This is a genomic window from Listeria rocourtiae subsp. hofi, assembly GCF_963575615.1.
GTDB classification, from domain to species: domain Bacteria; phylum Bacillota; class Bacilli; order Lactobacillales; family Listeriaceae; genus Listeria_A; species Listeria_A hofi.
The window spans coordinates 1-47471 of sequence record NZ_CAUYTL010000027.1; the positions used below are offsets into that span (position 1 = coordinate 1).

A 47471-nucleotide genomic window follows, 5' to 3' on the forward strand; every position below is an offset into this window, starting at 1 on the left:
GGTGGGGGCTAACGGGATCGAACCGCTGACCCTCTGCTTGTAAGGCAGATGCTCTCCCAGCTGAGCTAAGCCCCCATCACTAACACTATTTTATAATATAACATAATTACTATTTTGACCAGCAATTTGCTATAAAAATTTTAAAAGTGACCCGTACGGGATTCGAACCCGTGTTACCGCCGTGAAAGGGCGGTGTCTTAACCGCTTGACCAACGGGCCATGTGGCTAGTAAATTTACCAGCCGAAAACTATTATATAAAGAGAATGGGTGGTTTGTAAATACTTAAATTAAATTCTTTTTATTCAGAAAAATAAGTTATATGTTTAGATCTTAGAGCAAGAAGGGAAAAGGTAGATAAATTACTTTTAAAATTTATTTAAATTTACACCTTCTATGATATTAAATAAAGCCAAAGGGAGTCTATGAAGCCCGATATTACAATAAAAAGCTATTCTAGTTTTTATGTGCTGTGTTATAATGTTACGTATGCAATTTTTAGAAGGAAAATTTAGTTAAAAAGGCAGGGAGTAAAAAGGCATCTCCATTAAAAAGAATGCTGATCGGGAGGCCTCTTAAATCATCAGAGGCTGGGGATCTTAGGTAAACTGAAAGCTTTAGCTGTATTATCATCAGATGCACTATCTTCTGTAGCCTACGGAACAGAGCAAATATTACTCGTCTTAATAACAGTAGGTGCTGCAGCAATGTGGTATTCGCTACCGATAGCTCTTTGTGTTCTAGTACTTTTGTTTGCATTAAGCCTATCATATCGTCAAATTATTTATGCATATCCACAAGGCGGAGGTGCCTATGTGGTTTCAAGAGAGAATCTAGGGAAGAACGCAGGGTTGATCGCTGGAGGTTCTTTATTAGTTGATTATATGTTGACTGTTGCCGTGAGTGTATCCTCAGGAACGGACGCTATTATTGCAGCTATTCCTTCTTTGTATCAATTTACTGTACCGGTTGCTATTTTACTTGTTATCATTGTAACCATCATTAATTTGCGTGGCGTAACGGAATCAGCAACTATTTTAGCGATTCCAGTTTACTTATTTGTATTTTCGATGATTGTCATGATTGTTACAGGGTTAATAAAGTTAGCGCTGGGTCAAGATGTTTCGCATGAGACCGCCTCTGTTGGTACACATGTTTCTGGTATAACACTGATCTTGCTTTTAAGAGCCTTCGCTTCAGGTTCGGCATCATTGACAGGCATCGAGGCAATTTCAAATGCAGTACCTTTATTTAAAGATCCAAAAGCGAAAAATGCTTCTAGAACTTTGATCATGATGGCATCTATCTTAGGCTTTTTCTTTGTTGGCGTTACATTGCTTGCATACTTCTATGGTGTTGTGCCTGAGTTAAAGTCCACTGTGCTTTCGCAAATTGCTGAAAATATATTTGGACGAAATTTCTTTTATTATTTTATTCAAGCAACGACGGCACTTATTTTAGTATTAGCTGCGAATACTGGATTCTCAGCATTTCCAATGTTAGCTTTTAATCTATCCAAAGATAAATATATGCCACGTATGTATTTGGATAAAGGAGATAGATTAGGTTATTCTAACGGTATCATTACATTAGCACTAGGATCTATCCTGCTCATTATTCTTTTTCAAGGTAAGACAGAATCTTTAATACCACTCTACTCTGTAGGGGTATTCATTCCATTCACGTTATCTCAAACAGGCATGATTATTAAATGGGTAAAAGAAAAGCCTGAGGGATATAGGAAAAAGTTATCTGCGAATCTATTGGGTGCCTTTATTTCATTCACTGTGCTTACGGTACTCTTCATTACTAGAATAAGTGAGGTATGGCCTGTATTTATCTTTATGCCTGCAATGATTTATGTTTTCCATAGAACAAGCTCACATTATGAAAAGCTCGCACCACAATTAAGAATTGATGAGCAAATCGATGTGCCTTCTTTCGAGGGAAATGCGGTTATCATTTGTGTGTCGGATACAACAAAAGTGGTAGAGGGGGCACTTCGCCATGCAAAATCAATTGGTGATACAGTGATCGCAGTTCATGTTTCTTTAGACAAAAAAGAAGGCAAGGAATTTGTTGAGAGGTGGAATAGGATACATCCAGAGGTTCGAATAGCAGATCTGTATTCGACTTACCGTTCTATCACCGATCCATTGATGAAGTTTATCGATACGGCGCAACAAAAAGCAAATCAAGATAATTATTCGCTGACTGTACTAATACCACAATTCATCCCTAAAAAAGGCTGGCAAAATATATTACACAATCAGACAAGCCTGCTTATTCGAACGAAACTATTATTTAAAAAGGATGTCGTTGTAGCGACGTATCCGTATCATTTAAAAGAATAGAAATAGCGAAGAGATGCCAAGTTTAACCTATAAAATTCTGGGGGAACTCCTAGGATAAAAAAGGGGGGAGCGTGGCATCTCTTCTACTATTCCTTAACAACTCACTACTATACAGAAAATTTTGTACAGGAGAATTAACATCATTTTAGCAAAAAAGTGATTGAGTGTAAAAATGGTAAAAAAGCGATTTAAAGCTATTTTTTAGTATAAAATCATTTTTTCGTCTAAGGTAAAAACTATTTTTTGTAACATAAAAATTACTAAAACATAAAATTAACTAAAATAAAAGTTTTATTTTTTGAAAATATGGATGTTTATGATAAAATATAAGACAATATATATAAGTAGGTGAATGAGATGAAGAAAATTGGCATTTTAGGCGTGCCATGGATGTTTCATGAAGAGCGGCAAGGTGTTGCATTAGCTCCATATGCCATTCGATATACGGGTGTTATTGGGATGCTGGAAAAGCTGGTAGATGAGGTTGTAGACTATCATAACATGGCGTTTTTTACTGACATGGAGCAAGAGGCGATTTTAAAATCGAAGGATTTGAAAGCGATTACATATAAAGCGAAAGAACTTAGAGATATAGTCGCAGATATAAAGAATGAGGGAAGCATGCCTATTATTTTTGGCGGGGATCAACTGATATCACTTAGTTCTATCGCTGGAATGGAAGATGAGAAGAGAGAACAAACTGTGATTTGGGTAAACGCGCATGCCGATATGGGGAGGAGTCTGAATCATGATAATCTATGCCATAATGTGATGGCAACAGTTATTGGAAAAGGTCCAGAAGAGCTGGGTAATATTATGAATCAGCGTTTTATTCTAGGTGATAATGTCTGTATTTTGGGAACAAGGCGTATTGATTATGACGAGTTACAAGTCATTGAGGACGAGAAGATTCTGCACTATGAGATGACAACAATAGACAAGATGGGTTTTGCGATGGTTACAGATGAAATTATCCAGTGGTTAGCTCAAAAAAAAGGGCCTGTTCACTTGATTTTAGATGTTGATGCTATTGATCCAGAATTTACGCCGGGGACGGATTTCATTTCTCAGGGAGGCATTTATTGGAGAGAAATTCGTTATTTCATGAAAAACTTAGCGCTAAGTGATAAAATTGATGCGATAACTTTTGTCGGTTTAAACCCGCTGAATGATGAAAAAAATAAAACAGCACAGTTCGTAGTATCGCTTTTAGAGGCATATTTTGAAGTAAAAGATATGCAAAAGGATCATTTTTGAGCTGAGAATGAGTATTACAGTTTGTATACAAATATTTCTTTTATGTAAAAAAGGCTGGCCGCTACGGACTAATTGGGCAGTGCCAATGATTTAGAGATAGATGACACGTTAAATACTTATTTTTATGTAAGCGTTATACATGTTGAAAAAAGTAGGTATTGGGAGTATACTGGAACTATGATTTAGGTATAAAAGTATAGGTACGGTACAATGTTGTAAAGGAGCGTTTGATGTGGGGGATCATGAGATACGGTATTTTGTTATTCCGATGATTGTTGTTTTTATTCTTGGTATTGCTGCTATTAGTGACCCTGTCTTACCGGTTGTTGGATTTATGGTTGTGGCGCTGGTTGCTATTTTGACTGGTACAGTCTGTGGTTGGCTCATGATTGGGATTAAATTGCTTAGGAAATTCTTTCAAAACTGGAAAGAGCATCGAGCTGTAAAAAAAGTTATAACAGTACCAAAAAGATAAATACATACATTTGAAGCATTTTTCTTTCGAGAAGGTGCTTTTTTTGTGAACATAATTATTTTTTGAGTAGCAATAAGTAAAAGATAAAACACTACCCTTTTGTCAAAAAACTGCTACAATTGAGTGGAGAAGAAGTATTTAAGGGAGGATATGGATGGCTACATTAGCTGATGTTGCAAAAAAAGCAAATGTTTCTAAGATGACTGTATCGCGTGTTATAAATCATCCAGACCAAGTTTCTGATGAGCTAAAACAGCTAGTCTACACAGCGATGGAAGAATTGGAATACGTTCCAAACTATGCAGCTAGAGCACTCGTACAGAATCGAACACAAGTTGTTAAGTTTCTAATTTTAGAAGAGATTGATACGGTGGAGCCATACTACATGAATTTACTCACAGGAATAAGTAGAGAGCTTGATAAATACTCTTATTCTCTTCAATTGGTGACGCAGAAATCTAAAAATATTGGCCCGTATGATGGACTAATTGTCACTGGAATGCGTGATCGTGAGGTTGAAAAAGTAATGGCTGGATTAGAAAAGCCGGTTATTGCCTATGGAGAGAATAGGCAGAATGTGGATGCGATAGATGTAGATAATCGATTTGGTGCGGAGCTTGCGACGAAGCATGTGTACGATATTGGTTTTCGACATATTATTTTTTTTGGCATCAATTTGTTAGAGGAAGAGTTTATGCGTTCAAGACTTACTGGATATTCAGAAGTGATGAAAGCGCATGATTTGATAGAAGAAAGTTATTTTATGAAAAACAGTTCGCGTATTGCTGAAAAGAAAGCCCTAGATATTCTGAGTAGAGTAAGAGAGCCGATCGCAGTTATTTGTGCGTCAGATAGAATGGCACTTGGCGTTGTAAGAGCTGCGACAGCCCTTCACAAGCGTTTTGGAGAAGATATTGCTGTCACTGGATTTGATGGCGTTTTCTTAGATCGGATATCTTCACCAAAAATAACGACAGTTCGCTCTCCTGTGATTGAGATGGGGGAAGCATGTGCTCAAGTGTTACTAAAGAAAATAAATGAAGGAGGCGCAAAACAAGGATCTGTCTTATTTTCACCAGAGTTGATTATAAGAGGATCAACGGTGATTGGGAGAGAATAGCTGTGTTTGTTGAGGTTCTTATGAGGCATCACTCGCCGATTTAGAACCTCAATATGCATGAGAACGAAGTGAGCATGTAATCCATCAGTGGTTCTTAAGAAGCCAAACTTGGAATAATCGTGAGACGAACAAGAAGCAGAAAATATTAGAACCTCAATATGCATGAGAACGAAGTGAGCATGTAATCCATCAGTGGTTCTTAAGAAGCCTAGCTTGGAATAATTGTGAGACAAATAAGAAGCAGGAAATATTAGAACCTCAATATGCATGAGAACAAAGTGAGCATGTAATCCATGAACTGCATCACGTGAAGCCCCTCCAGATCCAGCCTCAACGACCAACTCCTCGAAAACTTCACGCCCTCCATAAAAAGCAAGAGCGGCTTTTTATTGCGGTCGCTCCAGTTTTGGTCGGAGCTGAGCGGGCCGTTTCGGCTTTTCATTCTGTTATCGATAACAATCCGAAAATCATTGTAAGTGTTTTCAAAGCATGCTAACTTGGAGGTAGATATTAAGAAGGAGGTTTTTTTGTTATGGAAAAAGCAGCAATTTATCATCAGCCGTTTAGTTCGTATGCTTACGGCTATGATTCTCAGACGTTACATATCAAAATTAGAAGTAAGCGGGACGATATCCAAGAAGTGGTTTTAATTGCAGCAGATCCTTATTTACAAACGGATTCTGGCTGGGCATCCGAGGAAACAGCGCTTCGAAAAGTGGCTTCTACGGAAGAGCATGATTATTGGTTTGTTGCGGTTAAGCCTGAACAACGGAGATTACAATATGGTTTTGTGTTGACAGATACAATTGGAGAAGATGTGTTTTATGGTGGACGCGGATTCTATGAGAATACACCAGCCAATCGAGCTATTATGGATTATTATTTTAAATTCCCATTTTTACATGATACAGAGGTTTTTAAAGCGCCTGAGTGGGTGAAGGAAACGATTTGGTATCAGATTTTTCCAGAGCGATTTGATAATGGAGATCCGTCACTTTCACCAGCAAATGTGTTGCCTTGGGGAAGCAAAGACCCTGATCGTGATGATTTTTTTGGTGGAGACATTCAGGGCATTATCAGTCATTTAGACTACTTAGCGGAGCTTGGAATTAATGGTATTTATTTGACGCCAATATTTGAAGCATCTACGAATCACAAGTACGATACGCTGAATTATTTTGAAATAGATCCTCATTTTGGCGATAAAGAGACGTTCCGAAAACTGGTTCAAGAAGCGCATAAACGTGGCATTAAAATCATGCTGGATGCGGTTTTTAACCATATTGGGGATAAATCTCCAGAATGGCAAGATGTACTTAAAAATGGTGAGAACTCGAAATTTGTAGATTGGTTCCATATTCGTTCATTCCCAGTGACACCAGGCGAAAATGGAAACGTGGAGGGAAAGAATACACTCTCTTTTGACACGTTTGCTTATACTATGCATATGCCGAAATTAAATACTGCAAATCCAGATGTTCAGAAATATTTGTTAGATATCGCAACATATTGGGTGCGGGAATTCGATATCGATGGCTGGCGCTTGGATGTGGCGAATGAAGTAGATCACGCTTTCTGGAAAGAATTTAATAAAGCTGTGCGCAACGAAAAAGAAGATATTTACATCCTTGGTGAAATTTGGCATGATTCATGGTTATGGCTACTCGGAGATGAGTTTGATTCAGTAATGAACTATCCGTTTACGCAAACCATTATCGAAAATTTCGTGGAGGAGCGAATTAAGCCGACTAAGATGGTTTCTGGGATTAGCGAACAGTTGATGCGCTATCAGGAGCAGGTGAATCACGTCATGTTTAATATGTTGGACTCTCATGATACGGCGCGATTATTGACTCGTTGTGAAGGCGATAAAGATAAGGCGAAATTGGCACTTGCTTTCATGTTTGCACACACCGGATCTCCGTGTATTTACTATGGTACAGAAATCGGCATGGATGGTGCAGATGATCCATTGTGCCGTAAATGCATGGAGTGGGATGAAGCCAATCAAGATAAGGACATGCTTACCTTTATGAAAAAATTAATTGCGTTCCGTAAGGCGAACCAAAAAGTATTGACATATGGTAATCTAGATTGGCATATTGTTGATGATGAGAAGCATATCGTGGCTTTCTCCAGAAAATTAGATGGCAAATGTCTGACGTTTATTTTTAATCAAAGCGATGTCACGCGAACAGTTCTAAAAGCTGATATAGCAATCACGAGAGAGGTACGAAACGCTTGGACGAATGAAGTCGCTGGAAATCTGGATGTTCCGGCAAAATCGTTTGTCATTTTAGAAGGTTAAAATGATAAGTTTGGAGTTTACAAACTAGAGTGAACAGGCTGTATGTGCGTAGAAATGAGACTAATTCGCACATACAGCCTATATTCTAGACAAAGCAATAATCTTGTTATCGGTAACACGATATTATACCTTGAAAACGTTTTCGTTATAAGCCATAATTAGCGTCAGAGGTTAACCTGTTTCACAATGCTTTACCAAGAATAAAAATTAGGGTGTGAAGAAGGAGCGCGCAAAACACAATTTAAGGGGATGCGCATGAATTTTTCAAAAGAGGAGGAAAAAAGGTAATGAGTTCATTCAAAAAGTTTAGCTTATTAGCAATGGTTTTGGTAATCGTAGCAAGTTTAGCAGCATGTGGTAGCGGAAGTTCGTCGAAAGATAGTGGATCAAGTGATGGCAAGAAAACATTGACAGTTTCTGTAGATGAAGGCTATGCAAAATATATAGATAAAATTAAATCTAAATTTGAAAAAGATAACGATGTAACAATCAAAGTAGTTAAAAAAGATATGTTCGAGACATTAGAAGCATTGCCATTAGACGGCCCAGCAGGTACAGCTCCTGATGTAATGATGTCGGCGTATGATAGAATCGGTAGCCTTGGTCAACAAGGGCATTTAGCCGAAGTAAAATTAGGAAATAAAGATCAACTTGATGATAACGATGTGAAACAAGTGACAATTGACGATAAAATTTATGGCGCGCCAGCAATTATTGAAACGCTTGTGCTATATTACAATAAAGATTTACTAGATAAAGCTCCAGCTACTTTTAAAGACTTAGAAGCTTTAACAAAAGACCAACGTTTTAACTTTGCAACTGAAAAAGGAAAATCAACAGCTTTCCTTGCAAAATGGACTGATTTCTACTTCTCATATGGACTATTAGCTGGTTATGGTGGTTATGTATTCGGCGATAATGGTACGAATCCAAAAGATATCGGTTTAAATAATGCAGGTTCTATCGAAGGAATTACTTATGCAACGAAATGGTTCCAAACTTACTGGCCAAAAGGAATGCAAGATAATAAGAGTGCAGATGACTTTATCCAAGATCAGTTTGTAAAAGGTAAAGCAGGCGCGATTATAGGTGGACCTTGGTCAGCAGCAAGCTATAAAGAAGCTAAATTAAACTACGGTGTGGCAGAAATTCCAACACTTGACAATGGTAAGCCATATTCTCCATTCGCTGGTGGTAAAGGTTGGGTTATTTCAAACTACTCTAAGAATAAAGAGGTTGCTCAAAAATGGGTGGATTATTTAACTAATACTGATAACCAAAATACGCTATATGAAATGACTAATGAAGTACCAGCAAATCATGAATCACGTGACGCTGCAGCTGCTAAGAAAGATGAGCTAACTACGGCGGTTATTGCGCAATATGCAAACGCACAACCAATGCCAAACATTCCAGAAATGGCTGAGGTTTGGACGGGAGCAGAGAACTTGATGTTTGATGCAGCTTCCGGTAATAAAACACCGAAACAATCTGCTAATGATGCAGTAAAAGTTATTTCTGATAACATCGATCAAAAATATCAAAAATAAATAAGAACGAGTTTAGATGGATTTCAGAGTGTCAGCAGCTATTTGGTTGACACTCTGAAAAACATTTTAAGCTTACATAAAATAAAAGGTAGAAATGGGGATAACACGATGGATAAGGAACAATCAATAAAAAATGTTCGTAAGGCAACGCTGTTATCGATCATTCCAGGGCTGGGTCAATTTTATAATGGGCAAATTTTTAAAGGTGTAGTGTTTCTCGCTGTATTTATTGCTTTCATTATCGAATTTATTGCAGTAGGTATTAACGCATTCATTGGTCTCATTACGCTGGGTTCTGTACCAGGTGTGGATCATTCGCTATTCTTGATGATTGAGGGAACACTTCAATTGATTGTTACTGTCATTTTTATCGGCTTTTATATTATTAATATATTCGATGCGAGACGTGTTGCAGTGACATGGAATTTGGGTGAGACAGTTAATACGAAGGCGATCGATATTTTAAAAAACATGGTGGAGAAAGGCTTTCCATATCTTTTCACGCTACCAGCATATCTTGTTATGACATTTGTTATTATATTTCCTGTACTAGTAACATTATTCATGGCTTTTACAAATTACGATTTTTATCATATTCCACCTGCTAATTTAATTGACTGGGTAGGATTTAAAAACTTCTTTAGTATTTTCTTCCTAAGCGCATATCGTGATACGTTCTTAAGCGTATTTTCGTGGACGCTTGTTTGGACGATTTGTGCTACAACGCTGCAAATAGTGATTGGTGTTTTTACTGCTGTTGTGGCAAACCAGAGTTTTATCAAAGGAAAGCGCCTTTTCGGAGTAATTTTCTTGCTTCCGTGGGCAGTGCCTGCTTTCATTACAATCATGAGCTTCTCAAACATGTTTAATGACAGTATTGGTGCCATCAACATGCAAGTTATCCCGCTTTTAAATCACTTACCGTTTGTTGATATTCCATCGCTTGCTTGGAAAACGGATCCGTTCTGGACTAAAGTAGCGCTAATATCGATTCAAGGCTGGTTGGGATTCCCATATATTTATGTCATGGTAACAGGAGTATTACAAGCTATTCCAGGTGAATTATATGAAGCCGCGAAAATTGACGGTGCAAGTGCTATTTCTCGGTTCCGTAAGATTACAATGCCAATGATTTTATTCGTAACAGCACCTGTATTTATTACGCAGTATACATTTAACTTCAATAATTTCTCCATCATTTATCTATTCAATGAAGGTGGACCGGGAAGTGTTGGCGCAGGTGCAGGTTCGACAGATATTCTTATTTCATGGATTTATAAATTGACAACAGGGACGTCACCGCAATATGCTGTTGCTGCTGCCGTAACGCTACTCATATCGATTGTTGTCATTTCAGTATCGATGATTGCGTTTAAGAAAACTAATGCCTTTGGTAATGAAGGGATGATGTAGGATGAAGTCATTTTTAAAGGATCAACGAACAACTAATTTCTTGACAAAATTTTTCACGTATTTATTCTTATTAGCTTTATCTATCGTGATTTTATATCCTATTTTAATTACAGCATCATCTGCTTTTAAACCAGGAAATATTGCGGCATTTACGTTAGAGTGGAGCGATAATTGGACGCTCGATAATTTTACGAGGTTGTTCAATGACACCTTATATTTGGATTGGTATCGGAACACACTAATTATTGCGACTACAACGATGTTTTTCCAAGTAGCGATTGTAACGATTGCTGGATATACGTATAGTCGTTACCGTTTTAAAGGACGGAAGAATAGTTTAATCTTCTTCTTGATTATTCAAATGGTGCCTACGATGGCTGCGCTAACAGCATTTTACGTGCTGGCGATGTTATTAGGTGCGCTGGATCAGTTCTGGTTCTTGACATTGATTTATATCGGTGGTGGGATTCCGATGAATATTTGGCTGATGAAAGGGTATTTCGACACTGTGCCTAGAGATTTGGATGAATCTGCGAAACTTGATGGTGCAGGGCATTTCCGTATTTTTGGTCAGATAATCCTGCCGTTAGTTCGACCGATGATTGCAGTTCAAGCCTTATGGGCGTTCATGGGGCCATTTGGTGACTTCTTACTTGCCAAATTCCTATTGCGTACGCCAGAAAATTTGACGATTGCAGTCGGTTTACAAAGCTTCATTGCCAATCCTCAACAGCAAAAAGTTGCCCTATTCGCAGCAGGTGCTATTTTGGCGGCTTTACCAATTTGCTTACTGTTCTTCTTCTTGCAGAAGAACTTTGTGTCAGGGCTTACTGCCGGCGGAACGAAAGGTTGATTGTTCCGAGGGGCTACAAACGCTCATTTCCGTTGTTAAATCCTGTGCTCCGGTGCGCGGCTTTGCCTAGGAACTAAGCATTTGTAGCCCTCGGAGGCTCGGTGGGAATTCAAGAGTAATTAAAGATTTATGGATTGTGATGTGATTAGGATGAAGCGTGGATTTCCAATGAGCTATTTCTGGGGAATGTGTTCGCCTAAACGAATTTTTGCTAGTCGGGTTTCGTTTGGATGGGGAAAATTAGTTTTTATATTTGTGTTTTTGACGGCTTGTTTGCTAGTCCCGGTTTCGCTACATTTTGCGAAGCAGGAGTCGTTTGATTTGGAGTCGTTGATGCCAGATATGATGAAGCAGGTAAATGATGCTTTTGTTAGTGATGTTACGGCGAGCTATCAGTTGCAAAATGGGACGTTGTCGGGTGAACCAAGCGAGACTAAGATGGAGACAGATAGTGGTTTAGCGATGGTGAACTTGGCAGATTCGGAGTTGCCTGATGCGAAAAATTTGCTAGTTTTGGGCAAGAATAGCATGGAGCTTCGAGATCGTTCGGGTTATGCTTTCACTGTAAAGTATACGAGTGATACAAGTCTTGCTGGTATAACGAACGCAGAAGATATGCAAACTTGGATTAGCGGGCAATGGTTTGTGCAGAATAAAGCTTTTGTTTTTCTAACGATGTCTGCGATGCTTGGATCGGTTCTTTTGGCAAGTAGTTTGATGCTGACACTATTTGCAGCCCTGTTTATTTGGTTCACGAAACGAAATCAGATGTCAGAGATTCGCTCCTATAAAGAGGCTGTTTCACTAACATTACTCGCTCTAGGATTACCAACATTGTTTGCATCTGTCATGGGGATAATTTACTTTGACATTACAGTGATGATGGCAATTCAGTCGCTTGGAATGGTGCTCATGATTGCATTTACCTTCATTAAAACACGCTTTAGACAGGCGGATGATATTTTGGAATTGGGGGGACGGACAGGATGATTCAACGCTTATTTGAAATTGATGAATGGAAATTAAAATCTAGAAATGTTGAAAAAGATGCAAAACGTTTACAGGAAAGTCTGACATCACTTGGAAATGGCTACATGGGTATGCGCGGCAATTTTGAGGAGCGTTATTCTGGGGATACGCATCAGGGCACGTATATCGCGGGTGTTTGGTATCCGGATAAAACGCGTGTCGGTTGGTGGAAAAATGGATACCCTGATTATTTTGGAAAAGTGATTAATGTGCTAAATTTTATTGGTATTGATGTAGAAATAGATGGAGAAACGCTAGATTTATTTCAAGATAAGGTGACAGATTTCCATTTGGAACTTGATATGGAGACTGGGATTTTGCGCCGTTCATTTAAGGTGACGAAGAATGGAAAGGCATTTTTGATTGAGGCGGAGCGTTTTCTTAGTATTGTCAAACAAGAGTTGTGCTTGATTCGATATCATGTTACAGCGCTAGATGCTGATGCAGAGGTTGTTTTCACACCTTATATCGATGGGAATGTGACAAATGAGGATGCAAATTATGATGAAATATTCTGGCTGGAAGTAGCACAAAAAGCGGAAGGAAATAAGGCGACAATTGTGACAAAGACAATCGAAAATAATTTTGATATTCCACGTTTTACAATTGCGGCCTCGATGGAGTCTCGCGTAACGAATCCGAAAGAGTCATCAGCAGTTGCAAAGAAGCTATATGTTGAAAATAAATATCGATTTAAAGTATCTAAGGGCGAGGCAGCGAAAATGGAGAAACGAGTGGCTGTAGTGACTTCTCGTGATTATGAAGAGCAGGGACTAGCACCAAAAGCAGAGCAAATTTTGGCCGATTTAGAAGCTTTGAGTTATGAAATATTGCGTGAAGAGCACGCGAATGCTTGGCTGGAGCGCTGGCAGAAAGCGGATGTTTTAATTTCGGGTGATGATGGAGCGCAACAAGGGATACGCTTCAATATTTTTCAGCTTTTTGCGACGTATTATGGAGAAGACGCGCGACTCAATATTGGACCAAAAGGGTTTACGGGTGAAAAATATGGCGGTGCAACATATTGGGATACGGAGGCATTTGCTTTGCCACTTTATTTGTCTCTTGCTGATAAGAAAGTATCGCGTAATTTGTTGCAATATCGTCATGATCAACTGGAGGGCGCTAGGACCAATGCACGCAAAATTGGTTTAAAAGGTGCGCTTTATCCGATGGTTACATTCACAGGCATTGAGTGCCATAATGAATGGGAGATTACATTCGAGGAAATCCATCGTAATGGTGCTATTGCGCATGCTATTTATAATTATACGAACTACACGGGCGACAGTTCCTATTTAGAAAATGAAGGTATAGACGTATTGACCGAAATTAGCCGGTTTTGGGCTGACCGCGTGCACATGTCTGAGCGATTAGATAAATATATGATTCACGGTGTAACTGGACCGAATGAATATGATAATAATGTTAGCAATAACTGGTATACTAACTACATTGCTACATGGACACTACGATATACGATTGAATCGCTAGCCAAAATTTCATCAACAAAAAAAGAGGCTTTACAAATTACAGATGTTGAAATTGATTTTTGGCAGGATATTATTGATAATATGTACTTCCCATATGATGAAAAATGGCAAATATTTGTGCAACATGATACATTTCTAGATAAAGAATTGCGTTCGACAGATACATTGACGGATGCAGATAAGCCAATTAATCAGAATTGGTCATGGGATAAAATTTTACGGTCGTGCTTTATTAAACAAGCAGACGTGCTACAAGGTATTTATACGTTTGGTGATGAGTTTGATTTCGAGACAAAGCAGCGTAATTTTGAGTTTTATGAACCACTAACGGTACATGAATCGAGTTTATCGCCTGCTGTTCACACTGTATTGGCAGCTGAAATCGGTCGAGAAGATAAGGCAGTTGAGTTGTATAACAGAACGGCTCGGCTTGATTTGGATAACTATAACAATGATACAGAAGATGGTCTGCACATCACTTCGATGGCTGGTAGTTGGATTGCAATTGTGCAAGGATTTGCAGGTATGCGCACCTTCAATGAACGTCTATCTTTTGCGCCTTTCTTACCGAAAAAGTGGGATAAATATGCGTTTAAAATTAATTACCGTGAGCGCTTGATTGAAATTGCGGTGGATTCTAAAACGGTTAGTATCGAGCTACTTGAAGGTGCGGAGTTGGAACTAGACTTATTCGGCGAAGCAGTTCAATTAGTAGATAAGCTAGAAAAACATGATTATCATAAATAAGTACATTGAGGAGCTCTTTTTCGGGGCTTCTCTATTAATTTTTTACTGATTTCCTCAATAATGATTAAGAATTTGAGCGTTATCAATTCATAACAAGCAGAAGGCATAGTACCAAGGGATTCTTTCTTTTGAAATGTAAATAAATGGGTATTCGTAATTGACAGATATATGAAAATACGGTATAATTATTACTTGCTTGAATCATTACTTTGCGATTAAAAATTATATGATGTGAGACATAAAACGAAACAGATAGATTCGAAAAAAAAGCGCTCCTGGGCATGTTTATTTTGCGCCCTTATACGGTTAAGATAATTGCTAGAAGTGTTTACAGTATTGTTCAAATAATTAGAATATGTAAAGTTGTTAACAAATCGAACTAAGTTTGTGATGTGAACCTATTTTCAACGTCTATATCCTTTGAATGTACAAATGAATTCGCGTTTTCATCTAATTCCAATTGTGTTGACTGGTAAAGTGCTCTTGATTAACATTAAAACCTACATCTGCGCAAAATGAATCAGTAAAAGTGATGATGGAATGCTGAATACAAAAGAATTTATTTAAGGAAGGTATGGGTAATGACGATTAAATTAAATAGACCGATAAATATGCTCCAAGGAGGCTCTTACCGTGATGCACTCAATGAGAATTGGGAGATGCTTGAAACATGGATAGCTGAGAATGGGACTGAGGGTCTGCATGATTTTTTAGCAAGTATTTCGACGGTTGGTGGCGAGCAATTGGCTCGTGCAACAATTACGAATTTATTCGATAAAATAGATGTCGATAAAAATACAGGCCTCGTAAAAGAGACTGGGAATACAACAGTAGAGGCAGGCGTTAATACAAGCCGATTTATTAAAGTGACGCCAGAACAAATCATTGGGACAACAATGAATGCCAAAATAGTAGGCTGTTATTACGATTTTCAAAAGAGATATATTGGTTTTATGCAGATGACAGAAGTAGCTACGGATTGGTATACACAATGTGTGCCTGTAGGTGCTAGTTATGTCCGTGTTGTTGTAACTGATGAAAACCTTGATAGCTACATGTTAAGTCAACGAGAATCGAAACCAGAGCAATATTATGAACATGAGATTTCGTTGCCTCATTTCAACTCAAGTAAGCTTCTTTATGGAAGTCGAGTTGTAACATTTGGCGATAGCATCACATGGTACGATGGTAAAGTGGTTGACGGCGTACTATATCGCGGTTACCAAGCATATATGCGTCAAGCAGGAGCGTCAATAAGAAATGAGGGTGAAGGATATCTTACCTTTGCACCGAACACAAAGACAGGTAGTATTTATGAGCAGATTGTTACAAATAAATACGATTTAACAGATTTTGATATTGTGACGATTGCAGCGGGTACGAATGACATAGCTTTTAATATACCACTGGGAGTTGTTGGTGGACGTAATGATACTTTTTTTGATACAAGTACAAGTCTAGGTGCTTTGAGGGCAATTATCGAGTACATTCGGATCAATTACCCGAAAACAGAGATATATCTATTTACTCCGTTACAAAATAAAACACGCGATATGGATAAACATGAAATAATCACTGACGGCATCATAGCTGTTGCTGACATATATGGTTTACCTCGCTTAGATTTATTTAGAAAGTCTGGGCTTGGCAAATACACGTATGATTCATACACACGAGATGGCTTACATCCAAACAATGCCGGATTTGATATGATTGGAAAACGGATTGTTCGAATGATGGAATCGTCTTAAATATTATCTCAATATTTATTCATGGACTTGTTCATGGCGGTATAAAACATCGATTAACAATAAGATCGGTGTTTTTTTGTTGTCTCTCTCTTTTTTATGATTTGGAGCTACGCAAAAAGGTAGTCCTAACGAAATTCTCATCATTTTATTAGGATATTGCTATATTGATAAGCATACTTTTATGGTGCGTCAAGGACAATTAGATGATATAATGGCATCTATAAGCATTCTTGATAGCTTATATTACACAGAAGCAGCAAATGAATTACAATTTGCTTTTTTGAAAATGGAGGCGAATTTATGACCATTCCGGACGGATCGATTTTGCATTATTTAGCAAATGTAATTGATATTTTAGTAGTATGGTTCGTTATTTATAAATTAATTATGCTGATTCGTGGTACCAAAGCGGTGCAGCTATTAAAAGGTATTTTTATCATCGTGGTTGTAAAAATCGTCAGCAGTTTTTTAGGACTTCAAACAGTAGAATGGATTACCGACCAGGTGTTAACATGGGGATTCTTGGCTATTATTATTATTTTTCAGCCAGAATTACGCCGAGCACTTGAAACTCTAGGTCGAGGTAGTTTTATTTCAAAAGCAGGATCGAAGCGAGAGAAGGAGCAGCAACATCTCATTGACTCTATCGAGAAATCGGTCAGTTACATGGGAAAACGCCGAATTGGTGCCTTGATTTCTATCGAGCGAGGAACGGGTTTGGACGATTATATTGAGACTGGAATTCCTCTTGATGCAGATATTTCTTCGCAACTATTAATTAATATCTTTATTCCAAACACACCGCTACATGATGGTGCAGTGATTATAAAAAACAACAAGATTGCAGCAGCAGCAGGTTATTTGCCACTTTCAGATAGTCCATTTCTTTCAAAGGAACTTGGAACAAGGCATCGGGCAGCGCTGGGTATTAGTGAAGTTACTGACAGTTTAACCGTCGTAGTATCTGAGGAAACGGGTGGCATTTCGATTACAAAAGGTGGCGAACTTTTCCGCGAAGTAACACCGGAGCGTTTGCATGAAATTTTAGAGTATGAGCTTGTTGTTCCAATGCAAAAGAAACCGTCTATTTTCAGTAAATGGAAAGGAGGCGGTAACAAATGATGGATCGTATTTTAACAAATAAATGGTCAGTGCGGATTATTTCACTTATTTTTGCGGCGATTCTATTCACCTCTGTCACCGCCACTAGTACGAGTGTAACGAATGTGACGGATGGCGTGTATGTAGATGTTATCAATAACGTGCCGGTGGAAGTGTACTACGATAAAGACAATATGAATGTAAGTGGTGTGCCAGATACAGTGGATGTTACAATTAGTGGTCCCAAAGGTCTGGTACAACTGGCAAAGACGCAACCTAACATTATTGCATACATCGACCTTACCAATGCAAAACTAGGAACTCAAAGCGTCAAAATTAAAGTAAAAGGTCTATCGGATCGTTTGAAAGCTACAGTTAACCCGCCAACCGCAAAAGTAACGTTGGCAGAAAAGGTGACGAAAAAATACGCAGTTGAAGTCGAATTAAATAAATCAGTTATCGCGGACGGATATGAAGCAGGAACGTCTAAAACGGACCCGAGGAGAGTTTCAATTACAGCCTCCCAAGAAATTTTAGATCAAATTGCTTATGTGAAAGCTACCGTCTCTGATGAAAAAGACCAGAAAAGTGATTTTACAACGAGAGCGACAATTAGTGCTTTTGATGCGAATTTAAACAAACTAGACGTTGATATTGATCCAGGTGAGGTAGAAGTTGCGGTACCAGTTTCGAAAATAGGCAAAACCGTTCCATTGCGTTTTCAGCAGAGAGGCAATCCAGCAGATAAGACGGTGACGATTACTAGTATTACATCTGAGGATGAGAAGGTCACGGTTATTGCTCCTGAATCAGTTACTAATAATATTGAACAAATCACAGTACCGATTGATGTGACGCAAATAACTACCGACAAAACGATTGAGGTCTCGGTTCCAGTTCCAACTGGTGCGACATCCGTAACTCCGACATCTGTGAAAGTGAAAATTACAACTGGAAAAAAGCAGAGTGACCAGAGTTCTGATGGAGCAAATGGGGGCGCTGGTCAGCCTACCGAAAAAAGTCCAGATGTGACACCACCAGATAAAGACAACGAGGCAGATAAACAATCGGAAGAGGATAAGACGAACGATCAAGATGACAAAGATGATGTAGCGAAACAAACTTCAACTGAATTCACCGACATACCAATTAGTATCGTTGGCTTGGTTAATTCCGAGAGTTTCAATACAACATTTGTTAATCCAATAAACGGCAAAGTAAACATCACAATAAGTGGCGCAAAACAAGATATGGACACATTAGGTCGTAACGATTTCAACATCATAGCTAGTATGTCCAACTTACAGGAGGGTACACATGTGATTCCGCTAGTTGTCCACGGATTACCATCTAAATTTACATTTACACTATCGCAGTCAAAAGCAGAAATTCAGGTAACGAAGAAAGTTGCAGACGCATCAAATCAAGCGTCTAACTAATTTATTCGCCCGATGAAAACCATATAAGCAGGCCGTTCATCGGGCTTTTACATAAGATTAGATGTAAAAAAGAATAAAAAAAGGTATAATGGAAGATACACAAATCAAATGTTGGTCATTAAGGTAAGTGACATCGAAACAAACATAGGAATAAGTGTGGCCGACCAACCTTTTAATGAAGAAGGAGCGAGTTATAAAATGGGAAAATATTTTGGTACAGACGGTGTTAGAGGAATTGCAAATAAAGAGCTATCTCCAGAATTGGCTTTTCGCCTAGGGAGATTTGGTGGATATATATTAACAAAACATGTGGGAGAACATCCGAAAGTTTTAGTAGCGAGAGATACAAGGATTTCCGGAGAGATGTTAGAGTCAGCACTTATTGCAGGCTTGGTATCAGTTGGGATTGAGGTAATGCGTCTAGGCGTTATTTCTACACCTGGTGTTGCGTATTTAACAAAAGCGCAAGGAGCAGCGGCAAGCGTTATGATTTCTGCATCTCATAATCCAGTGGAAGACAATGGAATTAAGTTTTTCGGCTCTGATGGTTTCAAGCTATCTGATAGTCAGGAATTAGAAATTGAAGCGTTGCTAGATGGAAAGAGTGATGAGTTGCCGCGTCCAAGTGATGAGGGGCTAGGTACAGTTAGCGATTATTTCGAAGGCAAGCAAAAATACTTACAATATTTAAAGCAGTCCGTTGATGGGAACTTCACAGGTTTACATGTAGCCTTGGATTGCGCACATGGCGCTACATCGTCACTTGCGACGCATTTATTTGCTGATTTAGATGCAGATACAAGTTCAATGGGGGCATCACCAAATGGCCTTAATATCAATGCAGGCGTTGGTTCTACACACCCTGAAAAACTGGCTGAATTCGTAAAAGAAAAAGAAGCGCATGTTGGTCTAGCCTTTGACGGTGACGGTGACCGCGTTATCGCTGTAGATGAGAACGGTGAGATTGTTGACGGCGACAAAATCATGTTCATCTGCGCAAAATATTTAAAAGCACAAGGTCGTTTGACAAATAATACAATCGTTTCCACTGTAATGAGTAATTTAGGATTCTATAAAGGGTTAGAAGAACTTGAGATAAAAGCTATCCAGACGGCAGTTGGTGACCGCTATGTTGTAGAAGCGATGCGTGAAGGAAGCTACAGCTTGGGTGGAGAACAATCTGGACATATTGTATTCTTAGATTACATTACGACTGGAGATGGATTGTTGACCGGGATTCAACTAGTAAATGTCATGAAAGAAACTGGGAAGAAGCTTTCCGAGCTAGCAGCAGAAATGCAGACTTTCCCACAGAAATTAGTAAATATCCGCGTAACTGATAAAAATGGTGTAACAGAAAATGCAAAAGTGCATGCAGCTATTTCAGCGGTAGAAGCAGAAATGAATGGAAATGGTCGTGTACTGGTACGTCCTTCTGGAACAGAACCACTTGTTCGTGTCATGGTAGAAGCAGCATCTGCTGAGGACACAGAACGTTTTTGTGATAGTATCGCGAAGGTTGTCATCTCCGAAATGGGTCTCTCGGGGGAGTGAGAAGTACTCATCTCCGTCGTTAAAGCCTGTGCTCCGATGCTCTCGTACAAATGTACGCTCCGCTTCGGTGCTCGGCTTTGCCTAGGATCTAAGCACTTCTCACTCCCCCGAGGCTCGGCGGCAAGTCTGATTTGTAGTTAGTCCTAGATTCAGAGATAAAGGCATTAAAAAACACAAAAACGAGCACTTTGCTCGTTTTTGTGTTTTTAGGAGGATATTATGAAAAGATATAAGATTATTTTGCTTACAATCGTGGCTTTGGGGCTTTTTATCGTGGGAATACAGTTGATTGTGGATACGCATACGAAGAATTTGGCAGATACGAAGGCGGAGGCGAATGAGCAGCCAATGCGGGATATCACGAATAATCAAATGAAAGATATTTTTGCGGATAAGAAGACGGGATATGTTTATGTTGGACGACCGACTTGTCCTGATTGTGAGCCTTTTAAAGCGAAGCTCGAAAACGCGCTTAGGGCAACTAATCGTCAAGCTCTCTATTATAATACGGATAAGGCTCGAGAGGCGGATAAGAATTATACGAAGATTATTGAGCAAATGGGTGTTCGAGTAGTTCCAACGCTTATTTATTACACACGTGGTTTGGAAACGGATCGTTATCGTGGTGATTTAGATGACGAGAAGCAAATAAAAGAATGGCTTGCTAATCAAAAATAGAGTGCAAAGCTATGACTGAAGCGTTCAGTTTTAGCTTTGCACTCTATTTTTATGGCTATTTAGTCATTTGTACGAGGCGTGCGATGTATTTCTAGTTGTTCGCGAAGCTTCAATATGTCTAAAATGACGGTTGGCTTTGGCTTCAATCGAATAATTCCTTGCTCTCTTAGTTTTTGAAGTTCTACGTTAGCGCGAGTTCTAGGTACTTGAGAAACAAGCGCTAGATGGTTTTGCGTAATTCCACGTGGAAAACTAATGCCGTCATCTGTCTTAATTCCCACCGTATTAGCAATATAAAGTAAGGCAGAGATAAGGCGACGACGTGGGTCATGGTGGGCGATTTCAATTAAGGCATTACGTTCATGAACTTGATTATAACCATCAAAATACAAAAACCAGAACCCATCAGAGTCCGTTTGAAAAAGGCGAAGAATATCATTGCGGTTATAAATACGAATCTTTGTGTCTCTCAAGGCAGTAACATTAAATTGAAAAGGAGAGTCCAATAAGAAATTTGCGCTCCCAAACCAAGTATTACTATTTAGAAAACGAGTGATTACTTGCAACTTATCCGAGTTTGTCATGCTAAAAGAAATAAGTCCAGAATCTACTATGTAGAAATGGGAATCTATTTTGCCTTCTTCCACAATGAGCTCATTCTTTTTGAAACTTGCCGTTTTGTGTGGAATATTCATCTCTGTAATTTTTTCAATTAATTTTTCTCCATTAAAGTTCTTTACTAAGTCAGCAACATACATAATTTAAATTCCCCTTCTCTGTAACGATTGGTCTTACTTCTTATTATAAAGATTTTTCAAAATAAAAAAAGTCATAAATTATACTTTCACATATAAAATATAGTACGATATGTTACAGTTTAATGAATTTGTTAAAAAAAAACAGATTATAAAGGAAATATGAAGAAAATAATTCCAATTAACTAGTTCTGTAAAAAATATACAAGTACAATTTGATCTTGAGCTCGAATCCCATTCTCAAAAATAGGATTTACATAGTTTTGCGTAAAATAGTCTGGAATGATTGCAACCATCCGAAAACCAGTTTTTTGATAAAATGCTAGCGCTTGGATACTTGAATTAGCAGTTTTAACAATTAAAGTAGATTTATGTAGCCCCAAAGCATGTCTAATTGCTCGTTGTATCAGTTTCTTTCCATAGTCTTGTCCTTGATAAGACGGTGAAACTGCGATATTTACAATCTCTGAGGAATCTTCTCCATTTTGTATACAAACAACACCACATACGCATTCACCTTCACCTTCTAAAAGTAAGAATGTATCTGATTGTAGGAAATAGCCATCTATTGCAGACCTATCTGGATCTGCTAAAAGTAAGAGCTCATAAGGTATCGTATCAGATTTATTCCATTTTCTAATCTCCATCAAAGCACCTCCAAGCTTAATAGTAGCAGTGATAACAAGTAAATACAATTAATATGGAAATTGTATAGTATAAAAGGTTTGGGTTAATACTAATTCAAACTTACTTATATTGTCTTGGATGATATAGGATGGTTAAGGGAATAATAGTTATTAATCTTATTTCATGCTTATTTACTTGAAATTTAGCATGAAATACAACTGTATATAACTTTTATAGTTAAATACATGAATTTGTTCACAAAAATTTCACATTTGGGAACAACAATCGTTGGTTCTTTTTTGCTATAATGACAATATAGCCCAGTAGGCTATTATGTATCTCAAGACCTAAAAAAATAAAAAGGAGCTGAATAGCATGTCAGGACAAATTAGAATGAGCCCCGCGGAGCTACGCGATCGTTCAAAAACATACGGCCGCAAGGGACAAGACATCGAACAAATTTTAAGAGAGTTAGAACAGCTGCAAGAACAATTACGCAGTGAATGGGAAGGGGAAGCATTCCGTAAGTTTGATGATCAATTCTCACAATTGAAACCGAAAGTAACGGATTTCTCAAACTTGATGCACCAAATCGAACAACAATTAGCAAAAACAGCAAACGCAGTGGAAGAAAACGATGCGAACCTATCGCGCAATTTTGGCTTAAACTAAAGCGTTATCATTTGGGATTGCATGAAGTATACATATCACATCTTTGTGCAGTTGCTAATTTGGACCGTGCAGCACGATGTACGGTCCTTTTCATTTTATTTGAAAAGGAGATGGAACAATGTCAGGACAAATTAGAATGAGTCCCGCGGAGCTACGCGATCGTTCAAAAACATACGGCCGCAAAGGACAAGATATCGAACAAATTTTAAGAGAGTTAGAGCAGTTACAAGAACAATTGCGCAGTGAATGGGAAGGGGAAGCATTCCGTAAGTTTGATGATCAATTCTCGCAATTGAAACCGAAAGTAACAGACTTCTCAAACTTGATGCACCAAATCGAACAACAATTAGCAAAAACAGCAAACGCAGTGGAAGAAAACGACGCGAATCTATCGCGCAATTTCGGCTTAAACTAAAAAATCAGATACTGGGGCTTTTCAATAGCTCCAGTATTTATTAAACGCTTCATTTGGAAATCCGAAGTTAGGAGACTTCTTACATATAAAAAGCAACGGGAGTGGATACGTGTGAAAAAAATAAAATGGAGTGTACTAGCCTTCTTAGTATTGGCTTTGCTTCTTTCTGCTGGAACGTCCTATTTGGCGCTTGAGCAGAGTGCTGTCAAAAAAGAAGATAGTGCAGAGACGAAAAAAATGTCGATTGCACTAGTCAATGATGATGTAGGATATAGGACTGCTGATGGTGAAAAAATTGATTTTGGTGATAAATTTACGGCTAAAGTTTTGAAACAAACAGATCACAAATGGGCAACGACTTCTAGTGGTTTTGCGGAAAATGGTTTAAAAAATCGGGTGTACGATATGATTATATTTATTCCGACCAATTTTTCGGAAGCGGCTATGTCGATGACGTCAGAGAATCCAGAGAAAGTGAAGATTACATATCGTATTAGTGAGACTGGTAATAAAGATGTGACGGCTGAGGCTGAACGCGCCGCTGCAAAAGTGTTAGAAGATTTTAATAAAGAAATTATTGATGTTTATTTTGCTAGCATTCTGACAAATCTTCACGGTGCGCAAGATAGTATTAAGAAGTTGGTCGATAAAGAAGAGACGTACGGTTCTGTATACAATACGAATGTTAATTCCCCGCTGTCTAATTATACGCAACAATTTAAAACAGTGCAGGATTATACTGGCATGTCTAAAGATAGCTTTAAAGGGTTACAGGATATTTTAAAAGGTTTTGGAACAGGTCTTGCGGAAGGTACAAAGGTGAATGAGACGTATTTCCAATCTTTGGAGAAACTTGCGAAGAATCAAGAGGCGAATGCGCTTGTTTCGAAATCGTTTGCTGAACAAATGTCAAATAATGATACGGCAATGTCAGCGGCGGATGTATCAGAGCAACTTTCTAATCTAAAAAATTCTAATGATGCGATTTTTAAACAGTTTCAGAAGATGGAAGAAGAGCGGACATTATCGGTACAGGTGGACAGTGTACAGCGATATTTGGATGCAGTAAATGAGCAAGTTACCATGATAAACACGGAAGTCACAACAAAGATGGGAGAAAGCTTACGTGGCAGTGTGGAAAGTGATTTACAGCAATATATCTCAAATGAGGGGAACCGAACGATTACATTAGACGAACTTACAGACGAAACGTTAAATAATCGATTTAATAATGAGATACAGGCGTTGCTAAAAGAGGAGGTGCCTAATTTCGATGCTTACCTGTTGAAGGATGATGCGACGGCAGAAGAAAGAGCGGTTTATAAAGAGTTGCGTAATGTCATTGAAATAGCAAGAAGATATATTAGCTCTAATTCCGGCGACTGGTCCGAGGGTTTGTTAAGTAAATCAAAGGCATTTCCAAAGTATGAGGCTGTCGAAAATGCGCTGGAACAATTAAAGCAAGAGAAGATTGATGCACTTGCTACATGGGGACCAAACAATGAATACTACATCTATGATTTTAATCAAGATTTTCAGATTGAAAAGTCACAAACAGAAGGAAATACGCAAAAATTAGTTTTTAAGTTGCCAGCAGGATTTACAATGCCTGATGGTCAAGCTGACAGTGCAGTATGGCTTACTAAAGCTGATGGTAGCTATATAGATAAGAAGATTACTTACGATGAGGACACTCAAGAATGGTCGATTGCAATCGATCCAAGTGAAACAAATCCAGATTCATCAAGCCCAAGTGTTACATCGCTTGATTTGAAGTTGTCTGTCAAACTTTACATCAAGGCAGACGCTCTTACAAACATGGAAGATCCTTCTTTTGATTTGTTTGCCCCAATTAGTCTTGAAATGAGAAATATTGAGGAAGGGGATATAGAGACAGATCCAGGTGATCCAGAATCCGAGCCACCTATCCCACCTACAATTGAACCAGGTGTCATTAGTGAAAGAAAAATCGAGCTTGGGCCTGAGTTCATTATTACAGCGGAAGAACGAGATGAAGCGATTAAGTCTGTGCATGACACTATTGCTGCAATTGAGAAGAACACAACGATTCTAGCAGATGATGTGGCAGCATATGTTAAACCGTATTACAAATTATCAGCACTTTTCAAGGCTTATTATGGTATCGATGCTAAGGTTACGCCTCTCGATTTAGATGGGAAGTCATTGACCGAATATGCTGCTGGAAAGAAGAATTCTTATTATTATCAGTTCAATATTGAAGATAGAATTGCGATGATGGTGACTCTTATTACAGATAATGTCACAAGTTTTATTCATCGAGATTTAGAAACATTTCAACAACAAGTAGCTGAATCTCAGACGCGTACAGGGATTACGAAAGAAAATGCGAATATATTAACGGAGCGTTTGAATGAGACGACAACACAGGCAGCGACAATGAATACAAGCGTCGTAGAAACACTCAAAAATGTCGAGGCGTGGCGCAAAGCGAGTCTGGAACTGCTGGATAAAGGTGGCATTGTTATCACGAATAGCGGTGATGAGAAGTCCGCAACGCTATCCTTAGGGAGCGAATTTAGTGGATTGCTTTCGCAAAGTAAATCGCTAGCAGATTCTTCTAAGACAAACTTGAATTCAGCTGATAATGTATACAAAACATTTGATGCGATTGATCAGCAAGCTAAAAATATTCAGAATAGCGGTTTAGGAATTGTAACACAAGCACAGCAATTGTCGGCTAATATGGCGAATAAATTAGTAACGGACCAGGATTTTGCTACCAATTTTGCGTCGATGATGGAGAATAGCCGCGTTGGTGACCGACCAAATGAGAAATTATATAGTTTTTTAAGTAGCCCGGTAGAAAAAGTAAAAGGAGAAACGATTGCAGCTGGCGATACGTTTACGCCCTATTTGATTGTTTTAGTTTGCTTTATTGTGGCGTTATTTACAGGATACGTGATTGCGGCGCAGGAGCGAAAACGGAAGCAAGAAGATGATTTTGAGGAGGAGATGGCGCTTGCGTATCAGAACACCCCGATAACGTTAATGACTGTTGGAATTGGGCTGATTGAGGGTGCAATTATCGGTGCAATCTCGGCTTACTTCCTAGAAATGAAAGGCGTTATTTTCGTATCTTGGATGGGGATTATTATTTTGATTGTGTTGGTTTTCGTGTTAGTTGCAACGTACTTGTTACGCCAATTACGCATGATTGGAATGTTCTTGTTACTCGTTATTTTAGCTGCATACTTGTTCTTAACAGAAGCAGTTGGCCTTAAAATTGACCAAGATTCTATATTAGCAACGATTCGTTCGTTCTCCCCATTGCAATATATTGAGAACTTATTAAATGGATTTGTGAGCAGGACGGATGATTGGCTTGTGATTATGTATAGTTTAATTGGTGTTGCAGTTCTTGGCATAGTTGTGAATTTGTTCGTTTGGCATCGAAGTAAACAAGCAGGAGGAAATGATGATGATGTGTAAAAAAAGAATGATTTCTGTGCTTGTCACTGTTTTGGTGGGAACGATATTATTGATGCCAGTCAGTGCTCTGGCAACGGATGATGAAGATTCCTATCTTGGGAATAATGGGAAAATGGAAATGCAGCTTGACCGAGCGACGAAAACGGATGAAGAGAAGGGTGCAGAAATGGATACGGAACAAACCGAGCTTGAAAAACTGGGAATCACCTTGTTCACACCGGAAGCTGAGAAAAATGCTGCGGAAATAAAAGCACAAGAAAAGAAAGAAATGGACGATATGAAGGCCGCGCTGTTTACCGGTGAATCGCAGAAAGATAATTCGGTGCAGTTGATGAAATCAGCTTTGTTTACGGAGCAAGATGCGGCAGCAAAATCCAAAGATGCGCATGCACTTGGACTAGAGGAAACGGAAAAATCAAGTAAAACGATCTGGTGGGTTTTGTCAGGAATTGTTTTGGCTGTTGGCGCGATGCTTTATATGATTGTTCGCAAAGTTTGGGAGTAAAGAGAGGAAGATAGAGATGGCACAAGATACGCATATTAATGTGACAATAAATTTTACAAAATGGGGCGGACGGGTGCATGATTTGCGCATCCCGAAACACCAGCCGGTCAAAGCATTGCTGCTGAATTTGGTGGAGACGCTGAAGCTGTCGCAACCAAATATGTCGCATTGCGCGATTAAAGTGGCGAATAAGGAATTATTATTGACGGACGATGATAAGTTGACGGATTTTCAGATAACGGACGGGGACATCATTGAAATTTTATAAAAGGGAGTTTTGAGAGAAATGATAACGAAAAAGATAATGGTAGATGCGATGGAATATAATTTTCAGATAGATGGGACGGCTTGGCAAGTTGAATTTTCGAAGTCGCAAACGAAAGTGAAGGACATGCGGCAACTGGCTTTGTTGAAGGAAAATTCGACATTTTTTGTACCTGCAACGGTTGAGGATAAAGGGGATGCGTTAGCTTTCCAATTCGATACAGCTGGGAAAACGACTTGGGATGAATTATTTCAATTGGAGCGGAATGAGAAATTACGAGCGATCGGTAATGTGGCGCGCTTTTCAGAGTTATTGAAGACACGATTCACGTTTTTCTTGCATCCAGAGAACATGGTTTTTGATGTGAATCAGATGCCGTATTTGGTGTATCGCGGGATTCGCGATGTGTTGCCACCGTATACGATGACAGAAGAGAAGTTTTTGAAGCAGTATAAGTGCTTGATTGTAGCGCTATTTTCGAAAAAGTATTCGTTTGATGAGCTAATTTCAGGGTCGTTGGATAATGCGAAGGGGACGAATTTTGATCGGAGCATTATTGAGGCAAAGGATTTAGCGGCGATTGAGGCTATTCTAGCGGAGAGCTATACAAAGGAAACGGCAGCGGTGAATCGGAAAATGACGATGGTGCAGCGGAAGAACTATCGGTTGTTTAAAGGGCTGACGATTGGATTCATTATCGCGACGCTCGTTTTAGCGGTTCCGGTGGCTTATTTTGCTTTTGTGAAAGTACCGTTTCAGGAAACTTTGCTAAGTGCGAATGAGGCGTTTCTTGCAGATGATTATGGGAAAGTGACGGAGACGTTGCGCGATGTGGATCCAGAGAAGTTACCGCAAGCGAGCAAGTATGAACTGGCGAAATCTTACGTTCAGAGCGCTAAATTGAGTGAGGTGCAGAAGAAGACGGTGGTGAAAAACGTAACATTGAAATCACCGGAGGAATATTTGTTGTACTGGATTTATGATGGTCAAGCTGAGCTGACTAAGGCCAATGACATTGCACTTACAATGAAAGATAATGATTTGCAGATATATAATTTAGCGAGACAGATTGAGCAATTGGATTTAGATACAGATATGGCGGCATCTACTAGAAATGATAAACAAGAAGCGCTCAACGAAAAAATTAAGAAGATAAAAGAGGATGAAGCAAAGACGAAAGAGGACATGGTGAAACAAGAAGCGAATCAAAAAGAGCAAGACAAGGCAAAAGCAACATCGGAGGTAGAATAAGATGGAGAAACAACTGCTGACGATTAGTTATGGTGATCAGTTACATAAATGCCAGCTAGATCGAAAAAAAGAAGTGACGATTGGTGGAGATTTGGACCACACTGTGACGTATGAGAATTTGGCGGATTCGTTGCAGGTCGTTTGGGATGAGGCTGCGGAGCAATGGTTTTTAGGAGATTTACCGCTTGCGCTGAATGAGCGCCTGAATTTGGAGACGTCTAATGGGGAGAAAATCCAGTTTTATTTGACGGAGGATGTGGCCTCACAGGTTTTTGATACGACAACGAAATACTCGATTACATTTGGTGAGAAAGATTTCAATGATGTGATTATCAATGGTACGACGACGGATTTGCTGTTTATTCGTGAGGAGCTTGGTGCACCCTTTAAATTGAATGTATATGGCGGGATTGTTTACCATAACTATTATCGTGTGGAGTCGGAATGCATGTTAACGGCTGGAGATCAGCTTTATTTTGATGGGGTGACGATGCGGATTGGTAAGGAGGATATAGAGATTATCGCTGGAGATGGTCGGGTTCATGCAATGCTTGCACAGCTTGTTGCGCCTGACAATGCTTTTAGTGCAGATTATCCGGATTATCACCGGTCACCGCGGATTATTTATCGTGCGCCAGAGAATAATTTGACGATTGCGAAACCGTCTGCTAAGCCATCAAAACCGAGTGAGGAAATAATGAAGATTCTTGTTCCGCCACTAATTATGATTGCGATGTCAATTGTGATGATGATTGTGCGACCAAATCCGATCTTTGTCTTGATGACATTGGGAATGACTGGTGCAACACTTATTTTCTCGATTACAACGTACTTTAAAAATCGCAAAAAATATAAGGCGGATATGAAAGAACGTGACGCGAGTTATCGTCGTTATTTGAAGGATAAGACATCGGAACTTCACGCAGCAGCGGAGGAACAGGCGCATTCGCTACATTATCATTTTCCAACAGTGACGGAAATTCGTGACATGGCGCTGTCGGTGGATTCACGAATTTACGAGAAGACGATGTTTCATCATGACTTTTTGCAGTATCGGGTTGGTACTGGCGAGGAGAATACATCGTTCAACATAGAGTTCCAAGAAGAGGAATTCACGCAAGATAAAGATGAATTGATTGAAAGTGCGAAGGATTTGAAGTCGCAGTATTATTCGGTAAAAGATGTGCCGATGGGAACGGATTTAATGAACGGCCCTGTTGGTTACATTGGGCATCGCGCGCTTGTGATTGAGCAGTTACAATTAATGGTGATGCAAACATCGCTTTTCCATAGTTATTATGACTTACAGTTTATTACTATTTTTCCGGAAGAGGAAAAAGAGCAGTGGGATTGGATGCGCTGGTTGCCACATGCGAGTTTGCGCGATATTAATGTACGTGGTTTTGTATACCATGAACGTTCGCGGGACCAAGTTTTGAACTCATTGTACCAAATTTTGAAGGAGCGCAAGATGGCTTTGGAGGAAAAGGGCAATAAATCGGAACAGATGTACTTTTCGCCACACTATGTGGTTCTTGTAACGGATGAAAAACTGATGATGGATCACACAGTCATGGAATTTTTCAATGAGGATCCTAGTGAATATGGCGTTTCGCTTGTGTTCGTACAGGACGTGATGCAAAGCTTGCCAGAGCATGTGAAGACGGTTATCGACATTCGGGATGCGAAGAACGGGAATGTGATTTTGGAGCAGGGCGAGCTTGTGAATCGTAGCTTTACGTTGGATCATTTCCCAGCTGACTTTGATAAAGAGAGTGTTAGCCGTGCATTGGCGCCACTTAATCATTTGCAGAACCTGAAAAATTCGATTCCGGAATCGGTGACATTTTTAGAGATGTACGGTGTAGATCGCGTAGAAGAGCTTGGAATTAGCGCACGTTGGGAGAAAAACGAGACGTATAAGAGTTTGGCGGTTCCGCTTGGTTTACGTGGGAAAGATGATATTGTCAACTTGAACTTACATGAAAAAGCGCACGGGCCACACGGTTTGGTCGCGGGTACGACAGGTTCTGGTAAATCGGAAATCATCCAATCGTACATTATCTCGCTTGCCGTGAATTTCCATCCGTATGAAGTCGCCTTCTTGCTAATCGATTACAAGGGTGGCGGAATGGCGAATCTATTTAAAAATTTGCCACATTTGCTCGGTACGATTACGAACTTGGACGGAGCGCAAAGTATGCGTGCGCTAGCCTCGATTAAAGCCGAGTTACAAAAGCGTCAACGTTTATTTGGCGAGCATGATGTCAACCATATTAATCAATATCAAAAATTATATAAACTAGGTGAAGCATCAGAGGCGATGCCACATTTATTCCTGATTTCCGATGAGTTTGCCGAACTAAAGAGTGAACAACCGGAATTCATGAAAGAACTTGTTTCAACAGCGCGTATCGGGCGTTCACTCGGCATCCATTTAATTTTGGCGACACAAAAACCGAGCGGCGTTGTAGATGATCAAATCTGGTCCAACTCGAAATTCAAACTAGCGCTGAAAGTACAAAACGCGTCAGATTCCAATGAAATTTTGAAAACGCCAGACGCAGCAGAAATCACCCTGCCAGGTCGTTCGTATTTGCAAGTCGGGAATAACGAAATTTACGAATTGTTTCAAAGCGCATGGAGTGGTGCGGATTACGTGCCGGATAAAGACGATCAGGAGCAAGTGGACACGACGATTTATGCGATTAACGATCTCGGTCAGTATGAAATTTTGACGGAAGATTTGAGTGGCTTAGGCGATAAAGAAGATATTTCAAAAGTGCCATCAGAGCTTGATGCGGTGATTGATTATATTCACGCATATACAGAGGAAGCGAATATTGCAATGCTTCCGCGCCCATGGTTGCCGCCGCTTGAGGATATGATTTTCTTGCCGGAACTGAATCCAGTGGATTATAAAGAAGCGTGGCAAAAAGAGAAATCAGAACTCGCACCGATTATTGGTTTCATGGATATTCCTGAAATGCAAGATCAACGTCCAGTCGAAGTCAACCTGTCTAAAGATGGTCATATCGCGGTTTATTCGAGTCCAGGTTATGGGAAATCAACTTTCTTACAAACAGTCGTGATGGACTTGGCGCGTGCGCATAATCCAGAACACTTACACATTTATCTGCTTGATTTCGGGACAAATGGTCTCTTGCCGTTGCGCGAATTACCGCACGTAGCTGATACGATTATGCTTGATGAGGAAGAAAAAGTAAGCAAGTTTGTTCGTCGTTTTGACCGTGAATTAAAACTGCGTAAACGTAAACTAAGTCAGTTCGGTGTCGCGAATCTCGAAATGTACGAAAAAGCGAGCGGAGAAATTTTGCCGAATGTCGTGATTATTATTGATAATTTCGATCCAGTTAAAGAATCACCGTTCCAAGAAGGATTCGAGAAGATTATGACGCAGATTGCGCGTGAAGGGGCTGGCGTTGGCATAAACCTTGTCATCAGTGCTGGTCAACAAAATGCGATGCGTACGCCACTACTTTCTAATATTAAAACACAAATTCCGCTTTATTTAATTGAGGCATCCGACGCGCGAAGCATTATTGGGCGCACCGATTTAACGAGCGAAGAATTACCAGGTCGTGGCTTGGTGAAACATGATGATATCGCCGTGTTCCAAACAGCGTTACCAACGAAAGGCGAGGATACACTACAAATCATCAGTGCGATGCAACAAGAAGCCAAAGAAATGTCTGATGCATGGACAGGCGAACGCCCACTTCCGATTCCAATGGTTCCAGAAGTGTTACCGTTCCAAGATTTCGTATCATGGAAATCGACGCAAAACATGCTTGCAGCCGGCCAATTGCCGTTTGCCGTTGATTTTGAAAATGTCGAGCCAATCCCGCTACACTACAAAGAAAATCAAAATACACTCGTGATGAGCGATCGCGTTGAATTGATTGAATCCACAATGGTGGCGTTACTCGATGTTATGGTGGTTAATCCACAAATCGACATCATTCTAACCGACAACCCGATGCTTCGTTTCGCGGCATACAAGCCAAACGTTAATGCATACGGCAATGACACCGAAACAATCACGATGATATTCAAAGAGCTACACGGTTTACTAGAAAGTCGTCAAGACGGTTTTGCAGCAGTTCAAAAAGAAAGTGGCGGGCTAACAACGACTGCAGAGTTCCTGAAAGATGCTCGTCCAGTTCTTGTTGCGATTGCTGATCTCGACCTTATTGTGAACGGCATCAGCAGCGATCTCGAAACCGATTTTACCAATCTGCTTGAAAACGGGCCAAGATTCGGTATTTACTTCATCATCGCAGGTAATACAAGCACGATGGGACGAGGCTACGACAAAGTTAGTGGCGCGATTAAGAAACAGAAAAACGGAATTGCGCTATGTAAAATCGGTGACCAAAATGTTATCGACGTCAGCAACAAAAACTATAAAGAACCGAACTTACTACCATTCGAAGCATATTATATCCAAAACGGCATAGCAGAGAAAATCAAAGTTGTGAAAGCAGCGAAATAAGGAGGGATTTGATTGGCTAGATTTGGATTTGGAGATTTAACAGTAGACATTGGCTCATCAGAACTTGAGAAGAAACGCGATGATTACGATCGCCTTCACGACAGGCTAAAAGATGCGATTAGCGAACATGACAAATTGATAGGAGAAGCGAGAAGTTCGCTCTCCTCCTACAAAAGCGCGCATCCAGGTTTTGATGGTACCACCATTCCGTCTAAGCATTTTGATACCAAGCGAGAAGAGCTGACAACAATGCTAGACGGTTACATTAACGATGCTAGCGACAAGCGTTCCAGTTTAACAGCAGCACGAGATAAGGCTTATGAGCGATATGTGCATTACAGAGATGCTGCGGCAAAGGAGGGATGAGCAATGGCTGATAAAGTGACGATACAAGGCGATAATGTTGGAGAAGCTAAAAAGATAGCAAATGATATCGATAAAGCCTTAGAAACTAGTTATGAGGAGGCTAAGAATTTAAAAGACTATGTCAATGATGTCACGTGGAAAGGCAAATCCAAGAAAGCATTTGTCGCCTACTTGGACATCATCGTTCAATACCATAAAGACGTAAAATCCGCCATGAAAGAACAAACAAAAGCTTTAGAAAACCTAGAAAAATACATCGAAGCCTACGACAGCGAGTCCAAAGTACGGGAGGTCAAGAATTTATGATGAATCCCAATGACTATTTTAGCCTTGAAGAAATGTATCTCCTTCTTGCCGCAACGGACGGCCAAGTTTTATTCGGCTTCCCTGGCAAAGAAGTATTCATCTTACGCGATGACGATCCAATGGCATACGCCCAACAACAACTTATCGCAAAAGAAATCCTAACTCCAGAAGGCGCTGTCACCAAAAGTGGCGCCTTCGTTATCAACAAACTATCCGCGTACCACCGAAGCAAGAAATACGTACGCTGTAACAATATCATGTTCTCATTCCAAGAAGACAACACCGAAGAAGTCGTCCTCATCATCGAAGCTGAGAAAAACAAGTATTACCGCTTACTCGTCTTATCTAAAGCACACGCTCTAAAAGTGCTATACGACGGTTTCCCATTAATCGCACGCGAACCAGGCGCTGATGAGAAAACCTTCCTAACCGCTGAACTCACCAATCAAGAAAAAAATGAAATCAAGGCGATGGAACTAAGCGAACCAGTTTTTAATTTTGAAGTATTCCATTTGGATAAATACCCAGCTGAAATAACCGAACCTAAATTTTATCAAAACTGGTTATTCTTCCTATATGGCGACAAACTTATATCACTGGATGTCGCACGTCAGCAATACCAACAAGCGAGCCAATATTGGTTAATGAAGCTCGTGTTTGACGAAATGGAATTCCCTTACAAGGAGGTGGCGCAACATGGCTAACGTAGCAACAGAAGGAGCAGGTGCTGGTGGCGGTGCGGCGGATATATCGATTAGTGTGGATGAGATTTCAGCGATTCATAACAAGATTCAAAAAATTAGTGTTGAGCTTGAGAAATTGGGAGAATCAACAAAGTCCATTGCTTCCATCAAGTTTTATGAAGAGGGCAAGGCTAAGAAAGCGCTGGAAGTTTACGATAAAGCGAATAAAAAAGCGATGGATTTGTATGATAACTATGCACAAATTGCGGGTTTAGTCGCGTATACCATCAATGCTATGGTGGAGCAAGACGAATCGCTCGGTCAAGAATTCTATACGAAACTAGACTTGCCAGAGTAGGGAGGAGGCGCGGAAGATGGATGTGAAATATAAAGAAAGTGAATGGAACAAGTCCAAAAATGCCTTGGGAACACTCGTCGGTCTGGGTGTTTGGGGAAAAGGTGTCATCGATCAATTGAAGAAAGTCAATGCAAATTTTGAGGATGCACAAAATGATATTCGAAAAGACGATCGCGACGGCGTGATTTCGTTTTCTTTCACGGATATGGAGAGTAAATATCAAACCTTATTCGAGAAAATAGAAGTACTTCATGATTATGCCGGTGATGCGGGAAATATGGTCGAACGCGTGATTGACGAGCCGTTTTATAAAGACATTGATAAGTTTGTCGAGAAGATGGAAAATTTGTCGATTGACGATTATGAGACGAAAAATACGATTGGTGCGACGACGATTATAACAACAGGTGGATACGATTACGGCGGATACGGTGCAACGACGACTACCGTGCCAAAAGACAAGATTAAGCTGAGCGACATCATGGCAGGCGATAATTTTTTTGCAGACAATCTAAAAGCCCAATTTGCGGAGTATAGTAAACAGAATCCGGACCAGGAGTTTACATACGAGCAATATCAGTCGGCAGTGTCTAGTTCGCGCGCGTTTGAGTATGATTCGATTCGGGATGGCCAGCAGAATCTCGAATTATGGCGTGATATTGGAGCCGCGATTGTGATTATCGGCGTGAGCATTGTGTGTCCACCCGCAGGATTGGCACTTGGCATAGCATATGGTACACTAGAGTTGAGCAGCGCCGCGACCGGAAAAGACTGGATGACTGGACGCGAAATGGACGGAACGGAGCGCGCGACACGAGGAGCGTTTGCGTTGCTAGATATTATACCGGGCGTAAAAGGAATCCGCGCGTTTAGCACGGCAACGAAAGCTGGTGGACTAGCGCTGGATGCCACACAAGTTGGTAGTAAGTTGACACTGCGCCAAACGGCCAGACAAGGATTGTCTCATGTGGACGCGATGGGAAGACAAGCGTTGCGTGAGAGTGCAGAGCGGATTCGGAATGTGCCGCGGGTTATAAGTGATGTGGCGAGTTCGGCGAAGAATACGATGCAGGAAGGGTTGACAACCGCTAAGAAAATGACGGCGAATTTCGGGGATAATATGCGGAGTTTGAACTTTGGCGGAGAGCGTTTGGTTGCGGATGGGTTTGGAGATATTGGTGTTGGCTTTGTAAGGAATGCAGATGAGGGCTCAACAGGAGTGAATAAAATTGTAGGCAAAGGCTTGGATGACGTAAGCGGAAAGCTAGATGATGTAAAGGCTGGTCCAAGGTATGGTGATCGTCGAATTTCAGATCAAGAATATAACAAACTAAGATCTAAAACGCCATCTAGAAAAATTCAAAAGCAAGTCAATGAAAATATCGATGATCTTCTTGGAGCCGCTGATCCTGCCTTACCAGGGAAAACCATCGATGGAACATTACATGCAGATCATATAGTATCAATGGATAGCATTACGAAGATGGAAGGTTTTGACAAACTTACTAAAGAACAGCAAATATCAGTGTTAAACTATGAAGAAAATTTCATAGGTTTAAGCGAAACTGCTAATAAATCTAAAGGACCAAAATCGTATTCTGATTGGACTGTTTACAAGAAAGAAGGAATAGAGGTAAGTCCAGAGTTTAGAAATGAAATGATGCTTAAAGAAAGCGAACTTGAGAAAAAATTACAAGGCTTAATTGATGAATTAAACAAAGGCGGTGGCTTCTAAGATGGAAAATAAAATACAATTTTTATCGAAGTATAGAAAAAATATGTCTATAGTGAATATTGCAAATATGCATGAAGATGCAATAAGTAATGAATGGTATGATATTTTAAAGGAAAGTGATAGAAGCTTAAGAATAAAGAATACAATTGAGCATTGGAATAGCATTAGCTCCAAGGAACTAAGAAATACAATATCTTACTTAACTCAGAATTTAGTAGATGTGGAGTTAATAAATTACGATGACACATACTCTATACTGTATACTGTCACAGTTGGCGATGGTGAGATTGATTATTTCGAAGGTAAAATGCCTATTCGAAGCGTAAATAATACTGAGTTAAATAAATTTTGGATGAATACACCTATATCTATAAAGAATTTCTATGAAAAATTGCACAATGGATTCTATTATTTTCCAAGTAGAGCTATGGGACTCATCCCAATTGAAAACATAACGTTTTTTGGGAACGATGAATGGGGAATTATAGAAGAATTGGATTTGCCATTAGATATTAACCTTGATTCCACATTTGGTTTCTTTAGTACAGGAATGGGTGGATATGTGGCTCTAGATTATAATAATTGTAGCAATGATAACGCAACAATATGGTTTGTAGATGATCAACCCCAGTACAATGCTAATTTTTGGGATATTGTAGATGAATGGATTGTTATAGGATTTGAATAGATTTAAAAAGGAAGTTATAAAAAAAATTAAATGCATTGTATTAACAAATAGCTGAAACAGTTAATCAAATGATACCCGAGGACTGGGAGGATTTCCATTTCTATGCACAGGTTTCGGATACTGGTGGAGGCGCATATTTTTATTATAACTCAATTGATTACAATGAATACCTGTATATTCTAGACATACCAAAACTATACAAATTAGATGAGAAAAAATTTAAAGAGCTAAAAGAAGTTTATTCCCTGTGTCAGAAGAAATTCGGAATGTTTTTAAAGAAAATAATCAAGAACCTTGGTATTCATTATGACTGTGTTTTATTGGGAGTAAAGATATATGGATAAACGAAGGAGGCTTAATAATCCTGCAAGTTGAGAAGTTAGCCAGATAACATTTCAGGTTTGGCAAGAAATTTTTATACAGGATACATGATGGAGATAGGTGGGGCATTAGGGCTGTGGACTAACTATGGTTCACAGTTCCTTATCAAAGCTTTCTTAAGCTAAGGTCCATCGAATTTTGCGAACGGTTATATATTAATATAATGAATAGATTAGTATAAGGAGTGCCAATAATGTCATTAAAAATAAAACATGAAATATTTGGTGATTTAATGTATAATTATGTTGGATAAAAGATGTTGAGCTAGAGTTATTTGGTGTTAGAAAAACAATACAGATAATTATTGATGCAGATCAGAATGCTGATTTTGAAGAAGCTCAAGTACAAGCATATGAAGAATTATTTGATAAATTCGAAAAAACTGTTAGATGTGCTGAAATTGCGGTTTTTGACTTTTATCAAAGAGAAAGTCCAGATATCAGAGCCCAGTATGGCAACGATTCGGATATTAATAAATATGTACCTTACATTGAGAGAAAAGAAGAGCTTTATAAGTTAGTGTCACCGGAACAGATTATTTTTCCTACATCTTTTGACAAATCTAAATAAATAGCGGGCTTTCTATGTGAATGTTCTTGGGAAATCGAGCATGGTTTAGGAATTAAATTTGAAAATGGAGAAGTTGTTGAAGTTGGTTTTCAGGATATATTACTCTAATTTATAATATTATTTCAAAATTAGGAGGGCGAAAATGAGCAGCGAACACATGAAAAACAAACTAATCCCAACTCTATTCGGAGGAATTATCGGAGACGCAATGGGAGTGCCAGTGGAATTCAAAGCGAGGGATACTTTTTTTATTGATGATATGGTTGGTTACGGAACGTACAATCAGCCTCCTGGTACTTGGTCAGATGATACCTCATTGACACTTTGCTTAATCTATAATATTTTGGAAAACGGCACAACAAAGGATCTAATGAATAAATTTTATGCATACTATAAAACGGGTTACTGTACTCCATTTGGGGAGATGTTTGATATTGGGAGAACAACCGTGGATGCAATTGTCAGGTATAAACAAAAGGGCTTACTAAATTGTTGTGGTGGGCGTTCTGAATTGGATAATGGCAATGGAGCTCTTATGAGAATAGCACCGCTAGCTTTCCTAATGTACGACGAATCTGATTTTTTGAAAAAGACAGATATTATTAAAGAGTATACAGAAATTACGCACGCCCATCCACGTGCTATTGTAGGTTCCATTATTTATATAGAACTGTTACTGAGGCTTGGTCATGATAGCTCTTTGCAAAAGTCCTTGCAAGATATCTATGCGCTTTTTCAAGAAAATTATAGTGAAGATCACCGGTACATCTTGGAACTCAAGCATTTTGAGCGAATTTTTAACGCTGATTTTTTTGCTACAAAAAGGTCTGAAATTTCTTCTGGTGGCTATTTGGTTCATACACTTGAAGCAGCGATATGGTGCCTTGGTAATTCGGAGTCGTTTAGGGATGCAGTTATTCTAGCGGTGAATCTGGGGGCCGATACAGACACTGTTGCTGCAATCACTGGTGCTCTGGCTGGAATGTGCTATGGGATGGGAGATATACCGGAAGATTGGCTAAATAAAATTGCTATGAAACCAGTGTTGGAGAGCGATATTGATGAATTTTATCAGTATTGCCGGATGAAGCTATAAGTATTAATAGGCAATATTTGAACTATTAGGTTGTATTTCGTAAAAATAGCACACAAATCAGAGCCGAGTTCCCGGACCATAAAATCCGCGAACTCGGCTTTTTCCTATTCGCCAAAACCTCTGCTATAATCACAATACCCCACCAAAAACCCAATCCAATCACCAAACGTAACACACACTTTGTACTCAAATCACCTAGCTATCTTTATGTAACCGCTTTAAAATAAAAGTAAGGAGGAGGCAACCATGTTTGATCAACGTGCATTTCGGCTTTTTGAGCAGATTATTCGGTATGAGAAAATGACGAGCGGGGCGCTTGTTCGGAAAATGGGGCTGTCGGAGCGGCAGTTTCAATATGATTTTGAAAAGATGAATCAGGCTTTGCGGCATGTTGGAAAATCGGAAATTGAGGTGCGAAATCAAGTTTTTATTATTGATCCGAGGCTGAAAAAGGCTTATTTGCAAGGATCGGAGTTATTTATACGCCAGGAGGAGCTTTTTCTCAGGGAGCAGGATCGGGTGTATTTACTTTATTTGTATACGTTTATTCGTCAGGAGGAAATTTCGAATTTTCATTATCAGCGGGTGTTGCATGTGAGTCGGAATACGGCGCTGAGTGATGTTAAAAAGGTGCGTGGATTCTGTGCGGAGGCGGATGTTCGACTCATTTATTCGCGGATTTCTGGCTACCATTTAGTGGGGACGGAGCGGGATAAGCGAGTGCTGGCTGGACGTTGTGTGAATGCGCTACTCGTTTTGCCACTCGGTGAGGTGGCGCTTAAATTTGTGCTGGAGAGCTGGGGGTTGCGGACGCGACTGGATGACACAGAACGGATTCTGCTTGATTGGCAAAAGGTAAATCAAGTGGAGCTGGTGCAGGATCGGCAACGGGAATGGATTTACTTGGCGACATTTCTGAGGTGTCGCGGGAAACATGAGGGTCTTGCTTTTCAAGAGGTGGAGCGGGAGTTGGTTGAGCAACAGGTAGTCTATCAGATGACGGAATCGCTTGTGGTGCAGTTATTCGGGATGGCAAATCGGATGGAGCGGTTTTATGTGACGGTGCAATTGATTGGGGCGCAACGTACGGCGGAGATTGGTGAGCATGCGGTACTGCTTGATTTAGCAGACCGAATTATTGCAGCTTTTGAGAAGTTGACATTGCTGACGCTTGATAATAAGCGCGAGTTGCGACAGAGTCTTTATAACCATCTTGTTCCGGCGTATTTTCGAATCGTGTTTTCACTGCCACTAGTTGCGCCAATGACGAAACAAATTAAATCAGCACATCCTGAATTGTTCGCGTTTGTGAAGCAGGCGTTGTCACCACTCGCAAAACTGACTGGAAAAACGGTGAATGAGGCAGAGGTTGGTTATTTTACAATTCATTTTGGTGGGTATTTTGAAAGGAAAGTGGAGGCACCGCGGGAGTTCAAGGCGTTATTGGTTTGTCCGAATGGAATTAGTACGTCTCTGATGCTGAAATCACAGTTACGCCAGTTGTTTCCGGAGTTGCGCTTTCAAATGGCAGACGGTGGGAATATTCCGGATTCGGGATACGATATGATTTTTTCAACGGTGTATGTGCCGACGCGCAAACCGGTGTACTTAGTGCAACCGTTACTTACGTCATTGGAGAAGAACTACTTAATTCAAGCGGTTGCGGCGGATTTCCCAACGATTGACCACCGCCATATTTCTGTAGATGCGTTACTGGAAATCATCGAACGGCACGCGGTGATTGAGGATGAACAGAAATTATATGATGCCATTTTTAATAAAATTTATGGAAAAGTGTCGATAGAGAGGGGATACGCGCCAATGCTATCTGAATTATTAACGAAGAATATGATTCAGTTTACGGATGAGGAACTGGATTGGAAAGAAGCGATTCGACTTGCGGCAACACCACTTGTGACGGCGAATCGTGTAAAAACGAGTTATGTAGATGCAATGATTGAAACGGTTGAGGAGCTGGGGACTTACATTCATATCGGAAAAGGGATTGCGATTCCTCATGCGCGACCTGAAAAAGGTGTGAATCAGATTGGTATGTCTTTCTTGCGGACGCGAACACCCGTGCATTTAATGGATGCATCAGGGCCTGCAATTGATATTTTTATTTGTCTCGCGGCTGTGGATAATGAGGCGCATTTGAAGGCTTTGTCGCAATTGATGAAATTTTTGACGAATGATGAGGCTTTGGAGAAATTAAAACAGGCGGAATCAGTGGATGATATAACGAACTTATTAGTAGAAGGGGAGGAACAAGGATGAGAATTTTAGCGGTTTGTGGATCAGGTCTTGGTACAAGTTTTATGGTGGAGATGAATATTAATCAGGTGTTGACGGAGCTAGGGGTGACGGGCGTTGAGGTGGCACATTCGGATTTGAGTTCGGCAACTTCGGATAGCGCGGATGTGTTTTTCTTGGCAAAGGATATTGCAGAAGGCGGCGAATCGCTTGGTGAAGTAATTATATTGGAGAGCATTATCGATATGGATGAGCTACGTGAGAAGGTAACAACAGTCGTTCGGGACAAAGGCTTGATTTAAAAACTGGGAGGGGTAAGAGATATGAATGACTTTCTAAAAGTATTAGTGGATATTTTGAGTCAACCGGCGATTTTGGTGGCGTTAATTGCATTAATTGGCTTGATTGCGCAACGAAAAAAATTATCGGATACGTTAAAAGGGACGACGAAGACATTTGTTGGCTTCCTCGTGATCTCAGCAGGGGCTGGGATTTTATCGGCAGCACTTGCGCCGTTTGGTGAGATGTTTAAGGCGGCTTTTCATGTGACGGGAGTTGTGCCGAATAATGAGGCGATTGTGGCGATTGCCTTGACGGATTATGGGACAAACACAGCACTTATCATGTTTTTTGGGATGATGGTCAATATTTTGATTGCTCGGTTTACAAAGTTTAAATATATCTTTTTGACGGGGCATCATACGCTTTATATGGCGTGTATGTTGGCGGTTATTATGACAGTAGCAGGCTTTACGTCTGTTCCGCTAATCATCGCAGGAGCTGTGGCGCTTGGTATTATCATGTCGCTATCTCCGGCTATTGTGCAGCCATTCATGCGTATTTTGACGGGAAATGACAACGTGGCGCTGGGCCATTTTAGTGCGGTCGGTTACGCGGTGAGTGGGCTCGTTGGTAAGGCTGTTGCTGGTAAAAATCCGAAATCAACGGAGAAAATTAATTTTCCGAAGGGGTTAGGATTTTTGCGAGACAGCACGGTGAGTATTGCGCTGACGATGATGGTGATTTATGTAGTCGTGGCGTTGTTTGCTGGGCCTAGTTATGTGGAGTCGAACTTGAGCAATGGCACAAATTATCTTGTTTTTGCGATGATTCAAGCAGGAACTTTTGCGGCTGGTGTGTTTATTATTTTGTCTGGCGTGCGTTTGGTGTTGGCGGAGATTGTGCCGGCGTTTAAAGGGATTTCGGAGCGTTTAGTGCCGAATGCAAAACCTGCGCTTGATGTGCCGATTATTTATCCGTATGCGCCGAATGCTGTGTTGATTGGGTTCTTCTCGAGTTTTGTCGGGGGGATTGTGAGTATGGTGATTATGACGTTTACCGGAGGCGTGATTATTTTGCCTGGTGTCGTGCCACATTTCTTCACGGGAGCAGCGGCTGGTGTATTTGGAAATGCGACAGGAGGTGTTCGTGGCGCTGTTCTTGGGGCGTTTGTGAATGGGATTTTGATTAGTTTCTTACCTGTTTTCTTGATGCCAGTGCTTGGAAATCTTGGTTTTGCGAACTCGACTTTCTCGGATACTGATTTTGGCGTAAGTGGGATTTTCTTCGGCGTGCTGGCTAATCAAGGTGGGACGATTGCGATTGTCGTGAGCTTGATTGTGATTTTAGCTGTGATGTTTGGTCTTAGTATGAGGAGGAAAAAAAGTAAAGCGATAGAGGAGGAAGCTTGATGTTGTCTGAAAATTTGGATGTGGCGGCGAAGCAAATACGACTTTATACGTTGAAGGAATTGCAAGCACTCGGATTTGGACATTTTGGTGGGAGTTTATCGATTGTAGAGACGTTGGCGGTGATTTATGGGAAACATTTAACGGTTGACTTGGAGAAACAGGATGATTTGAATCGTGATTATTTTGTTTTGTCGAAAGGGCACGGCGGACCAGCGCTTTACGCGACGCTTTTTTTGAAGGGCTTTTTTGCGGAACAGGAATTGTATACGCTGAATCAAAATGGCACGCGCTTACCGTCACATCCTGACCGAAACTTAACGCCGGGCGTGGAGATGACAACGGGATCTCTTGGTCAGGGAATTTCAGTGGCTGCTGGTATTGCATTTGGTAATATGTTGGCTGGACGCGAGAATTATACGTATGCGATTGTCGGGGACGGCGAGCTGAATGAGGGGCAGTGTTGGGAGGCATTTCAGTTTATTGGGCATCATCGCTTAGACAGGATGATTGTGTTCATTGATGATAACAAGAAGCAATTGGATGGCTTGACGGCGGATATTATTGATCCGCTTGATTTGGAGGCGAAGATGACTGCGTTTGGATTCCAAGCGTTGAGGGTTGATGGTAGTTCGACTCAGGCGATTGATGAGGCGATTCAGATGGCAAAAAGGAGTTCTGGAAAGCCGTATGCGATTGTGTTAGATACGGTGAAGGGGCAGGGTGTGACGCATATTGAGGAGAAGGAAGATAATCATCATTTGCGTCCGAATGACACGGATAGGCAAGCAATTCAGGATGCTATTTTAGCTTTAGAAAATGATTTGGAAGGGGTGGCACAATGACGCTCATACTTGAAAAAGACCAAATTGAGATGCGTCAAGTATACGCGGATACGGTTCAAAAATTGGCAGCGGCAGATCCGAATGTGATTGCACTGGAAGCTGATTTGAGTAGCGCGATGTCGACTGGGAAGCTTAAAGTGGAATTACCAGGACAATATGTCAATGTTGGAATTATGGAAGCGAACATGATGGGCATCGCAGCGGGGCTTAGCGTGATTGGTCGCAAGCCATTTGTTCATTCGTTTGGCCAGTTCGTGACCCGCCGTGCTTTTGATCAAGTATTTGTATCTTTAGGCTACGCGCAACTATCCGCGGTAATTGTGGGTTCGGATGCGGGTGTTTCTGCGGAACATAATGGCGGCACGCACATGACTTTTGAAGATATTGGATTAATGCGTGAAGTACCGAACGCCAATGTTTACGAAGCAAGCGATGCGATTCAATTCGCTTGGCTCCTCGAGAATGCTTACAAAAAGGGTGGTTTGCATTATATCAGGACTATCCGCAAAAATGCGACACAGCTCTATGATGAAAATATAACTTTTGAAAAGGCTCAAATTTTGCAAGAAGGTACAGATATAACGATTTGTGCTACAGGAATTATGGTTGCAGAAAGCTTGAAAGCCGCAGAAATTCTAAAAGCAGCGGGAATTTCCGCAGAAGTCATTGATATGTTTTCTATCAAACCACTTGATGGCGCGACGCTTTTTCAATCTGCTCAAAAAACAGGTCGTGTCATTACCGCAGAAAATCACAATGTCAATGGTGGGCTCGGTAGTGCTGTAGCAGAATTCCTCGGCGAAAACTGTCCAGTTCCGATGTATCGTGTCGGTGTACGCGAGCAATTTGGGCAGGTTGGTTTGATGCCATATCTCCAAGAATTTTACGGACTAACCGCAGAAAATATCGCTTTGCAAGCAGAAAAATTAATATAACAACCAAGCTGGGCAATTTCATCGCGCCCAGCTTTTTAAATATGTGGTAAAATAAAAGCGAGGTGAGTCACAGATGACAATGAAAGATCAAATTGAGACAGAAGTAAATCAATATTTAGCTGATAATGGCATGGTGACAAGCTACCAAAGGCTCATGTATGCTGGTCCGTCAATGCGAACAAGGCATAGCCTGGTACTTGTGTTTACAGAAGTTGGCCTGATCACCTTCTCCTTCTCCATCGTCAGCAAATCCGAAACACAGATGTTCTTCCTACCGAAAGACAAAATCCGAGCTATCAGGCTTGATAAAAAACGCTTTGTACATAAATTGTCTATGGAAGCTGAAAATGAAGAGGGTCAAATCGAGCGCGCCCAATATTTTGTTAGTAAACGTGTTTTCGGAAGAACTTGGCATACCGAAACATTGGAGCAACTCTTTGACAAAAAGATATTTTCACAGCAATCCTAAGGTTTTAATCGTTCAAAAACGTTTTTTCTGGTACACTAGTAAAAAGGGTATTTTTTTATGGAGGGAACTACTATGGAACTAAATTGGTCACTTTATGATTTGCAAAAAAGAGAAATGGTAAGTACTTTTCCGTCAGTAAAAGATATTTTGATGAGCGAACAAATCGTAGCACAATTGAAAGAAAATCGTGATGTACGCTGGGAAATGGAGCTTTTCCCATTCGGATTAGAAATCACAGAGGATCACATCCACTTCAACATTGTACTTGCTAATTTTCTTGATGTTCAGGTGCAGAAAGTGGTGTTTTCATTCAATATCACAGTAGGTGGCAGAACAATTGGAACGCCATATTTCGATGCTGGAAAAGATGACATCGGCATGATTGATCCTGAAATCGGTATTATTCAGCGCTTTACTTTCGAAAATCCTGGTTTTCGAACTGGAACAACAGATGACTATGTGTTTAACGCGACCTACCGCTATGTGTATAAAGAAGAGGAATTCTGGCGTCTATCGGAACTTGAATACATTGTGGATGGCAAAAAAATGAACTTACTTTGAGGAGTTGAAGAATGAAGAAACAAATAAGTGGATTTATCATGTTATTTTTGGGGGCAACATTGCTTCCTAATTTAAGTAGTTTTCTATATAGCTGGGCGTTAAACGGCACTGACTTTGAACAAAACTGGATACTGTGGGTAACAGCAAGTTTGACTGTTTTATTAATCATTTTTGGTATATTAACATTGCTAGAAAAAACAATCCTAATTGCCAATTTTGTCATTTTATTAGGATTTATATTTTTTCAAGGCTGGATGTTATGGCAAAACCAATTTAAACCGTGGATTGATAATAGCGAAATCGGTTTACTGGACTACTCTCGCTTCCTTACATTTATCATCGCGTTCATCGGAATAGCCTATCTCTTCATCAAAACACCAGGAAAAACTTTAACCACAACAACCGATTGGCAAAAAAAGTGGCGTTGGACAGGTGTCATTTTCGCTATATTAGGCTTGGGAGCTTCTATTGTACTGGCGGTTATTGTTTTATCAGGTGACAAATTTTTCTTCACAACCCCGTTTGATGCCTATTTGGGAATAGGAATCGCTTTTTTCTTCCTATTAGCTATCTTATTCGGATTTAGAAAACCGGACGCCCTCATCACCGCACCACTTTTAGGCCTATCTTTTAATTTTCTCACGGAGTATCTATGGTTAGACCAAATACTTCGCAAAATCGGTTCACAAATTGGTTCGCAAATTGGCCAAGATGAAAACACCATTGTTGCACTGAAATTGATTATCGGCACACTCGGCATCTTTGCAAGTCTATTTCTAATGATAGCCACAAAAAAAAGAAATTCGAAACCTGATTAGGAATCGAATTTCTTTTTTGTGCGCCCAGCATGCGCAAATGCTAGATGGTGAAAGTCCACTACAGGCTTGGCAGTAGGAACTGTTAGCTCAAGGCAAGGGTGTCCATCGTGAGGTGGAATCTG

At 40.1% G+C, this 47471-nt stretch carries 38 protein-coding genes, 2 tRNA genes and 4 pseudogenes; 40 read left to right on the plus strand and 4 right to left on the minus strand.

Annotated elements, in window-relative coordinates; all coding sequences use genetic code 11:
* Nucleotides 1-2 precede the first annotated feature (2 nt).
* Nucleotides 3-75, minus strand: a tRNA-Val gene (locus R8925_RS11465).
* A gap of 72 nt (nt 76-147) precedes the next feature.
* Nucleotides 148-219: transfer RNA gene (locus R8925_RS11470), tRNA-Glu, on the minus strand.
* Nucleotides 220-554: 335 nt separating this feature from the next.
* Here R8925_RS11470 and R8925_RS11475 point away from each other — a divergent pair.
* The 15 genes and pseudogenes from R8925_RS11475 (at nt 555) to R8925_RS11545 (ending at nt 21120) form a co-directional block, all read left to right on the plus strand.
* Nucleotides 555-2352, plus strand: a pseudogene (locus R8925_RS11475) (APC family permease).
* Between the two features lie 357 nt (nt 2353-2709).
* The gene (locus tag R8925_RS11480) at nt 2710-3609 is read left to right on the plus strand and encodes an arginase family protein (RefSeq protein WP_430535987.1); all 900 of its coding nucleotides are present in this window, start codon (nt 2710-2712) and stop codon (nt 3607-3609) included.
* Between the two features lie 232 nt (nt 3610-3841).
* Nucleotides 3842-4084, plus strand: coding sequence for a hypothetical protein (locus R8925_RS11485; protein WP_430535988.1), 243 nt, complete (start codon nt 3842-3844; stop codon nt 4082-4084).
* A 154-nt stretch (nt 4085-4238) separates the two neighbouring features.
* The gene (locus R8925_RS11490) at nt 4239-5204 is read left to right on the plus strand and encodes a LacI family DNA-binding transcriptional regulator (protein WP_430535989.1); all 966 of its coding nucleotides are present in this window, start codon (nt 4239-4241) and stop codon (nt 5202-5204) included.
* A 532-nt stretch (nt 5205-5736) separates the two neighbouring features.
* Nucleotides 5737-7512, plus strand: coding sequence for a glycoside hydrolase family 13 protein (locus R8925_RS11495; RefSeq protein WP_430535990.1), 1776 nt, complete (start codon nt 5737-5739; stop codon nt 7510-7512).
* Nucleotides 7513-7799: 287 nt separating this feature from the next.
* Complete coding sequence (locus R8925_RS11500; protein ID WP_430535991.1) at nt 7800-9062, plus strand: extracellular solute-binding protein; 1263 nt, start codon at nt 7800-7802, stop codon at nt 9060-9062.
* 108 nt (nt 9063-9170) lie between these two features.
* Nucleotides 9171-10475 (plus strand): carbohydrate ABC transporter permease, encoded by a 1305-nt coding sequence (locus R8925_RS11505; protein ID WP_430535992.1) that lies wholly within the window; start codon nt 9171-9173, stop codon nt 10473-10475.
* A 1-nt stretch (nt 10476) separates the two neighbouring features.
* Nucleotides 10477-11328, plus strand: a complete 852-nt coding sequence (locus R8925_RS11510) for a sugar ABC transporter permease (protein WP_430535993.1) — start codon at nt 10477-10479, stop codon at nt 11326-11328.
* A 150-nt stretch (nt 11329-11478) separates the two neighbouring features.
* Complete coding sequence (locus R8925_RS11515) at nt 11479-12318, plus strand: DUF1189 domain-containing protein (RefSeq protein WP_430535994.1); 840 nt, start codon at nt 11479-11481, stop codon at nt 12316-12318.
* A complete protein-coding gene (locus tag R8925_RS11520; protein ID WP_430535995.1) occupies nt 12315-14597 on the plus strand; it encodes a glycoside hydrolase family 65 protein in 2283 nt (760 codons plus the stop codon). Before R8925_RS11515 ends, R8925_RS11520 begins: the two co-directional genes overlap by 4 nt.
* A 581-nt stretch (nt 14598-15178) precedes the next feature.
* On the plus strand, nt 15179-16348 hold the full coding sequence (locus tag R8925_RS11525; RefSeq protein ID WP_430535996.1) for an SGNH/GDSL hydrolase family protein: 1170 nt from the start codon (nt 15179-15181) through the stop codon (nt 16346-16348).
* Nucleotides 16349-16648: 300 nt separating this feature from the next.
* Nucleotides 16649-17470, plus strand: coding sequence for a diadenylate cyclase CdaA (gene cdaA / locus R8925_RS11530; RefSeq protein WP_036073349.1), 822 nt, complete (start codon nt 16649-16651; stop codon nt 17468-17470).
* Nucleotides 17467-18888 carry a CdaR family protein gene (locus R8925_RS11535; RefSeq protein WP_430535997.1) on the plus strand — a complete coding sequence of 474 codons (1422 nt, stop codon included), beginning with the start codon at nt 17467-17469 and terminating at the stop codon, nt 18886-18888. The genes cdaA and R8925_RS11535 overlap by 4 nt, the downstream gene beginning before the upstream one ends.
* Before the next feature lie 198 nt (nt 18889-19086).
* Nucleotides 19087-20442, plus strand: a complete 1356-nt coding sequence (gene glmM, locus R8925_RS11540; RefSeq protein WP_430535998.1) for a phosphoglucosamine mutase — start codon at nt 19087-19089, stop codon at nt 20440-20442.
* Nucleotides 20443-20661: 219 nt separating this feature from the next.
* Nucleotides 20662-21120 (plus strand): thioredoxin family protein, encoded by a 459-nt coding sequence (locus tag R8925_RS11545; protein WP_430535999.1) that lies wholly within the window; start codon nt 20662-20664, stop codon nt 21118-21120.
* Nucleotides 21121-21179: 59 nt separating this feature from the next.
* Here R8925_RS11545 and R8925_RS11550 read toward each other — a convergent pair whose 3' ends face one another.
* Together R8925_RS11550 and R8925_RS11555 are read right to left on the minus strand one after the other, a co-directional pair.
* A complete protein-coding gene (locus R8925_RS11550; RefSeq protein ID WP_430536000.1) occupies nt 21180-21878 on the minus strand; it encodes a Crp/Fnr family transcriptional regulator in 699 nt (232 codons plus the stop codon).
* Between the two features lie 182 nt (nt 21879-22060).
* The gene (locus R8925_RS11555) at nt 22061-22522 is read right to left on the minus strand and encodes a GNAT family N-acetyltransferase (RefSeq protein ID WP_430536001.1); all 462 of its coding nucleotides are present in this window, start codon (nt 22520-22522) and stop codon (nt 22061-22063) included.
* Between the two features lie 355 nt (nt 22523-22877).
* Between R8925_RS11555 and R8925_RS11560 the strand changes: the two genes are divergently transcribed.
* The 25 genes and pseudogenes from R8925_RS11560 (at nt 22878) to R8925_RS11675 (ending at nt 47349) form a co-directional block, all read left to right on the plus strand.
* Nucleotides 22878-23174, plus strand: coding sequence for a WXG100 family type VII secretion target (locus R8925_RS11560; RefSeq protein WP_036073328.1), 297 nt, complete (start codon nt 22878-22880; stop codon nt 23172-23174).
* Nucleotides 23175-23292: 118 nt separating this feature from the next.
* Complete coding sequence (locus tag R8925_RS11565) at nt 23293-23589, plus strand: WXG100 family type VII secretion target (RefSeq protein WP_036073328.1); 297 nt, start codon at nt 23293-23295, stop codon at nt 23587-23589.
* Nucleotides 23590-23700: 111 nt separating this feature from the next.
* The gene (esaA, locus tag R8925_RS11570; RefSeq protein WP_430536002.1) at nt 23701-27060 is read left to right on the plus strand and encodes a type VII secretion protein EsaA; all 3360 of its coding nucleotides are present in this window, start codon (nt 23701-23703) and stop codon (nt 27058-27060) included.
* Entirely contained in the window at nt 27050-27565 is a 516-nt protein-coding gene (gene essA / locus R8925_RS11575) for a type VII secretion protein EssA (RefSeq protein WP_430536003.1), read from the plus strand. Before esaA ends, essA begins: the two co-directional genes overlap by 11 nt.
* Before the next feature lie 16 nt (nt 27566-27581).
* Nucleotides 27582-27833: an EsaB/YukD family protein gene (locus R8925_RS11580; RefSeq protein ID WP_036073323.1), complete on the plus strand. Its 252-nt coding sequence runs from the start codon at nt 27582-27584 to the stop codon at nt 27831-27833.
* An 18-nt stretch (nt 27834-27851) separates the two neighbouring features.
* Nucleotides 27852-29081 carry a type VII secretion protein EssB gene (gene essB / locus R8925_RS11585; RefSeq protein WP_430536004.1) on the plus strand — a complete coding sequence of 410 codons (1230 nt, stop codon included), beginning with the start codon at nt 27852-27854 and terminating at the stop codon, nt 29079-29081.
* Nucleotide 29082: 1 nt separating this feature from the next.
* Nucleotides 29083-33597 (plus strand): type VII secretion protein EssC, encoded by a 4515-nt coding sequence (gene essC, locus R8925_RS11590; protein ID WP_430536005.1) that lies wholly within the window; start codon nt 29083-29085, stop codon nt 33595-33597.
* Nucleotides 33598-33609: 12 nt separating this feature from the next.
* Nucleotides 33610-33963: a chorismate synthase gene (locus R8925_RS11595; protein ID WP_430536006.1), complete on the plus strand. Its 354-nt coding sequence runs from the start codon at nt 33610-33612 to the stop codon at nt 33961-33963.
* Nucleotides 33964-33966: 3 nt separating this feature from the next.
* Nucleotides 33967-34269 (plus strand): WXG100 family type VII secretion target, encoded by a 303-nt coding sequence (locus R8925_RS11600; protein ID WP_430536007.1) that lies wholly within the window; start codon nt 33967-33969, stop codon nt 34267-34269.
* Complete coding sequence (locus R8925_RS11605) at nt 34266-34973, plus strand: DUF5081 family protein (protein WP_430536008.1); 708 nt, start codon at nt 34266-34268, stop codon at nt 34971-34973. Before R8925_RS11600 ends, R8925_RS11605 begins: the two co-directional genes overlap by 4 nt.
* The gene (locus tag R8925_RS11610) at nt 34966-35310 is read left to right on the plus strand and encodes a hypothetical protein (RefSeq protein WP_430536009.1); all 345 of its coding nucleotides are present in this window, start codon (nt 34966-34968) and stop codon (nt 35308-35310) included. The genes R8925_RS11605 and R8925_RS11610 overlap by 8 nt, the downstream gene beginning before the upstream one ends.
* A gap of 16 nt (nt 35311-35326) precedes the next feature.
* A complete protein-coding gene (locus R8925_RS11615; protein ID WP_430536010.1) occupies nt 35327-37045 on the plus strand; it encodes a hypothetical protein in 1719 nt (572 codons plus the stop codon).
* Nucleotide 37046: 1 nt separating this feature from the next.
* A complete protein-coding gene (locus tag R8925_RS11620; protein WP_430536011.1) occupies nt 37047-37733 on the plus strand; it encodes an SMI1/KNR4 family protein in 687 nt (228 codons plus the stop codon).
* Between the two features lie 68 nt (nt 37734-37801).
* A pseudogene (locus R8925_RS16040) lies at nt 37802-37900 on the plus strand (immunity protein YezG family protein); the annotation flags it as partial.
* Between the two features lie 74 nt (nt 37901-37974).
* Nucleotides 37975-38043: pseudogene (locus R8925_RS16045) on the plus strand (TIGR01741 family protein); the annotation flags it as partial.
* A 320-nt stretch (nt 38044-38363) separates the two neighbouring features.
* Nucleotides 38364-38792 (plus strand): annotated as a pseudogene (locus tag R8925_RS11630) (DUF6985 domain-containing protein).
* A 34-nt stretch (nt 38793-38826) separates the two neighbouring features.
* On the plus strand, nt 38827-39780 hold the full coding sequence (locus tag R8925_RS11635) for an ADP-ribosylglycohydrolase family protein (protein WP_430536012.1): 954 nt from the start codon (nt 38827-38829) through the stop codon (nt 39778-39780).
* Between the two features lie 246 nt (nt 39781-40026).
* Nucleotides 40027-42057, plus strand: a complete 2031-nt coding sequence (locus R8925_RS11640; protein ID WP_430536013.1) for a BglG family transcription antiterminator — start codon at nt 40027-40029, stop codon at nt 42055-42057.
* Nucleotides 42054-42335, plus strand: a complete 282-nt coding sequence (locus tag R8925_RS11645) for a PTS sugar transporter subunit IIB (protein WP_430536014.1) — start codon at nt 42054-42056, stop codon at nt 42333-42335. The genes R8925_RS11640 and R8925_RS11645 overlap by 4 nt, the downstream gene beginning before the upstream one ends.
* 21 nt (nt 42336-42356) lie before the next feature.
* On the plus strand, nt 42357-43724 hold the full coding sequence (ulaA, locus tag R8925_RS11650) for a PTS ascorbate transporter subunit IIC (protein WP_430536015.1): 1368 nt from the start codon (nt 42357-42359) through the stop codon (nt 43722-43724).
* On the plus strand, nt 43724-44566 hold the full coding sequence (locus R8925_RS11655; protein ID WP_430536016.1) for a transketolase: 843 nt from the start codon (nt 43724-43726) through the stop codon (nt 44564-44566). The genes ulaA and R8925_RS11655 overlap by 1 nt, the downstream gene beginning before the upstream one ends.
* Entirely contained in the window at nt 44563-45501 is a 939-nt protein-coding gene (locus tag R8925_RS11660) for a transketolase family protein (protein WP_430536017.1), read from the plus strand. Before R8925_RS11655 ends, R8925_RS11660 begins: the two co-directional genes overlap by 4 nt.
* 73 nt (nt 45502-45574) lie before the next feature.
* Nucleotides 45575-45970, plus strand: a complete 396-nt coding sequence (locus R8925_RS11665) for a hypothetical protein (protein ID WP_430536018.1) — start codon at nt 45575-45577, stop codon at nt 45968-45970.
* 72 nt (nt 45971-46042) lie between these two features.
* The gene (locus R8925_RS11670) at nt 46043-46531 is read left to right on the plus strand and encodes a hypothetical protein (RefSeq protein WP_430536019.1); all 489 of its coding nucleotides are present in this window, start codon (nt 46043-46045) and stop codon (nt 46529-46531) included.
* 11 nt (nt 46532-46542) lie between these two features.
* A complete protein-coding gene (locus R8925_RS11675) occupies nt 46543-47349 on the plus strand; it encodes a hypothetical protein (RefSeq protein ID WP_430536020.1) in 807 nt (268 codons plus the stop codon).
* Nucleotides 47350-47471: the final 122 nt, after the last annotated feature.

Bases quoted from the DNA above. Each gene is read 5' to 3' on its own strand.
- R8925_RS11640 (WP_430536013.1), top strand. From the start codon at position 40,027: ATGTTTGATCAACGTGCATTTCGGCTTTTTGAGCAGATTATTCGGTAT.
- R8925_RS11535 (WP_430535997.1), top strand. From the start codon at position 17,467: ATGATGGATCGTATTTTAACAAATAAATGGTCAGTGCGGATTATTTCA.
- R8925_RS11600 (WP_430536007.1), top strand. From the start codon at position 33,967: ATGGCTGATAAAGTGACGATACAAGGCGATAATGTTGGAGAAGCTAAA.
- R8925_RS11545 (WP_430535999.1), top strand. From the start codon at position 20,662: ATGAAAAGATATAAGATTATTTTGCTTACAATCGTGGCTTTGGGGCTT.
- R8925_RS11480 (WP_430535987.1), top strand. From the start codon at position 2,710: ATGAAGAAAATTGGCATTTTAGGCGTGCCATGGATGTTTCATGAAGAG.
- R8925_RS11670 (WP_430536019.1), top strand. From the start codon at position 46,043: ATGGAACTAAATTGGTCACTTTATGATTTGCAAAAAAGAGAAATGGTA.
- R8925_RS11605 (WP_430536008.1), top strand. From the start codon at position 34,266: ATGATGAATCCCAATGACTATTTTAGCCTTGAAGAAATGTATCTCCTT.
- R8925_RS11490 (WP_430535989.1), top strand. From the start codon at position 4,239: ATGGCTACATTAGCTGATGTTGCAAAAAAAGCAAATGTTTCTAAGATG.
- R8925_RS11660 (WP_430536017.1), top strand. From the start codon at position 44,563: ATGACGCTCATACTTGAAAAAGACCAAATTGAGATGCGTCAAGTATAC.
- R8925_RS11505 (WP_430535992.1), top strand. From the start codon at position 9,171: ATGGATAAGGAACAATCAATAAAAAATGTTCGTAAGGCAACGCTGTTA.
- R8925_RS11560 (WP_036073328.1), top strand. From the start codon at position 22,878: ATGTCAGGACAAATTAGAATGAGCCCCGCGGAGCTACGCGATCGTTCA.
- R8925_RS11515 (WP_430535994.1), top strand. From the start codon at position 11,479: ATGAAGCGTGGATTTCCAATGAGCTATTTCTGGGGAATGTGTTCGCCT.
- essC (WP_430536005.1), top strand. From the start codon at position 29,083: ATGGAGAAACAACTGCTGACGATTAGTTATGGTGATCAGTTACATAAA.
- R8925_RS11520 (WP_430535995.1), top strand. From the start codon at position 12,315: ATGATTCAACGCTTATTTGAAATTGATGAATGGAAATTAAAATCTAGA.
- R8925_RS11645 (WP_430536014.1), top strand. From the start codon at position 42,054: ATGAGAATTTTAGCGGTTTGTGGATCAGGTCTTGGTACAAGTTTTATG.
- cdaA (WP_036073349.1), top strand. From the start codon at position 16,649: ATGACCATTCCGGACGGATCGATTTTGCATTATTTAGCAAATGTAATT.
- R8925_RS11620 (WP_430536011.1), top strand. From the start codon at position 37,047: ATGGAAAATAAAATACAATTTTTATCGAAGTATAGAAAAAATATGTCT.
- R8925_RS11550 (WP_430536000.1), bottom strand. From the start codon at position 21,878: ATGTATGTTGCTGACTTAGTAAAGAACTTTAATGGAGAAAAATTAATT.
- R8925_RS11635 (WP_430536012.1), top strand. From the start codon at position 38,827: ATGAGCAGCGAACACATGAAAAACAAACTAATCCCAACTCTATTCGGA.
- essB (WP_430536004.1), top strand. From the start codon at position 27,852: ATGATAACGAAAAAGATAATGGTAGATGCGATGGAATATAATTTTCAG.
- R8925_RS11580 (WP_036073323.1), top strand. From the start codon at position 27,582: ATGGCACAAGATACGCATATTAATGTGACAATAAATTTTACAAAATGG.
- R8925_RS11675 (WP_430536020.1), top strand. From the start codon at position 46,543: ATGAAGAAACAAATAAGTGGATTTATCATGTTATTTTTGGGGGCAACA.
- R8925_RS11665 (WP_430536018.1), top strand. From the start codon at position 45,575: ATGACAATGAAAGATCAAATTGAGACAGAAGTAAATCAATATTTAGCT.
- R8925_RS11555 (WP_430536001.1), bottom strand. From the start codon at position 22,522: ATGGAGATTAGAAAATGGAATAAATCTGATACGATACCTTATGAGCTC.
- essA (WP_430536003.1), top strand. From the start codon at position 27,050: ATGATGTGTAAAAAAAGAATGATTTCTGTGCTTGTCACTGTTTTGGTG.
- R8925_RS11565 (WP_036073328.1), top strand. From the start codon at position 23,293: ATGTCAGGACAAATTAGAATGAGTCCCGCGGAGCTACGCGATCGTTCA.
- R8925_RS11495 (WP_430535990.1), top strand. From the start codon at position 5,737: ATGGAAAAAGCAGCAATTTATCATCAGCCGTTTAGTTCGTATGCTTAC.
- R8925_RS11615 (WP_430536010.1), top strand. From the start codon at position 35,327: ATGGATGTGAAATATAAAGAAAGTGAATGGAACAAGTCCAAAAATGCC.
- R8925_RS11525 (WP_430535996.1), top strand. From the start codon at position 15,179: ATGACGATTAAATTAAATAGACCGATAAATATGCTCCAAGGAGGCTCT.
- R8925_RS11655 (WP_430536016.1), top strand. From the start codon at position 43,724: ATGTTGTCTGAAAATTTGGATGTGGCGGCGAAGCAAATACGACTTTAT.
- ulaA (WP_430536015.1), top strand. From the start codon at position 42,357: ATGAATGACTTTCTAAAAGTATTAGTGGATATTTTGAGTCAACCGGCG.
- R8925_RS11510 (WP_430535993.1), top strand. From the start codon at position 10,477: ATGAAGTCATTTTTAAAGGATCAACGAACAACTAATTTCTTGACAAAA.
- glmM (WP_430535998.1), top strand. From the start codon at position 19,087: ATGGGAAAATATTTTGGTACAGACGGTGTTAGAGGAATTGCAAATAAA.
- R8925_RS11500 (WP_430535991.1), top strand. From the start codon at position 7,800: ATGAGTTCATTCAAAAAGTTTAGCTTATTAGCAATGGTTTTGGTAATC.
- R8925_RS11610 (WP_430536009.1), top strand. From the start codon at position 34,966: ATGGCTAACGTAGCAACAGAAGGAGCAGGTGCTGGTGGCGGTGCGGCG.